General features: G+C 64.6%; 53 protein-coding genes and 4 pseudogenes (2 of these 57 only partly in view). 36 read left to right on the forward strand and 21 right to left on the reverse strand.

Translation table 11 applies throughout. The annotated features are described in order from the left end of the window. From AAFP35_RS14855 to AAFP35_RS14925, 15 genes are all read left to right on the forward strand, one after another. On the forward strand, positions 1-120 hold the 3' portion of the coding sequence (locus tag AAFP35_RS14855) for an NAD(P)-dependent oxidoreductase (protein WP_419222399.1). The gene continues 690 nt to the left of window position 1, outside the view; 120 of the gene's 810 nt are visible here — the last part of the coding sequence; the start codon falls outside the window, past its left edge; its stop codon occupies positions 118-120. Between the two features lie 14 nt (positions 121-134). Further along, positions 135-1,661 carry an aldehyde dehydrogenase family protein gene (locus AAFP35_RS14860; protein WP_419222400.1) on the forward strand — a complete coding sequence of 509 codons (1,527 nt, stop codon included), beginning with the start codon at positions 135-137 and terminating at the stop codon, positions 1,659-1,661. Between the two features lie 9 nt (positions 1,662-1,670). Further along, a complete protein-coding gene (locus AAFP35_RS14865) occupies positions 1,671-3,179 on the forward strand; it encodes a class I adenylate-forming enzyme family protein (protein ID WP_419222401.1) in 1,509 nt (502 codons plus the stop codon). A gap of 14 nt (positions 3,180-3,193) precedes the next feature. Beyond that, a complete protein-coding gene (locus tag AAFP35_RS14870) occupies positions 3,194-3,496 on the forward strand; it encodes a hypothetical protein (protein ID WP_419222402.1) in 303 nt (100 codons plus the stop codon). Positions 3,497-3,696: 200 nt separating this feature from the next. Then, positions 3,697-4,818, forward strand: coding sequence for an alpha/beta hydrolase family protein (locus AAFP35_RS14875; protein WP_419222403.1), 1,122 nt, complete (start codon positions 3,697-3,699; stop codon positions 4,816-4,818). A gap of 306 nt (positions 4,819-5,124) precedes the next feature. Then, on the forward strand, positions 5,125-6,633 hold the full coding sequence (locus AAFP35_RS14880; protein WP_419222404.1) for a TetR/AcrR family transcriptional regulator: 1,509 nt from the start codon (positions 5,125-5,127) through the stop codon (positions 6,631-6,633). Positions 6,634-6,728: 95 nt separating this feature from the next. Next, a complete protein-coding gene (locus tag AAFP35_RS14885; RefSeq protein WP_419222405.1) occupies positions 6,729-7,307 on the forward strand; it encodes a hypothetical protein in 579 nt (192 codons plus the stop codon). A gap of 216 nt (positions 7,308-7,523) precedes the next feature. After that, positions 7,524-8,699 (forward strand): thiolase C-terminal domain-containing protein, encoded by a 1,176-nt coding sequence (locus tag AAFP35_RS14890; RefSeq protein WP_419222406.1) that lies wholly within the window; start codon positions 7,524-7,526, stop codon positions 8,697-8,699. Positions 8,700-8,704: 5 nt separating this feature from the next. Continuing rightward, positions 8,705-9,145 (forward strand): Zn-ribbon domain-containing OB-fold protein, encoded by a 441-nt coding sequence (locus AAFP35_RS14895; protein WP_419222407.1) that lies wholly within the window; start codon positions 8,705-8,707, stop codon positions 9,143-9,145. Between the two features lie 495 nt (positions 9,146-9,640). Next, positions 9,641-9,832, forward strand: coding sequence for a ferredoxin (locus tag AAFP35_RS14900; RefSeq protein ID WP_419222408.1), 192 nt, complete (start codon positions 9,641-9,643; stop codon positions 9,830-9,832). A gap of 16 nt (positions 9,833-9,848) precedes the next feature. Next, on the forward strand, positions 9,849-11,210 hold the full coding sequence (locus tag AAFP35_RS14905) for a cytochrome P450 (protein ID WP_419222409.1): 1,362 nt from the start codon (positions 9,849-9,851) through the stop codon (positions 11,208-11,210). A gap of 35 nt (positions 11,211-11,245) precedes the next feature. After that, complete coding sequence (locus tag AAFP35_RS14910) at positions 11,246-12,097, forward strand: mycofactocin-coupled SDR family oxidoreductase (RefSeq protein ID WP_419222410.1); 852 nt, start codon at positions 11,246-11,248, stop codon at positions 12,095-12,097. A gap of 34 nt (positions 12,098-12,131) precedes the next feature. Further along, entirely contained in the window at positions 12,132-13,322 is a 1,191-nt protein-coding gene (locus AAFP35_RS14915) for a CaiB/BaiF CoA transferase family protein (protein WP_419222411.1), read from the forward strand. Positions 13,323-13,397: 75 nt separating this feature from the next. After that, the gene (locus tag AAFP35_RS14920) at positions 13,398-14,558 is read left to right on the forward strand and encodes an amidohydrolase family protein (RefSeq protein WP_419222412.1); all 1,161 of its coding nucleotides are present in this window, start codon (positions 13,398-13,400) and stop codon (positions 14,556-14,558) included. Position 14,559: 1 nt separating this feature from the next. Beyond that, positions 14,560-14,802 carry a hypothetical protein gene (locus AAFP35_RS14925; RefSeq protein ID WP_419222413.1) on the forward strand — a complete coding sequence of 81 codons (243 nt, stop codon included), beginning with the start codon at positions 14,560-14,562 and terminating at the stop codon, positions 14,800-14,802. 42 nt (positions 14,803-14,844) lie between these two features. Here the strand turns inward: AAFP35_RS14925 and AAFP35_RS14930 are convergent, their stop codons facing one another. From AAFP35_RS14930 to AAFP35_RS14940, 3 genes are read right to left on the reverse strand one after another with little or no spacing between them, the layout of a single operon-like run. Further along, positions 14,845-15,483: a PaaI family thioesterase gene (locus AAFP35_RS14930; RefSeq protein WP_419222414.1), complete on the reverse strand. Its 639-nt coding sequence runs from the start codon at positions 15,481-15,483 to the stop codon at positions 14,845-14,847. Further along, positions 15,480-16,100, reverse strand: a complete 621-nt coding sequence (locus AAFP35_RS14935; RefSeq protein WP_419222415.1) for a cysteine hydrolase — start codon at positions 16,098-16,100, stop codon at positions 15,480-15,482. The genes AAFP35_RS14930 and AAFP35_RS14935 overlap by 4 nt, the downstream gene beginning before the upstream one ends. Beyond that, the gene (locus AAFP35_RS14940; RefSeq protein WP_419222416.1) at positions 16,097-17,113 is read right to left on the reverse strand and encodes a Rieske 2Fe-2S domain-containing protein; all 1,017 of its coding nucleotides are present in this window, start codon (positions 17,111-17,113) and stop codon (positions 16,097-16,099) included. Before AAFP35_RS14940 ends, AAFP35_RS14935 begins: the two co-directional genes overlap by 4 nt. A gap of 229 nt (positions 17,114-17,342) precedes the next feature. Between AAFP35_RS14940 and AAFP35_RS14945 the strand changes: the two are divergent. Beyond that, positions 17,343-18,399, forward strand: a pseudogene (locus AAFP35_RS14945) (TIGR03617 family F420-dependent LLM class oxidoreductase). A gap of 8 nt (positions 18,400-18,407) precedes the next feature. Here AAFP35_RS14945 and AAFP35_RS14950 read toward each other — a convergent pair. Continuing rightward, a complete protein-coding gene (locus tag AAFP35_RS14950) occupies positions 18,408-20,078 on the reverse strand; it encodes a thiolase C-terminal domain-containing protein (protein ID WP_419222417.1) in 1,671 nt (556 codons plus the stop codon). Here AAFP35_RS14950 and AAFP35_RS14955 point away from each other — a divergent pair. Next, positions 19,960-20,199, forward strand: a pseudogene (locus AAFP35_RS14955) (SDR family NAD(P)-dependent oxidoreductase); the annotation flags it as partial. The gene AAFP35_RS14950 and the pseudogene AAFP35_RS14955 sit on opposite strands and share 119 nt — an antisense overlap. A gap of 204 nt (positions 20,200-20,403) precedes the next feature. On the opposite strand, the gene AAFP35_RS14960 reads toward AAFP35_RS14955, so the two are convergent. Both AAFP35_RS14960 and AAFP35_RS14965 read right to left on the reverse strand, forming a co-directional pair. Next, the gene (locus tag AAFP35_RS14960) at positions 20,404-21,705 is read right to left on the reverse strand and encodes an amidohydrolase family protein (RefSeq protein ID WP_419222418.1); all 1,302 of its coding nucleotides are present in this window, start codon (positions 21,703-21,705) and stop codon (positions 20,404-20,406) included. 134 nt (positions 21,706-21,839) lie between these two features. Next, a complete protein-coding gene (locus AAFP35_RS14965) occupies positions 21,840-23,336 on the reverse strand; it encodes an acyl-CoA carboxylase subunit beta (RefSeq protein ID WP_419222419.1) in 1,497 nt (498 codons plus the stop codon). Between the two features lie 145 nt (positions 23,337-23,481). On the opposite strand from AAFP35_RS14965, the gene AAFP35_RS14970 reads away from it, so the two are divergent. The 4 genes from AAFP35_RS14970 (at position 23,482) to AAFP35_RS14985 (ending at position 26,759) form a co-directional block, all read left to right on the forward strand. Continuing rightward, a complete protein-coding gene (locus AAFP35_RS14970) occupies positions 23,482-24,075 on the forward strand; it encodes a TetR/AcrR family transcriptional regulator (RefSeq protein ID WP_419222420.1) in 594 nt (197 codons plus the stop codon). A gap of 52 nt (positions 24,076-24,127) precedes the next feature. Next, the gene (locus AAFP35_RS14975) at positions 24,128-24,340 is read left to right on the forward strand and encodes a hypothetical protein (RefSeq protein ID WP_419222421.1); all 213 of its coding nucleotides are present in this window, start codon (positions 24,128-24,130) and stop codon (positions 24,338-24,340) included. Positions 24,341-24,429: 89 nt separating this feature from the next. Beyond that, entirely contained in the window at positions 24,430-25,356 is a 927-nt protein-coding gene (locus tag AAFP35_RS14980) for an NAD(P)H-dependent flavin oxidoreductase (protein ID WP_419222422.1), read from the forward strand. A gap of 206 nt (positions 25,357-25,562) precedes the next feature. Then, the gene (locus AAFP35_RS14985; protein ID WP_419222423.1) at positions 25,563-26,759 is read left to right on the forward strand and encodes a hypothetical protein; all 1,197 of its coding nucleotides are present in this window, start codon (positions 25,563-25,565) and stop codon (positions 26,757-26,759) included. 44 nt (positions 26,760-26,803) lie between these two features. Here AAFP35_RS14985 and AAFP35_RS14990 read toward each other — a convergent pair whose 3' ends face one another. Continuing rightward, positions 26,804-27,496, reverse strand: coding sequence for a TetR/AcrR family transcriptional regulator C-terminal domain-containing protein (locus AAFP35_RS14990; RefSeq protein WP_419222424.1), 693 nt, complete (start codon positions 27,494-27,496; stop codon positions 26,804-26,806). Between the two features lie 112 nt (positions 27,497-27,608). Here AAFP35_RS14990 and AAFP35_RS14995 point away from each other — a divergent pair, with 112 nt between their 5' ends. After that, the gene (locus AAFP35_RS14995; RefSeq protein ID WP_419222425.1) at positions 27,609-28,703 is read left to right on the forward strand and encodes an oxygenase MpaB family protein; all 1,095 of its coding nucleotides are present in this window, start codon (positions 27,609-27,611) and stop codon (positions 28,701-28,703) included. An 86-nt stretch (positions 28,704-28,789) separates the two neighbouring features. Next, positions 28,790-29,122: pseudogene (locus AAFP35_RS15000) on the forward strand (transposase); the annotation flags it as partial. 776 nt (positions 29,123-29,898) lie between these two features. Here the strand turns inward: AAFP35_RS15000 and AAFP35_RS15005 are convergent. The 6 genes and pseudogenes from AAFP35_RS15005 to AAFP35_RS15030 form a co-directional block, all read right to left on the reverse strand. Further along, positions 29,899-30,555 (reverse strand): porin PorA family protein, encoded by a 657-nt coding sequence (locus tag AAFP35_RS15005; RefSeq protein WP_419222508.1) that lies wholly within the window; start codon positions 30,553-30,555, stop codon positions 29,899-29,901. After that, positions 30,453-30,947, reverse strand: a pseudogene (locus AAFP35_RS15010) (porin PorA family protein); the annotation flags it as partial. The pseudogene AAFP35_RS15010 and the gene AAFP35_RS15005, both read right to left, overlap by 103 nt. Positions 30,948-31,181: 234 nt before the next feature. Beyond that, positions 31,182-33,338 carry an acyl-CoA dehydrogenase gene (locus AAFP35_RS15015; protein ID WP_419222426.1) on the reverse strand — a complete coding sequence of 719 codons (2,157 nt, stop codon included), beginning with the start codon at positions 33,336-33,338 and terminating at the stop codon, positions 31,182-31,184. Between the two features lie 91 nt (positions 33,339-33,429). Then, a complete protein-coding gene (locus AAFP35_RS15020; protein ID WP_419222427.1) occupies positions 33,430-34,272 on the reverse strand; it encodes an SDR family NAD(P)-dependent oxidoreductase in 843 nt (280 codons plus the stop codon). A 57-nt stretch (positions 34,273-34,329) separates the two neighbouring features. After that, positions 34,330-34,797 carry an SRPBCC family protein gene (locus AAFP35_RS15025; protein WP_419222428.1) on the reverse strand — a complete coding sequence of 156 codons (468 nt, stop codon included), beginning with the start codon at positions 34,795-34,797 and terminating at the stop codon, positions 34,330-34,332. Positions 34,798-34,810: 13 nt separating this feature from the next. Beyond that, positions 34,811-36,040 carry an amidohydrolase family protein gene (locus AAFP35_RS15030; protein WP_419222429.1) on the reverse strand — a complete coding sequence of 410 codons (1,230 nt, stop codon included), beginning with the start codon at positions 36,038-36,040 and terminating at the stop codon, positions 34,811-34,813. Positions 36,041-36,196: 156 nt separating this feature from the next. Here AAFP35_RS15030 and AAFP35_RS15035 point away from each other — a divergent pair, with 156 nt between their 5' ends. From AAFP35_RS15035 to AAFP35_RS15045, 3 genes are all read left to right on the forward strand, one after another. After that, positions 36,197-36,814, forward strand: a complete 618-nt coding sequence (locus AAFP35_RS15035) for a TetR/AcrR family transcriptional regulator (RefSeq protein WP_419222430.1) — start codon at positions 36,197-36,199, stop codon at positions 36,812-36,814. 106 nt (positions 36,815-36,920) lie between these two features. After that, positions 36,921-38,588 (forward strand): AMP-binding protein, encoded by a 1,668-nt coding sequence (locus AAFP35_RS15040; RefSeq protein WP_419222431.1) that lies wholly within the window; start codon positions 36,921-36,923, stop codon positions 38,586-38,588. Positions 38,589-38,651: 63 nt separating this feature from the next. After that, complete coding sequence (locus AAFP35_RS15045; RefSeq protein ID WP_419222432.1) at positions 38,652-39,842, forward strand: acyl-CoA dehydrogenase family protein; 1,191 nt, start codon at positions 38,652-38,654, stop codon at positions 39,840-39,842. Position 39,843: 1 nt separating this feature from the next. Here AAFP35_RS15045 and AAFP35_RS15050 read toward each other — a convergent pair whose 3' ends face one another. Next, on the reverse strand, positions 39,844-41,361 hold the full coding sequence (locus AAFP35_RS15050) for a class I adenylate-forming enzyme family protein (RefSeq protein WP_419222433.1): 1,518 nt from the start codon (positions 41,359-41,361) through the stop codon (positions 39,844-39,846). Positions 41,362-41,484: 123 nt separating this feature from the next. Between AAFP35_RS15050 and AAFP35_RS15055 the strand changes: the two genes are divergently transcribed. Beyond that, positions 41,485-42,177, forward strand: coding sequence for an SDR family NAD(P)-dependent oxidoreductase (locus AAFP35_RS15055; RefSeq protein ID WP_419222434.1), 693 nt, complete (start codon positions 41,485-41,487; stop codon positions 42,175-42,177). A gap of 353 nt (positions 42,178-42,530) precedes the next feature. Here the strand turns inward: AAFP35_RS15055 and AAFP35_RS15060 are convergent, their stop codons facing one another. Genes AAFP35_RS15060 through AAFP35_RS15085 form a run of 6 tightly spaced genes read right to left on the reverse strand, consistent with a single transcriptional unit; the run spans position 42,531 to position 47,723 of the window. Continuing rightward, the gene (locus tag AAFP35_RS15060; protein ID WP_419222435.1) at positions 42,531-43,271 is read right to left on the reverse strand and encodes an SDR family oxidoreductase; all 741 of its coding nucleotides are present in this window, start codon (positions 43,269-43,271) and stop codon (positions 42,531-42,533) included. Further along, the gene (locus tag AAFP35_RS15065) at positions 43,268-43,879 is read right to left on the reverse strand and encodes a UbiX family flavin prenyltransferase (protein ID WP_419222436.1); all 612 of its coding nucleotides are present in this window, start codon (positions 43,877-43,879) and stop codon (positions 43,268-43,270) included. Before AAFP35_RS15065 ends, AAFP35_RS15060 begins: the two co-directional genes overlap by 4 nt. Before the next feature lie 4 nt (positions 43,880-43,883). Continuing rightward, complete coding sequence (locus tag AAFP35_RS15070) at positions 43,884-44,912, reverse strand: amidohydrolase family protein (protein ID WP_419222437.1); 1,029 nt, start codon at positions 44,910-44,912, stop codon at positions 43,884-43,886. Between the two features lie 43 nt (positions 44,913-44,955). Next, positions 44,956-45,921 carry a VOC family protein gene (locus tag AAFP35_RS15075; protein WP_419222438.1) on the reverse strand — a complete coding sequence of 322 codons (966 nt, stop codon included), beginning with the start codon at positions 45,919-45,921 and terminating at the stop codon, positions 44,956-44,958. 25 nt (positions 45,922-45,946) lie between these two features. Beyond that, positions 45,947-47,014, reverse strand: a complete 1,068-nt coding sequence (locus tag AAFP35_RS15080; protein WP_419222439.1) for a 4-oxalomesaconate tautomerase — start codon at positions 47,012-47,014, stop codon at positions 45,947-45,949. Between the two features lies 1 nt (position 47,015). After that, positions 47,016-47,723 (reverse strand): 4-carboxy-4-hydroxy-2-oxoadipate aldolase/oxaloacetate decarboxylase, encoded by a 708-nt coding sequence (locus AAFP35_RS15085; RefSeq protein WP_419222440.1) that lies wholly within the window; start codon positions 47,721-47,723, stop codon positions 47,016-47,018. Between the two features lie 201 nt (positions 47,724-47,924). Between AAFP35_RS15085 and AAFP35_RS15090 the strand changes: the two genes are divergently transcribed. The 9 genes from AAFP35_RS15090 (at position 47,925) to AAFP35_RS15130 (ending at position 57,163) form a co-directional block, all read left to right on the forward strand. Then, positions 47,925-48,437, forward strand: coding sequence for an MFS transporter (locus AAFP35_RS15090; protein WP_419222441.1), 513 nt, complete (start codon positions 47,925-47,927; stop codon positions 48,435-48,437). A 35-nt stretch (positions 48,438-48,472) separates the two neighbouring features. Then, on the forward strand, positions 48,473-49,291 hold the full coding sequence (locus AAFP35_RS15095; protein WP_419222509.1) for an MFS transporter: 819 nt from the start codon (positions 48,473-48,475) through the stop codon (positions 49,289-49,291). 95 nt (positions 49,292-49,386) lie between these two features. After that, complete coding sequence (locus AAFP35_RS15100) at positions 49,387-50,058, forward strand: GntR family transcriptional regulator (protein WP_419222442.1); 672 nt, start codon at positions 49,387-49,389, stop codon at positions 50,056-50,058. Between the two features lie 84 nt (positions 50,059-50,142). After that, positions 50,143-51,750, forward strand: a complete 1,608-nt coding sequence (locus AAFP35_RS15105; protein ID WP_419222443.1) for a subtype B tannase — start codon at positions 50,143-50,145, stop codon at positions 51,748-51,750. Beyond that, entirely contained in the window at positions 51,747-53,240 is a 1,494-nt protein-coding gene (locus AAFP35_RS15110) for a UbiD family decarboxylase (RefSeq protein ID WP_419222444.1), read from the forward strand. Before AAFP35_RS15105 ends, AAFP35_RS15110 begins: the two co-directional genes overlap by 4 nt. A 196-nt stretch (positions 53,241-53,436) precedes the next feature. After that, positions 53,437-54,417, forward strand: a complete 981-nt coding sequence (locus AAFP35_RS15115; RefSeq protein WP_419222445.1) for an oxygenase MpaB family protein — start codon at positions 53,437-53,439, stop codon at positions 54,415-54,417. Between the two features lie 60 nt (positions 54,418-54,477). Then, on the forward strand, positions 54,478-54,744 hold the full coding sequence (locus AAFP35_RS15120; RefSeq protein WP_419222446.1) for a hypothetical protein: 267 nt from the start codon (positions 54,478-54,480) through the stop codon (positions 54,742-54,744). After that, positions 54,741-55,439, forward strand: coding sequence for a VOC family protein (locus AAFP35_RS15125; protein ID WP_419222447.1), 699 nt, complete (start codon positions 54,741-54,743; stop codon positions 55,437-55,439). The genes AAFP35_RS15120 and AAFP35_RS15125 overlap by 4 nt, the downstream gene beginning before the upstream one ends. Beyond that, entirely contained in the window at positions 55,436-57,163 is a 1,728-nt protein-coding gene (locus tag AAFP35_RS15130) for an FAD-dependent oxidoreductase (protein WP_419222448.1), read from the forward strand. Before AAFP35_RS15125 ends, AAFP35_RS15130 begins: the two co-directional genes overlap by 4 nt. Positions 57,164-57,176: 13 nt before the next feature. On the opposite strand, the gene AAFP35_RS15135 is transcribed toward AAFP35_RS15130, so the two are convergent. Beyond that, positions 57,177-57,671, reverse strand: the 3' portion of a protein-coding gene (locus AAFP35_RS15135) for an LLM class F420-dependent oxidoreductase (protein WP_419222449.1). 537 nt of this gene lie beyond the right edge of the window; the window shows 495 of its 1,032 coding nt (coding positions 538-1,032); its start codon lies off the right edge, out of view; it ends in the stop codon at positions 57,177-57,179.

The raw sequence follows: 57,671 nt of genomic DNA on the forward strand, positions 1-57,671 counted from the left end.
GTCGCCGCTCCGTTCCTGCGCAAGGACGTCTCGGCGTGCGTGGTGGCCGCGGAGGAAGCCGGCATCGACCTGGGTTGGCTCCGGTCGGTGGTCGACGCAGGTCCGCTCGAGTTGTCGTGAATGACGCCGACATCATGAGCACCCTGGACAGGGCCATCGACACGTCGGCGGTATCGCCGCGCGACGAACTCCTCGCACTCCTGGAATCGCAACAGCGGTCATTCGTGGCCGGTGGTCCGCCTGATGCCGCGACGAGGCGCAATCGTATCGACCGCCTGGTGGCTCTGATGGTCGACAATTCGGACGCCCTCGTGGATGCGCTGGTCCGCGATTTCGGCAGCAAATCGAGGCTGGGTACGGTATCCACCGAGATCGTCGGCTCGATCTCGCAGATCGAGCACACCCGCGCGAACATTCCCAAGTGGATGCGCGAGACCAGACTTCTGCGCGCCGGGCGGGCCGTGGGTATCCGTGCGGAGGTCGTGCCGTCGCCGCTCGGCGTGGTCGGCATCATCGGCCCGTGGAACTTCCCGGTACACCTGGTCATCGTTCCGGCCGCAGCGGCCTTCGCGGCCGGGAACCGCGTGATGATCAAGATGTCGGAGGTCACGGCTGCGACCGCAGACCTGATGAAGTCACTGGCCGCACAATACTTCGACCCGAGGGAACTCGTCGTCGTGACCGGAGATACCGGCGTGGCCGCCGACTTCTCGTCACTGCCCTTCGACCACCTGTTCTTCACCGGATCCCCGGGCGTGGGGAAGTTGGTGCAGCGAGCCGCTGCGGAGAATCTGGTCCCGGTCACCCTCGAACTCGGAGGGAAGAATCCGGTGGTCGTCTCGCCCCAGGCCGACATCCGTCGTGCCGCGTCACGAACTGTGTTGGGACGTATGGTCAATGGTGGTCAGGTGTGTGTCTGCCCGGACTATGTCTTCGTTCCGCAGCATCAGGTCGACCGCTTTGTGGACACCGCGAAGAAAACGCTGGCAAACGCATTCCCGTCGATCGTGTCCGACCCCGAGTACCCGGCCAGCGTGAATGACGCCAACTATCAGCGGGTCATCGAGTTGATCGACGACGCCCGGCGCCAGGGTGCAATCATCGAATCCGTGGTCCCGCACGGGGAGACTCTCCCGGACCCGACGAGCAGAAAGATCGCGCCGACCATCGTGCGTGGTGTCGACGACCGGATGAAGATCGCACATGAAGAGATCTTCGGACCGGTGTTGGTGGTGCGGACGTATTCCGACCTCGCGGAGGTCGTCGACTATGTGAACGCTCGGCCGTCACCGCTGGTCACCTACTGGTTCGGGCCGGATCGTGACGATTTCCGCAACTACGTGCGCAACACTCGTAGCGGCGGCGTCGCCCGTAACGAGTTCGGGCTGCAGATGCTGCCGGCGGGAGCACCTTTCGGTGGTGTGGGTAACAGCGGCATGGGGGCCTACCACGGTAAGGCAGGGTTCGACACGTTCAGCCATCATCGGACCGCCGTCGGTTCCGATCTGCCGTTGTCGGTGACGACGTCGAGCGCGGTTGCCCCCTTCGGCCGTGGGATACAGCAGTTCGCCGATCTCACGATTCGGATCGCGCGCCGCCGCGCTCGTCGTCGTCTCGGCGGTGACCCTCGCCTGTCCAGTCCATCGAATGCCGACCTCTGAGGTGATGTGATGAGTATTTCTCTACTGCTGGAGATGTCGGCGTCGACCGATCCCGACCGGACCGCGGTGGTGTCCGACGACGTACGCGTCACGGTCGGCGACCTCGCGCGCATTGCCGACCGCGGCGCCGCGCGGATCGTGGCGACCGGTGCGAGCCGCGTCGCATATGTCGGTACCGGCGGAATCATGCTGCCCCTGCTGATCTTCTCCTCAGCGCAGGCGGGCACCGCGTTCACGCCGTTGAATTATCGACTGGGCGAATCGGCCTTGCTCGAGCTGATCGACCGGTTGCCGGAGCCTCTGGTGGTCGCGGACGCGGAGTACGTCGATGTGGTCCGTCGATCGGGCCGACCGGTGATCGAGTCGTCGGAGTTCCTGGCGTCGCTGGACGAGCCGCTCGACGATGCCGACGCAGCGGCCACCGAGATCGACCCGGACGATGTCGCCGTGGTGCTCTTCACGTCGGGAACCACCTCCCGTCCCAAGGCCGTCGAGCTCACTCATGCAAATCTGACCAGCTACATCATGGGTACGGTCGAGTTCGCCTCGGCCGATCCCGAGGATGCGGTGCTGATCTGCGTTCCGCCCTACCACATCGCCGGGGTAGGTGCGGCGCTGTCCAACCTCTACGCCGGCCGGCGCATGGTGTACCTCCGGAAGTTCGATCCGGCCGGCTGGCTGGATCTCGTCCTCGGCGAAGCGATCACGAACGCGACAGTCGTACCGACGATGCTCGACAGGATCATCGGGGTGCTCGATGAGGAGCCTCGAGCGCTGCCGACGCTGCGCACGTTGGCCTATGGGGGGTCCAAGGTTCCGTTGCCGTTGGTTCGCCGCACGCTCGAACTGCTACCCGACGTGGGCCTCGTCAATGCATACGGTCTCACCGAGACGAGCTCGACCATCGCGGTGCTGACCCCGGAGGACCATTGGGCGGCGCGCGACAGTGACGATCCGGCGGTTGTACGTCGGTTGGGTTCGGTCGGGCGACCGGTGCCCGGAATCGAACTCGAGATCCGTGGGGACGACGGCGGACAGGTCCCGCACGGCGAGACCGGCGAACTGTTCATCCGGGGCGCACAGGTCTCCGGGAAATACTCGGACATCGGATCGGTGCTCGACGCGGACGGGTGGTTCCCCACACGTGACATCGCCGCATTCGACGAGGAGGGCTACCTCTACATCGGCGGGCGATCGGACGACACGATCATCCGTGGTGGTGAGAACATCGCGCCTGCGGAACTCGAAGACGTACTCGTCGAACACCCCCAGGTCCGCTCCGTCGCCGTGGTCGGCGTCGATGACGCGGAATGGGGGCAGGCGATAGTGGCCGTCGTGGTTCCCGTGTCCGGCGAGGCGCCCGAACCCGACGACCTCAGAGCGTACGTCCGCGACCGCCTGCGGGGTTCGCGGACGCCCGACCGGGTGGTATTCCGCACCGACCTTCCGACCACACCGACCGGCAAGCTGCTGCGGCGGGTTCTGGTCGACGAACTTCGGCCCGCGCGAGCCGAGTAGTAAAGGAGTAGTTGATGATCAAGAGTGGAACCCGGCTGCAGAGTCAGGTGTGCGACACGCAGGTCATCGTGATCGTCCCAGCGGATTCGTTGGACGATCTTCGATGCGGCGGAGCTGCGATGGTGGAAGTCGGCGGCGCGAGGTCCGACGGTGCGGTTCTCGATCCGGACTTCGGCGATGGTGTCGCCATCGGCAAGCGATATGTGGACGACGCGGGGGCCGAGGTCCTGGTGACCAAGGCGGGCGCAGGATCGCTGTCCATCGGTGCGACTCCGTTACACCTCAAAGAGTCGAAAGCCTTGCCGGCCAGCGACTGACGACAGGACTGGCCGGTCGGACGGACGGGACTGCCGAACGTCCACCGGCCACGGTCACGCTCGTGAGGAAGTGTCGACCATCGACACGGATTATCTGGAAAGAGTCACAGTAGCGATAACAGTATGTGTACTTTGTTGTCGTTGCCCGGGTCGCTCGACCGGAGATCCGCGATGTCGCACAGCTGTCCGAAGGAGCAGAAGTGAAGAGAGCAAACACGAGGACGGGCGTGTTCACGTTCTTGCTCGCTCTGGGCACCGCGGCGATGTCGTTCATCGCCGGGGCTGCGCAGGCCGCGCCGGCAAGTGCTGTCTCGCAGCCTGACCAGGTACAGATGGGTGCGGCAAGCGGACCGTGTTCGGTCATGGCCAGGCAGATGCCGAATCCGGCGATGCCATCGCAGCCCATCCATGTCTTCGTGCCCGCCGGACCGGGGAAGACGCCGTTGACCGGCGACCGGTGCAACTCCGCACACCGTCCTGCGGTGGTGATCTCGCACGGCTTCGGTGCGATCACTCCGGACGCCTACAAAGGCCTCATCGAGCACCTGGTCAGCGTCGGGAACATCGTGGTGTTCCCGGTCTATCCCCTGGGCACCAATACCAAACAGTTCGAGGACAGCTACCGGCGGTTCGATGCGGGAGTCGTCGCTGCCCTGGCGGCCACCCGCGCCGATACCTCACGGCTGGGCTTCTGGGGTCACTCCTTCGGAGGTGGAATGGTTCCGTATCTCGTGCGCCAAGCGGGTGCACGCGGGTGGGGTGGCCGGGGGTTGTGGATGTCGATGGTGGCCCAAGCCTATTCGCAACTCGTCGGAAAAGGTGCGATCGACGTACCGCGGAACACGCAAGCGATGACGCTCGCATTCGATGATGACAACATGGCGGATGCGAGACTCGGCATCGACGTCTACTCGTCGCTCACGATTCCCGCCGCACAGAAGCGACACATCACCGTGCGCACCGATACCCACGGACAACAGGCGCTGGTTGCCGATCATCTGACTCCGGCGTCCGTCGGCAACGGCCTGATCGATGCATACGACTTCCTGCTGTATCGCTATGCCGACCAACTGCAGGGCTGCGCCATCGGGCGTACGAGTTGTGACGTCGACTGGTCAACGGTCGGCACCTGGTCCGACGGTCGACCGCTCTCGCCTGCTCGTGTCACGGATCATCCGGTGGATGTGGGCCCTGCACCGGCTCTCGTCGCCGATTGTGACGGGGGACTGGCCGGTGGGCCTCCGGTCGCCACCATCGGTGACCAGACGATCCTGGGCGGCATCAACCCGCGCTGGGAGAAATGCGGTCCGACGCGTCGATAGGCGTCAGCTCTACTTCTCAAACCGTTGTGCGCTCCGCGTCTGCACGCTTGGAGATGGCCATCTCGGATTCAGCGGTGCCGGTGCACCGAGACACTGTTCACCCGCGAGCCACGCTCTACTCGAATCATCTGCTGCGCAGGATCATCGGCCGATTGGATGACCAAGTCATCGCCGCGCGTCCGCCCCTCCGAACCTGTTGATCTTTGCGGCGATAGTATCTACTATCGCTGTGATGGTGTTCACAAACATCACGTATTGAGATCCACAACCTTCGCTTGCTTGCGTGGGCAGTCGAAAAGGAGAGCAGTGACCGGTCATCCGACGTCCCGACGGTCCGGTGTCTCGACTGCGCGCGCCGGTGCCGACGAAGAGCAACCGATCTCCAGCTCCGCCGGCACGAGTCCTTCGCGTCAGCGGATGATCTCCGCGGTGTTGGAGACGATCATCGAGGTCGGCTTCTACCGGGCGAGTTCCAATGAGATCACCCGGCGCGCGGGAATGACGTGGGGAGTGATCCAACGACAGTTCGGTACACGCGAAGCACTGATGCTCGCCGCGTTCGAACGGGAGTGGCAGCATCTGATCGACACGATGGGGACGCCGATCGTCGGCGACACCGCCGGCGATCGGATCCGTTGTCTCTTCGAGATCCTGAAGTCTCATTATGCTCGGCCCGAATACTTTGCATCGCTGCAGATCGTCATGAACTTTCGTCCCGATCCGCGGACATCGGATGCGACAACTCATGCGATCGAGCACATGACGGAGAAATCCACGGGCATATTGAGTGGGCTGCACAGTCATGTCCTGCCGGGCGTGGAGAACGCTCCCGCGCTCTCCAATCTGCTGTTCTTCAGCATCCGCGACTTCTTCATCGGTAGGCATGTCGAGGCGGCGATGAACCTGGCCGAGACCTACATGTGGCGGGCCGCGGGACATGCCGGCGAGGAAGAGGCCCTGATAAGGAATCTCACCCACCTGGTGGAGTTCAACGCGGTCGCTCCCGGGGGGCGTGCGTCTCCCTGCACTCCCGCGTTGTCCGATGGCGCGGCGCCCACCGGGAACCTCGCCACCGCGACCGGCCCTGCCGATGGGCTCGCCGGCGGTCACGGCTACGGATTCGGCGTTGCCAAGCTGGTTCCCGCTGCTGCAGGTGGGGTCGAGGTGACCCTCCTTCACGACTCACAGGAGGTCGAGACCGTCCATCTCGCGGGCATCGACGCGCCGACGGCGCCAGGGCATTATCAGGTCCGTGCTTCGGGAGCCGACCATTGCGGCTTCTCGGCCGAACTCGTGATCGAGACGCACGGTTCGGGATTCGATCTCACCGTCGCGCTGAGCGATTCGATTCTGCGGGGCGTCGGCATGATCGATCCGGAGGCGGCGGATACGCTGCTCGTCTCGTGGTCGTCAGCGCAGGGTCTCGTGGTCGGGATCTCGAAACACCGGCTCGACACCAAGGGTGATTCGACGGTGGTCACGTGCTCGGCGACCGACGACTCCGAGGCAGGGGTGAGCCGCTGGACGGCTCGAGGTTCTCGTTCGGGGACAAGCGGATTCACGGATGGATCGTTCGAGGTCGAGATCGACAGCGTGGGCGAGACATCCGGTGCTGCCGCATGGACGATCAGCCGGCGCGGCACCGCGTTGGAATTGGCCTGGGATCGGGGTGCGCGACGCATCATGGAAGGCTTCGGCTTTCTCGACACGGACCAGGAGAACTCACTGGTCGCCGCCCATTGGTACACGGGACCCAGACCCGGGCCGACCTCGGTTCCGCGGGTCACCACCACCACAGCCGTATCGGAGACGTGATGAACTTGAGAACCCGAGCAGATGTCCACGGCGAGCAGCCGGGAGCGATCGTCACCGACGTGTCGGACGACTGGTCGCGGGAGGTTGCGACACGATTGGCCGAACAGGGCCACATCGTGGTCATCGGATCGAGTGAGGCGGTGCTGGCCGACCTCGTCGCATGCGAGCTCCGAAGTCGGGGCATGACGGCATTCGGTGCGCAACTCGACCTGATGGATGTCGCCTCGATCAACGAATTCGCCGACGCGGCTCTGTTTCTGGCGGGTCATGTGGACCTCGTGGTCCATGTCGACCGCAGCCAGCCGGACCGGCCGTCAGATGATCGTGGTGGGTCCACGAACCGCGATCCCGACGCGGTGGTCACGCTGGGTGTGCATCACCTGGTCGCCTGTTTGCTCGACAACCCTGATGTCAGACGCGACCGCGAAATGCTGTTCGTCACTCCGAAACCCGGCGAAACCGGTACCGCGGCGAATGTTTCTTCTTGCTCGGCGTTCGTTCGAGCACTTGGTACCTGGGCGACTCGGCGCAAGCAGAAGCGACCCGCGGTCTGCCGCCACACGTGCTCATCCCGGAGAAGTCGGGAAATGGGGTCATGGCGGAGACTGACGCTTCGGTGTTGCGAGCCGATGACCTGGAGGCGCTACTCGACGACTGGGTGCGCGACAGCGTGATGCCCCAATTGCCACCCATCGAACTCGAGGCGCTGAAACTGACTGACGGTATCGACTATTCGGTTGCTGCACAAAGCAGTCCGAAGAAGCACGGTTGGCCGTGATCGGCCATCGTGTCCCGGCAACAGTCATCGCGAGTGCCGCAGAGCGATTCATCAATTCGATTCATCAATTCGATTCAGCGGCGAGTCTATTCACCCGACGACAGGAGTACAGGTGGTGAGGAAATCGGTGTCCGCGGCGATCGTGGGGCTCGGAACCACCGAGTACTCGAAGCACTCGGGACGCAGTGAACTGCGCCTGGCAGTCGAATCCTGTCTCGCGGCAATCGATGATGCCGGTATCGAGCCGAGCGACGTCGACGGCTTCGTGACCTTTTCGCTGGAGAACTCCGACGAATCGACACTCGCCCGAAACCTGGGGATCGACGAAGTCTCGTTCTTTGCTCGCACGGCCGCCGGTGGTGGGGGAGCGCCGGGTGCAATTGCGCTGGCGGAGATGGCCATTGCCACGGGCAAGGCGAAGACCGTCATCTGCTATCGGGCCATGAACGAACGGTCGGGCTTCCGGTTCGGACAGCCGATGTCCTTCGCCGGAAAAGGTGAGCCCACGACCGGCAGCGTCGACGGCTCCTGGTCGTCGCCCTTCGGCATGACCACGCCCGCTTCGTTCATGGCGCACAGTGCCCGTCGGTATGCACACCAGTACGACGTCCCCGTCGAATCATTCGGGCTGCAGCCGGTCGTGCAGCGGAACTACGCCGTGAACAATCCGGATGCGTTCTTCTTCGACCGGCCTATGACGCTGGATGATCATCAGGCGTCGCGGATGATCGCGGATCCCCTGCGCCTGTTGGATTGCTGTCAGGAAACCGACGGCGCGGTGGCGCTGGTCCTCACCTCGCGGGAGCGGGCCGCAGACCTCCGCCGGCCGGTGGTCACCGTGCTGGGTACGGCGATGGGCATAGCCGATCGGCAGCACGGAATGGCGACGATGTACCGCGACGACATCGCATCCGTCGAGGAGACCCGGATCGTCGGTGATCAATTGTGGCGACAGACAGGACTTCGCGCCGCGGACATGGACGTCGCGATCTTGTACGACCACTTCAGTCCGGCGGTGCTGATGCAACTCGAAGCACTGCGGTTCTGTGGCCCGGGTGAAGCCGTGGCCCTGGTCAAAGAAGGGGGCACGGCGATCGATGGCATCATTCCGACGAACACGAACGGAGGCCAGCTGTCCGAAGCGTATATGCACGGTTTCAACGGGATAGTCGAAGCCGTTCGGCAACTTCGTGCGACCGCGGTGAACCAGGTTCACGACGCGCACCATGTGGTGGTCACCGGCGGTCCCTACGTCGCCACCAGCGGCATGATCCTCGGCAGGCACTGATGGAGATGACCAGAAGTGCAGTGGCACAGGGTCGGCCCGCACCCGTGATCAACGGCGACACCGAGTTCTTCTGGGAGGCAGCCGCCGACCGCAAGCTGGTGGCGCAATGCTGCTCGGCGTGCCGAGTGTTGCGTCATCCCCCCGGCCCGGCCTGCCCGCAGTGTCATTCATTCGACTGGGAAGTCGTCGAACTGAGTGGCCGGGGCACCTTGTTCAGCTTCACGGTGGTTCACCATCCACCGGTTCCGGGCTTTGACGGTCCCGCGATCGTGGTGGTGGTCGAACTGGAAGAGGGAACGCGATTCGTGTCGAACATGACCGACGTCGACCCCGACACCCTGAAGATCGGTGAACCGCTCGAGGTGTTCTTTGTCGACCAGGTCGAGGGATGGACTGCGCCACAGTTTCGTCGCCCGGCCGAACCGTCGTCAGGAGTAGCGACATGAACGGCTGAGTGGACCGGAATTGATGTATCAGGAGAAAAGCGTTGCCGCACAGGATATGAGGTCATCTGAGGATCGCTGACCTATCGGCCGGCAATCACCAGATGTGTGTGCGCGACGCCGAATATGATTGTTTGTCAAAGGCATTCGCTCACCTTTCATGAGTGGACAGCCTGTCACATTTTTGTGGATGCGATATTCGTCTGTGCCGGAGGCATATTCGGAGGCATATTCGGTGGCCGAGTCGTGGATTCGTCGAGATGTTCGTGTCCGTCGAAGTGCAGAATTGATGTCGGATTCGTCGCATGAAATCATCCGAAAAGGTGATACCGTAATATATACGGCAAGCGATGCGATATGACCGCGCGTCCCACGAGAGTGCAGAACAGTTGTTGCAGTGGTCATTTCAGATGTCGCGGGATCGGCTATGGCTTACCTGCCCGAGATCCCCTCCGCCGGCCCAGGTCTAGACGTCACAGTTCAACGGAGGTAGCCCACATGAGAGTTCGAGTCGACAATGACGTGTGTCAAGGCCACACGTTGTGCTGGATGACAGCGCCGGACTATTTCGTGCTCGACGAAGTGGATGGCCACGCCACCGCCGTAGACGAGGAGATCCCGGTGGACCGGGCCGATGAAGTCCAGGTGGCGATCCGGTCATGCCCCGAACGAGCAATCACCGAGTTCTGACAGGAAGTTCAGCACAATGACGACAGCCAGATCCGAGGATCAGCTCGGCACCAAGCAGTGCCCGATCACGTTCGAGCGACACACCAGAGGGTTCCGCGATTCGTTCGAGGAGACCGCTGAGGAGTTGCACAGCAAGTGTCCGCTGGCGTGGACCGACTCCTACGGTGGTTACTGGGTCGCCAACGATATGCCCCAGGTCTTCGAGGTGGTCCGCGGCGCGAACCTCCTTTCGTCCGACTTCGACTCGTACGGAGAACGAAAGGGCTATCGGGGCATCATGATTCCCGGCGATCCGCGCCCCAGGCACCGTAGCGGCGTCATCGAGATGGACCCGCCGGAACAGCAGGGTTACCGGAAACAGCTCAATCCGTATCTGTCGCCGGCCGCGGTCGCGAGATGGATACCGGTGGTCGACGAAATCACCCGGGCGTGTATCGACGAGGTCATCGAGTCCGGCGAGATCGATTTCATCGACGACCTGGCGAATATCGTCCCGGCAGTACTCACCATGGGATTGATGGGGCTGCCGTTACGCGACTGGGAGGTGTACTGCTACCCGATCCACGCGCTGGTCTACACGGATCCGACATCCCCGGAGATGCAGGATGTCCTCACCGCCGTGGCCAAATACGAAGCGCACCTTGATGAATGGGTGAGCAAGGTCAAGGAGAATCCTCGACCCGGACTCGTCAATGCACTTCTCACCCTGACCGTCGACGGTGAGCCGGTCGACTACCTGGACGTCTTGGGCAATTGTCGACTCATCATCGGCGGGGGATTCGACACCACGACCGCCCTGACCGCACACTCACTCGAGTGGTTGTCGGAGAACCCCGATGAGCGGACGCGCTTGATCGAGAACTCGGACACACTGCTCGACTCCGCCACCGAAGAGTTCTTGCGCTTCTACACACCGGCACAAGGCAATGGCCGCACGATCGCCAGAGACGCGGAAGTCGACGGTGTCGAGGTGCACGAAGGCGAACGTATCTGGCTGTCCTGGGCGATGGCCAACCGGAACGCCGAGATCTTCCCGGAACCGAATCAGATCGACCTCGACCGCACCGGTAATCGTCACGCAAGCTTCGGCCTCGGCGCACATCGCTGCATGGGTTCGAACGTCGCACGAAACCTCTTCAAGCACATGGTGACCCACGTCCTCGATCGCATGCCGGACTATCAATGCGACAAGGAGCGGGCCGTGCATTATCCGTCGGTGGCCATCATCAACGGCATGCAGAAACTGCCGGCGACCTTCACCCCGGGTAGGCGCCAGGGCAAGGGACTGGCGGAAACGCTCGAACACCTGCAGAAGGTCGTGGATGAGCAGGGCATCGCCGAGCCGGTGACGTCGAATCCGTCGATCGCCGTCATCTGATACCGAAACTTCACGTGAGAAAGAAGGTACTACCAGTGGGAAAGCTGAACAACAAGGTCGCCGTGGTCTCCGGCGCAGGCCGCGGCCAGGGTCGCTCGCATGCGATAAGCCTGGCTGCCGAGGGCGCCGACATCATCGCCCTCGACATCTGCGCCGACCTGGAGGGCAACACGTACCCGTTGTCCACGCCGGCGGACCTCGAGGAGACCGCACGATTCGTCGAAAAAGAAGGCGCTCGAATCCATTCCGTTGTCGCGGATGTGCGCGACCGTAGCGCGGTGTGGGATGCCGTCGCGGCAGGTGTCGCGAACTTCGGTCGATTGGACATCGTTGTCGCGAACGCGGGAATCTGCCCGCTCGGTGAGGGACAAACGCGTCAGTCCTGGTCGGACACGCTGGACACCAACTATGGTGGCGTCGCGAACGTCATCCACGCCAGCCTGCCCCATCTGAAGGCCGGCGCGTCGGTGATCGCGACGGGCTCGCTCGCGGCCATGTTGGAGGCCACGGTGAGCAAGCAGGGGCCCGGCGGTTCCGCCTACAACCTCTCGAAATCGATGGTCGCCCGGTACGTCAACGACCTGGCGCTGCAACTCGCAGCAGACGGCATACGGGTCAACGCCATCCACCCGACCAACGTGAACACGACGATGCTTCAGAACGACGGCATGTACAAGGTCTTCCGTCCCGATCTGGAGAACCCCACCAGGGAGGACGCCGAGCCCGCCTTCGGAACCATGCAGGCGATTCCGGTGCCGTACATCGAGCCGAAGGACGTCACGGACGCCGTGCTGTTCCTGGCAAGTGACGCTTCGCGGTTCATCACCGGCATGCAACTCCGGATCGATGCCGGTGCTTACGTGAAAGCGGTTCCGTGGAGCGACTGAAGCACACTCCGTATCTCATCTCCCGAGGTGATCAATGACAGCAGTGATGCAGGGCGTACGTGTCGTCGAGGTCGCCGAACAGGCGTTCGGTCCGGGATCGACTGCGTTGCTGTCCGACTGGGGTGCCGACGTCATCAAGGTGGAGCCGGTGGAGCGCGGCGACGCGGGCCGGGGATTGGTCGCCCTGGGCAACGCCGACGTGCTCCCGATGTTCGAGAGCCTGAACCGGGGAAAACGCAGCATCGGTCTGGATCTGTCCTCCGCGGAGGGCCGAAACATCCTCTACGAGTTGGTCGCCGCCGCCGACGTGTTCGTCACCAACAAGCTGCCACGCGTTCGTGCCAAACTGCAGATCGATGTGGAGGGCATCCGTGCGCACAACCCGGACATCATCTACGTGCGCGCCACCGGCAACGGTGAGCGGGGACCCGAAGCCGGACGCGGCTCGTATGACCTGCTCGGGTTCTGGTACCGAACCGGAGCAGCCCTCGGAGCGACCCAGCCGGACGGCGATGTGCCCTTCCTGCCGGCACCGGGATTCGGCGACCTGATCGGTGCCATGACAGTCGCAGGCGGGATCATGGGTGCGCTCTACCACCGCGAGCGCACCGGTGCGGCACCTGTTGTGGACATCTCGCTGCTCGCCACCGGGATGTGGGCCATGAGCGGAGCGATCTCGGTCGCCGCGCTGCAACGTCAATGGGCGTGGCCACCACCGGCACGAAATCCACTGTCTGCGTCCTACCAAACCGCCGACGGTCGATCGATCGCACTGTGTTGCCTTCAGGCAGGGGAGTATTGGGCCTCGCTGTGTGAACTCATCGGACGCAGCGACCTCGCCGTCGCCGACCAGTTCGCGGACCACCAGTCGCTCATGGCGCACGGTGACGAAGCGATGGCCGAGCTCACGGCAACGTTCGCAAAGGAGGAACTCAGTCACTGGTGCAACGTGCTCGCGGAGTTCACCGGCCAGTGGACCGTCGTGCAGAATCCGGTGGAGGTCCTCGATGATCCACAGGTCGCGGCCAACGGACTGATCCAGGAGTGCGCGACCGCCGCCGGCGTCCCGTTCGAGTTGGTCACCGCCCCGATTCAGTACGACGGGGTACCGGCCACCACACGGCGTGGACCCACCTTCAACGAACATGGCGACGAGATTCTCGATGAGCTGGGCTTCGACTGGGACACGATCATCGATCTGAAGGTCCGCGGAGTGGTGCCGTGACGACCTCGCGTGGGCCATTTCGCGCATGGTCCGCGACGATCTGAATTCTACTGACAACCAAAAGGAGTACACACCATGCCTCTTCAGGACTACATGCAGCTGGTGTCCACGGACGATCACCTCATCGAGCATCCCGCGCTGTGGGCCGATCGACTGCCGCGGAGGTTCCTCGATGCCGGTCCGCGGATCATCGAGCACGAGTTCACACCCGGTAAGACGCCGGCCCAGGTGTGGCTCTACGAGGGCAGGATCTACCGATACATCGGCTTGAATGCGGTGGCGGGCAAGCGTCCGGAAGAATATGGGGCCGAGCCGATCCGATACTCCGACATGCTCCCGGGCTGCTACGACGTCGCGGCACGAGTGCGGGACATGGACATCGAGGGCGTGCAGGCGCAACTCAACTTTCCGTCGTTCCCGAGGTTCGCGGGCACCGTCTTCCTCGAGGCCGACGACAAGGAGCTGGCCCTGCTGTGTGTGCGGGCCTGGAACGACTACGTGCTCGAGGAGTGGTGCGCCGCCGCGCCCGACCGGTTCATACCTCTTGTGCTGGTGCCACTCTGGGATGTGCATGAAGCAGTAGCGGAGGTCGAGCGCACTGCGGCTCTGGGTGCGCGTGCCATCTCCTTCGTGGAGAATCCGGTGCCGCTCGGGCTTCCGTCCTTCCACACCGACTATTGGGACCCGTTCTTCTCTGCGTGCGAGGAACACGAGATGGTTCTGTGTGTCCACTTCGGGAGCTCGGGCTATTCCCCCAGGACGGCACCCGAGGCACCGATGGCCGTGATGATCTCGCTGTTCGGGTGCAACTCGATGTATGCGACCGCCGATCTGTTGTTCTCGCCGGTGTTCCACAGGCATCCCAAACTGAAGTTCGCCCTGTCCGAGGGCGGCATCGGTTGGGTTCCCTACATGCTGGAGCGCATCGACACGACCTGGGAGAAGCATCGCTACTACCAGAACATCGATCAGACCGTACGTCCGTCAGACCTGTTCCGCGAGCACATCTTCGGCTGTTTCATCGAGGATCAACACGGTATCGACAACCGTCATCAGGTCGGTATCGACAACATCACCTGGGAGGGCGACTATCCGCACTCCGACTCGAACTGGCCGAACAGCCGCAAGTTACTCGCCGAGGCGCTGCTCGACGTGCCCGACGACGAAGCGCACAAGATGGTCGAGTTGAATGCTCGGCGTCTGTTCCGCTTTCCGCGTACCGAGGCCGGGGTGTGAGGTGGCGCCACGAACACATCAGCTTGTCCAACAGATCGCCGCGCCGGACTGGGTCGATCAGGACCTCTTGACCCGCGAGGATGCTGTCAAGCTGTTGGACAGGGAGATCGCCGCCGAGCGTGACCGTCTGGGTGAGGAGAGAATCACCGGATGGTCGACGGCGAACCGGAATGCGGCGCGTGATCTCGCGGCGCGTCGCATCGCCGCGATGGAAGCGTTGCGTACAGATCTGCTGTCGGACTGACCGAGCCGCCGTTCTCGAGGATCGCCGGCGGAGATCGGGCGATTACGGCTGATGCGGCAGGAGCCGCACCATCAGGCCTTCGGCGCGCGACAGGACAGCACCTCGAGCATCGGTCATCTCGGCCTCGACGAACGCCTTGCGTCCGTCGAGACTGCGGATCCGGCCGGTCGCCTCGAGCGGCTGGTGAATCGGGGTCACGCCGCGATAGTCGACGTGCAGAAATGCTGTGCGGCTCAAAGGACGTTCAGCGGCCACCACGATCTGACCGAACACCCAGTCATAGAACAGCGAGATCATCCCGCCGTGTACGGCGTTGTTCCCGCCGACGTGATACCGGCTGAACTCGCCGCGGATGCGCACATCGCCGGACGATTCGGCGGACACGACGTCCCACGGCGGCACACTGGGATTGCCGAACGCCGGAAGCCCGACGGCGCGGCCGAGGTATCCGTAACCACCGGGAGGCGCGAGATGCGGTTCGAGGGTCTCACACACGGCCTCGACCTGCTCGGCGGCGAGATCCCATGACGGGTCGTCGGCCTGCGCCGCGCGTGCGAGGTCCTGCATCCTGCGCATGGCTGCGACGAAGCGGGTTATCGCGGGCGTGGCCGGAACCGAAGTCGGCAAGACGAAGGCGGGGGAGGATTCCGGGTCCGTCGTCAGGTCGTCGTCGACGCTCATCGCTGCGCCCACGCGGATGACAGCTCATCCGTGGTCGTGACGGTGCACAACATTCGTAGGGTATTCCTGATCATGGCCTCGCCGTACTCAGCCGGCACTCCGGCCACCGCATCGCGCGGGAGTACGACCCGATAGGCGGCGTTGACTGCGTCCATCACGAGATTCGGGATTGCCACATTCAGCGATACCCCGACGGCGACAATGGTTGTCACCCCAAGATTGCGCAATACGGCGTCGAGATCGGTGCCACCCATCGGGCCGAGGCCGTGTGTCCTGGTGAGCACGACGTCGGCGGGCTCGGGGCCGAACTCCGGCAGCAGGGATGCGCCCGGACTTCCGGGTGCGATGGACACCGAGCTGCGGCCGACGGCGAACAGCGCAGCGTTGTGATTGGAGCCGAGGCCGTCGTCGCGGCGCTGGACGAGACAGTGGACTACGCGGACCTCGGCATCGCGCGCCACCTTCAGGAGCCGGCCGATATTCGGGAGGGCCTCGCGACGGGCCTCGTCGGCCAATGCCTTCAGGCCGGCGTCCGGCCCGACCACCGCGCCCTGGCACTCCTGGGTGATGATCGCCGTGTGGCGCGGATCGACGAGTTCGGCGAGCGACCGGCTCATACGGTCGTGGCCTCGGCGGCCGCCGGCGGCACCTCGTAGAACTGGGTCGCCCATCTGCGCATGGCCATGTACGGTTTCGCATCGATTCGTGCCAGGGGCGGACGCTCGACGTATTTCTGATACCGCCAGATGTCGAGGTCCTCGAACACCGTGACAAGGAAGCGGTCCTCGACCTTCTTCTTGAGCTCGTAGGGCGGGATGTCGGACTCGTCGCCGGACTTCTTCGGCCACCAGATCGAGTAGAAGAGGTCGGAGTACCCGTCGTCGACCGGCGTGCACGCAAAGATCAGGCGGTGATTCTGTGCCCCTTCGAAGGCGCTCATCGCGTAACCCAGTCCGGAGAAATGACTGTGGATGCGCAACGCCATCTTGTCCGGGTCGTCGCTGCTCGCGTCGGGCCAACCGGTGAGGAACCGCCATTCGTTGTCGACGATCTCCCACTCGAGACAGACCGGGGTCACGGTTGCCCCGTGAACGTAGCGGAAATGTGAGCTGTCGGGGCCGTTCTCCGCCACGATCTGCGGATGAACCGGTTCGCGCTCGGCCTTGCGGGAGAACTCCGGATATGCGCGGTAATAGTCCTCCGGGCCCGACGTGACCTCCGGGAACTTCGTGAAGATGTCCGGCAGTTCCCACTGTGGCGGCTTGCCCTCGGGCTGATACCACATGAAGACGATGCCGTGCTGTTCCTGGACGGGGTAGACGGTGAGCTTCAGGATCTTGTTGGGTCGGTCGGGCTCGTAGGGGATGTACCGGTTGGAGCCGTCGGGCCCCCAGCGCCATCCGTGGAACGGGCATTCGACGCAGTCGCCGACCACCTTGCCGCCGTGACCGAGATGGGCGCCCAGGTGCTTGCAGTGACCGGTCATCACGTGGAGTTCGCCCGACTCGTCGCGATAGGCGACCAGATCCTCGCCGAAGTAGCGCAGCGGCCTCGCCTCGCCGACGGGGAACTCCGGTGACCAACCGATCACGAACCAACCGGTGACCTTCCAGGTGAACGGTACTTCCATCGTCGCCTCCACATACTGATTCTGCGTGCCCGAATGTGACGTCGGCTGTCATCGCATTCATTACTGTTGCTATTACAGTAATATAGCGGACGGCGTTATGGGAGGCCCCGACTGCTTGCAGTCGGGGCTCGGGGCGGAGCGTCGGGGATCGAGGCGGTGCACGATCGGTCACGGACCTTCGAGCGCCCGAGCAATATTGCACGACACTGCTGAAGCCGGGAGGCAAGAGTTGACCGTTGTAGCCGAGTCCACGCGACTGAAGATCGATTCCGGTGTGTCGAGCCGACTGTCCGGCATACCGGAGTTGGCCTCCGCCCTGGAGGACCAGGGTTTCGACGGATGCTGGGCAGGAGAGACCAACCATGACCCGTTTCTGGCCCTGACCCTGGCCGCCGAGCACACCTCGCGAATCGAGATCGGCACCAACATCGCGGTGGCCTTTGCGCGTAACCCGATGTCGGTCGCCGGCCTGGCCTTGGGATCTGCAGGACTTCTCGCACGGGCGCTTCAACCTCGGACTCGGTACACAGATCAAGCCCCATATAGAGAAGCGATTCGGGATGCCGTGGAGTGAGCCGACGGAACGGATGCGCGAGTTCGTCGACGCCCTCCGCGCCATCTGGACCGCGTGGCGCGACGGCACGAAGCTGCGCTTCGAGGGCCGCTTCTACACGCACAAGATCATGACACCGATGTTCACGCCGGAGCCCAGTGCGCAACCGGTGCCCAACATCTTCATCGCCGCCGTCGGCGAGCGGATGACACAGATGTGCGGTGAGGTGGCAGACGGACTGCTGACCCACCCCTTCACAACCCGACGATTCCTGGGCGAGGTGACCTCGCCGACCGTGCAGCGCGGTATCGAGCGGTCGGGTCGTCGTCGAGACGAGTTCCAGTTGACCGCACCGGTCTTCGTGGTCACCGGTGACACCGAGGACGGCTTCGCCGAGTCCGCGGCGGCAACCCGGCGCCCGATCGCGTTCTACGGTTCGACGCCCGCCTACCGGAAGGTGCTCGAACTCCATGGTTGGGGCGATCTGCAGACCGAACTCCACGGTCTGTCACTCCGTGACGAATGGGATGCGATGGCCGGACTGATCTCCGATGAGATGCTGGCGACCTTCGCGGTCGTGGCGCCTGTCGCTGGAGTGGCCGACGGACTCCGCGAACGCTGCTCGGGCGTGATCGACCGTGCGATACCCGCACTACCCAAGAATCTGTCGGCGCAGGCCAGGGCTGAGATCGTCGACGACCTACGGGTGATGGCGGCCTCGACTCCGGCCTGACCGGCCGATCAGCTGTCGGATCTCAGCAACATGACGCCACTCGGTGTGAGCCCGCCACTGCTGACGACGGCGACCCGTGCATCGCGCACCTGCCGGTCCCCGGCGTCGCCGCGCAGTTGGGTGACCGCTTCGTGGAGGAGACCCATGCCGTGCGTACGTCCGTGGGAGAGTTGTCCGCCGTGGGTGTTCAGGGGCAGCAGTCCGTCACGCGCGATGTTCCGGCCGCCGTCCAGGAATTCCTTGGCCTCGCCGATTCCACAGAAGCCCAACGCCTCGATCCACGACAGACAGTTGAAGGTGAAGCCGTCGTAGAGTTCGGCGACCTGTACATCTGCCGGACGGAGATCGGTTCGGCTCCACAGATGAGCCGCCGGTCCGAGTACCTGTGGCTCGTGCGTCGACGTGCTCTGGTCCCAGTCGAGTTTCTCGATCAGCTGGGTTCCGACGGCTTCGACCCGGATCGGCGGATTGGCCAGGTCTGGTGCGGTGTCGGCCGCCGAGACGATGACGGCGACCGCGGCATCGCATGGCACGTCGCAGTCGAGCAAACCGAATGGCGTGGTGATAGTCCGGGCGGCGAGATAGTCGTCCATCGTCAGGGGTTCGCGGTAGATCGCTGTCGGGTTGAGCGCGGCGTTGGACCGTTGGTTCAGCGCGATCCAGCCGAGGGTCTCGCGGGTGGTGCCGAACTTGTGGAAATGACGGTGTGCCGTCTGGGCGAGGGTGTGGGCTGCCGACACCCCGCCGAACGGCAGTGACCACCCCATCAGTCCACCGACCCGTCCGGTTGACGGGGCGGGTAGACGGCCCTGACGGATCAACTCGTCATGGGTGGACTGCCACACCGTACGAAAGCAGAGGACGTGCCGCGCCAGCCCGGTTGCGACCGCCATCATCGCAGCGATCACCGATCCGCCGGGGCCGAATGTCTCACCGCCGCCGTTGTACCAGGTGGGACGAATACGCAAGGCAGACTCGAGCGCGGTGACACCGCCTTCGCTGTACCCGCCTTCCGGCCCGCCGGACGGATACGTGGAAAGCCCGTCGATGTCGTCGAATGTCAGACCGGCGTCGGCGACTGCACGCTCACACGCCTCGATCGTCAGGGCCAGCGGCGCACGCATCAGGCGGCGGCCGATATCCGACGCACCGACACCACTGATGATCGCCTTGTCCTCGAACTTGTCCGTCGATGCCATAGGCCGAACATGTCCGGCATAGTCGGTGGGCGCGATGGGATCGTCGGGAAGCGGTCGGATCTCGGTGTCCGAGGTGCTCGGCCGGAACAATGGCAGCCACACATCCGCGTGGTGCTCGAAGACGACCTCCACCGGCATTCCCAGGCGAATGTCGGTGTCTGCGCAGTCGATCAGTCGGGTGGTGAGGCGGACCCGTGGGTCCTCGTCGAGTGCGACTTCGGCGACCACGTACGGCGGTGCCAGACCGGGCAGGCCGAAACGTTCGTTCACGGTGTACCCGAACAGGATTCCTGTTCCGGAAACCACCCGCTCGGCGGACTTCGAGGACCGACACTCGGGACAGATCGGCTTCGGCGGGTGGATGAGGGCGTCGCAGGACAGGCATGCCTGGACACGGAGTCGACCGTCCTCGCCCGACGTCCAGAAGAACTCGGTCTCGGGAAGTACGAGGGGCAGGACGCGATCGGACGGGTCGGTCATCTCAGTTCCTCAACATTCGGGGGGGAGCATCATCAACATCGGGAGCGCGCAGGGTTACGAGAGCAGTCCCGAGGCGGCCGCCTACGGTGCGGCCAAAGCAGCCCGGCGACATCTGACCGTTCTGATGACGAAATCGTCTGTCCTGCACTGTATCGCGCAAGTCGTGCATCAACGTTCGTCACGGGCGACGCCATCGTTGTCAGCACTGGCATGTGCAAGTGACCGGTGCGGTCGCGAGGCACTCGGCGCAACGGATGCGGCCGGCCCGAGTGCTCGGGCCGGCCGCATCCGCGTGTTCATGACGAGAGTGTCTACCCGGCGCTCACTACTTTGCGCTCGAGTGACCCGTCGCAGCCTTGATCTGCTGCTCCCAGGCGGCGAGCTTTTGCTCCGGAGCCGACTGATGGTGGCTCAGCGCCCGGATGCTGACGTCGTGATCAGCCGAGGCGGCACGCAGGGCCCCCACCGTCGCCTGCTCCTTGGGCACATGCTTGAAGGGATCGAACGAGTACCAATTCATGGCGTTCAGATGCGTCATCTTGTTGATCTCGTCGTCGGGCACCTGCTCGTCGTCGAACACCCCGCCGAGTTCCTCTGGGGCACCGGGCCACATCGAGTCACTGTGGGGGTAGTCCATTTCCCAGGAGATGTTTTCGATGCCGATCTTGTGACGCAGCTTCACTCCCAGTGGATCACTGATGAAACAGGTGAGGAAGTGATCGCGGAACACCTCGCTCGGCAGCTTGCCCCCGAAGTCCTGCAGGGTCCATGTGGCGTGCATGTCGAAGGTGCGGTCGACTCGCTCGAGGAAGTACGGAATCCATCCGGTGCCGCCCTCGGACAGGGCGATCTTGAGATCCTTGTACTCCTTCACCGGCTTCGACCACAGCAGGTCTGCGGCGGCGGAGACGATGTTCATCGGTTGCAGGGTGATCATCACATCCGGCGGCGAATCCGTGGCCGGAATCGAGAGCCGGCCCGACGAGCCGATGTGCACCGAGAGCACCGTGTCCGTGTCGACCAGGGCCTTCCACAACGGCGCCCAGTAGTCGTCGTGGAAGCTGGGGTAGCCGAGCACCGCAGGATTCTCGGTGAACGTGAGCGAATGAACCCCCTTCTTCGCCACGCGCCGAACCTCTTGGGCGCACAGTTCGGCGTCCCAGATGACCGGGAGTGCCATCGGGATGAACCGACCCGGGTAGGCGCCGCACCACTCGTCGATGTGCCAGTCGTTGTACGCCTGCACAAGGGCGAGCGAGAAATCGGAGTCCTCGGTGGCGAACAGACGTGCTGCGAACCCCGGGAAGGACGGAAAGTTCATCTGCGCCAACACGCCGCCGGCGTTCATGTCCTTCACGCGCTCGTCGACGTTGTAACAGCCCGGCCGGATCTCGTCGAGCCCTTCGGGTTCGAGCCCGTACTCCTCCTTGGGACGTCCAGCGACGGCATTGAGCGCCACGTTGGGAATGATCCGGTCACGGAACTTCCACATGTCGGCACCGTTGTCCATGTGCACAAGTCGCGGGGCGTCGGCAGCGTACTTGGCCGGGAGATGGTTCTTGAACATATCCGGCGGTTCGATGATGTGGTCGTCGACGCTGATCAGGATCATGTCGTTTTTGTCCACGTCGGTCTCCTTTCTGAGTCCTCTACAGTATGTCTTACCATAGACCACTTTGGTACTGCTTCGGCCAGAAGTTTCGGGCACGGCTCCGAATGCGCTCGCGGATCGGATCGTGCTGTCGTCGCGGGCCGGTCACGTCAGGGCGTGATGGCGGTGCGGCGGACCGGCTCCGGGGCGGCCTGGCGCGAATACAGGCCGCGTCGCAAAGCTGTCAGCAGGACGTTGCGGGTCTCGCGCGGGTCGATCATCTCGTCGAAGCCCATGTGTTCGGCCGAGTTGTACGATGCGGCGAGCTCCATCTCGCGGAGCACTGTCGCGAAGTCCTCGCCGGCGTTGGTCGACCGGCTCATCGCGGCCGCGCCCATCGCCCCCATCGTGGCGCCGGGATAGGCGAAGGTCGCGACCTGATCGTCGAAGCCCAAGAGGGACATGACCATCGAGCCGAAGCCGAACGCCTTGCGGAGAGTCAGGTGGAGCTTGACGGTGGTTGCCGTTGTCTGTGCGGCGAACATCCGGGCGCCGCTGCGCAGGACGCCGCTCTGTTCGGAATCGCTGCCCGGGAGCATGCCCGGGTTGTCGGTGAGGAAGATCAGCGGCAGGTGGAAGGAATCGGCGACGGTGATGAAGTGCGCGGCCTTGTCGGCCGCGTCGGAGTCGATGGAACCGGCCAAGATCAACGGCTGATTGGCGACGACGGCGACGGGATGGCCGCCGAGGTGCGCCAGTGCGCAGATGATCGCCGGGCCGAACTCCGGTTGGACCTCGAACCAGTCCGGCCGGTCGAACACCACGTCGAGCACATCGCGGGCGTCGTAGACGAACTTGTTGTCGCGGGAGATGATGTCGAGCAGTTCGGGAGTTTCACGGGGCAGGGATTCCTCGTCGACCGGCAGGGATGGCGGATATGACCATGCGCTGGAGGGGAAGAACGACAGGTATCGGCGGATCGCGTCGAGCGCCGATTCGTCGTCGTCGGCGACGTTGTGCACCACGCCGCTGGGCAGCGCGACGTCCGGCCCGCCGAGGTCCTCTTTCGAGATCTCCTCGCCTGTCGACTGTTTGACCACCGGTGGTCCGGCAGTGAAGATCGCGCCCTGCGGGCTCATCACCGCGAAGTCGCACACCGGTGCGACAAGCGCGCCGTGTCCGGCAGAAGGTCCCATGACACCGGCGATCAGCGGGATGTTCCCGGAACACCGCGCCTGTGCCAGCAAGTCCGTAGGGGTGCGACCGTAGTGGTCGCCGGTGGGCCGGAAGCCTGCTCCTTCGAGCAGCATGATCATCGGGATCTTGGCCCGCAGGGCGAGTTCGGCGAGCCGGTAGCGCTTCGAGTTGCTGCCGGGTGCGATGGTGCCGGCAACCGTTGTGAAGTCCTCGGCGCCGACGAGGACCGGACGGCCGTCGATCTCGCCGGTGCCGGTGACGATGGCATCGGCGGCGATCTCCCCGCCGACCAGCGTGCCGAACTCTTGGAAGGTGCCGGGGTCGAGCAGGTACTCGATCCGCGCGCGTGCATCCAGCTTGCCCTTGGCGTGGTGCTTGGCGAGACGTTCGGGACCACCCATTCCCCTCGACGCCTGCCGTCGCCGCTTCAGATCGTCGAGTGTCTCGGTCCAGCTGTCCGCGTACGTCACCTGGTGCCCTCCTGTGGTCGAGTGTTATAAATACACTGTTTTCTTATCAGAGGCGCGCGCCGGCCACAAGACGAGACGTCGGCGTCCACCGGGGCGAGGAGCGCGAAATGCCGTTCAGAGACTACGAAGTCGACATCGGGGTGCCATGGCGAGACCGCTGATCCCGGTCGATGAGATCCTCGCGCGTGCCTTGGTGCTTCTCGACAGCGAAGGCCCCGACGGGCTGAGTGCGCGACGTCTCTCGGCCGACCTCAAGATCTCGACCCGGACGTTGTATCAGCAGGTCGGCAATCGTGAAGCCCTGATCCGTGCGCTGGTGGCACGGCATTTTGCCGACCTGCGTCTCGAGTTCCGCGATACGGGAGACTGGGTCGGCACCGCGCTGGCCTGGTGTCTCGCCTTGCGGGAGACTCTGCGAGCCCATCCGCACCTCACCGAGCTGATGAGTTTCGATGATCGCAGGAGCATCACCGCCTACGTCGGCGACCTCGTGAAAGTCGCACGCCACGAAGGGATTCCCGCCGACATGGCCACCGAGTGCTGCCGCGCGTTGGTCAATGTGACCGTGAACCACACCATGGTCGAGGTCCGTGCAATCCACGAGACGGATCCCTCGCCGGAGACGACGGCCGAAGCCGAGTCAATGGCCCGCAATCTCCCGCTGACGATTCGGTGGATTCTGGCCGGCGTCGACAACGATCTGCAACCAGTCGAGAAGTCCGCGTCCCGTCCGTCGTGACGTGGAAAACCCATGGTGGCGCATCGGCCACCAGTTCGGAGAAGATGAGTACATGCACAAGAACGAAGCTCTCAAAGAAATCGATGCCCACCTCAGCAGCCTGAGCTCGGCCTCTCATTCCAAGCTGGCGATGCTCGAGGTCAAGCAGCGCAGGAGGCAACTGCACTTCTGGCGTGCCGACGTCCTCGCCGCTCGGGATGGCGACCCCGTTCTCGACGAGATCATCAGGGAGGTGTACGCATCCGATCCGATCCCCGTGTCCTGAGCCGGAGGATCTTGCCGGCCAACTGCCCGAGGTGACCGTGCCACAGCACGCTTCTGACAGCTGCGGATCGACCGAAGTATATTGCAGCGATGAGCAATTCATGGTCGGCCTTTGTATCGCGGTTCCGCATTCCGTTGATCGCCGCACCGATGACTCTGGTGTCCGGTCTGGAACTCGTCGCCGCGGCCGCCGGTGCGGGTATCGGTGGTGGCTTTCCGGTCCACAACGCCAGTTCGCCCCAGGAGATGGGGCGCTGGTTGTCCCGCACCGACAGGCTCCGCGGACCGGTTATCCCGAATGTCGTCGTGCACCGAACCAACACTCGACTGGCCGACGACCTGTCAGTGATCGCCGCCAGCCACGTGCCGGCCGTGATCACGAGTGTCGGAAACCCGCAGCCGGTAGTGGGGCCCCTGCATGACGCGGGAATCCTGGTCCTGGCCGATGTCGGCTCGATGCGACACGTGGACCGTGCAATCGCGGCGGGCGCCGATGGCCTGGTCCTGCTCACCGCCGGCGCCGGCGGCCAGACCGGATGGGCCAACCCTTTCGCATTCGCGCATGCGGTGCGCAAGGTGTGGGATGGGCCGATGATCCTGGCCGGCGGTATCAGTGACGGTCGGGGGCTGTTGGCCGCGATCGTCGCGGGCTTCGACCTCGTCTACATGGGAACACCGTTCATCGCAACCGTGGAGAGTTCGGCACCGCGGGACTGGAAGGACGCGGTGGTGGCCGCGGGTATGGATGACATCGAGTTGACCAGCGAGGTCACTGGCCTGCCGACGAGCATGATTCGCGCTGCGGCGACCTCGGCGGCCACGCCGGCCATCGACGGATTCGAGATGGCTCGACTCGGGGCATCCGATCACCTCGAGCCTGAATCCGGCGAGATTCGGTACAGTGCGGGACACAGCGCCGCGGGCGTCGACGAGGTGCTCTCGGTGGTCGAGCTGGTCGACCGTGTGGAATCGCAATTACTCAGCGCAGCAAAGGATCTCCGAATCTCTGAGCGGTGAGGTCGCGGATACGAGTTGCCAGAGGTGTGCACGACCTTTGGGGTCGCCTGACACACGGCATTCGATACGGTTGTTTATACGGTAAATCCGCCCAACTCTTGACTGGCGATGCCAATCGCGCGTTGACTGTGCAATGGTCACCCCCGCGCCGGGGATCACGCAGAAGAGTGGAAGAGGGCCGACAATTGGTGTCGCATTTTCGTGCGGTGACGTTCGGCAACCTCAAGGTGTCGTCCACGACCGTGGGGACGATGCTGGTGCTTCTCTTGACACTGTTGTCGGCACCCCAAGGTGCGACGGCGAACGCAATTCCGCTCACTGGTCGGATTTCCGGTGTCGAATTGTCCGAGTACCCGTTCCCCGCGGATCTCGCGTCGCGCTACGGGGTGACCGTCGACAAGCCGTTGCTCGATGCTTTCGCACGTGACTATGCGCAGTCCGGCGACGATGTGTCGGGCAGGGGAATCGGGCCGGACGTCGACGACCTCTTTCTGTGGTGGCTGCCCTCGCGGCTGAGCGGAATCGTCTATGGGACGCAGGCCCCGCCCGCGGGCGTGGACCTGGATCCCGCCAAACCCCGAGACCTCGGCAAGATGCTCTGGCTCGCACATGTCTACGGCTACTATCTCGGCGGCTGGGTGTTCGCGAAGGTTTCCGAGTTCGCGGACCCTGCCAATCCAGCCAGCCGGATCGTACTGCCGGATATCGCGCTTCCTGATCCGTTGGTCGGCGTGCACTATGACGATCTCGCGGAATCGGTGCGCGTGGCCGCCGCCGGATCTCCTCGCGAGGTGATGGATCGAACGAGGTACACGCTGCGTGGGGATGGGCGCCTGTTCATCAACAACGACTTCGGAATGTTCGGATACGACGCGGGCTACCTGCAGCTCATCATGCGTGACAACAAACCACGAGACGTTGTTCCGAGAGTGGACTTTCGGTTTGATCGCGGAAGGCTTCTGGGTGCGCAGTACGGCGGACGACAGGAGAGCTACGTGACGCACGCCCGGCGGCAGTATCAGCGAGCGGAACGCGCAGGTGCCGGGGTGGCAACGAGGATGAGGTCGGCGGTACAGGGGAGCGGTGCAGAACCCGACTTGCGCACAGTGCAGGAGAACCACGCCGTACTGGGCGCCGGGCTGTGGTCGACACCGCTGTTCAGTCTCCAGCGCTGGGACGCCGGGTCCTACGGGAAGTTGCTGCGCAATGCGTACTATGCGGTCCAGCAGAACGAGGCAAACTGTCGGGCCGCCGTCGCTGCCTACGCACTCGAGGACATCGATCTCGGTCGTCGACACCTGCGCGCATCCGCGATCTGGCGTGCTTTCATCGGGCAATACTTCACCGGTTTGGCCAGTCCGCCAGGAAACGGTGGTCTGGCGCGCTTCACCTATGCGCGTTAGGGGCTCGCCGACCGACCGACTCGCGGTGACGCACCGGTATGCCCTCACGCCCTGAGATTCCTCAGCACCTCCTCCGCACCCGCGATGAAGATGTCCACGCCGAGTTCGAATTGGCGCCTGTCATAGGTCGTCACGGGTAGTTCGGCGATCCGCGCCAGCGTTTCGAACTCGACCGGGTTGCGCTCTTCGAGCGCGCTGCGCAGGATCAGCGCGCGGGGACTGGTGGTTCCGCTGCTGAACTCGAGAACCACGTCACGCGCGTATGCCAGGCAGATGTTGGTCAGCAACGACAGCGATCGCATCGCGCTCTCGTCGTCGAATCCTGCCGACACCATCTTCTGGAGCACGGCTTCAGTCGGCTCGAGCACCCGGGTGACATACGGACCACTGAGCCGAATCCGATCCGCGAGGGTGCCGGTCGCGATGGCGCTGTCGGTGAAACCCCTGGCGTACGTGCGGCATGCCGCTTGCCACTGCACGTGCTGCTCGATCGCCACCGCCGAGAACGACGCCGCGAACGCGTCCATCGCGACCAGACCCAGAAGCGCCTCGCGGTCGTTGACGTGGTGATTGATCGCCTTTCGGTCGACGCCCAGGCGATCGGCGAGTGCCTGCATCGACAACTCGTCGGGCGCAAGGGATCTGGCCGCTTCGATGATCTGCTCGAGGGTGAGACCGGCCCGTACGCCGACAGCGCGTCGGGTTGGCGTACGGCGTGGGCCGGTGGCAGGGGTCATCAGTTGCTCCGCTGAAGGTGATCGACATTGACGGTTGGTGTGTCCGAGGATACATTGGCGACAAACCGAGTTCCCGATCGGGAACTTGCGGCCGTGGACCAAGGAGTGTCAAGTGACCGACGTCGTTCAGGAGCACAAGCCCGAGTGGCAGATTGTGACCAAGGAGCGCCTGGAGGGCAACGCCCAGCGGTGGCGTCGCTTCGGCGAGCCGGTACCTGCTGGACAGAGCCGGCTGGAGGACGGAAGCCCCGACTACGGCATCTTCGGCCCCGGCTCTGTGGTCTGGGAAGTACTCCTGCATCCGGCGACCATCGTGTTCCAGTACGCATTCCAGGGAGTCTTCCAGTCGACCTACAAACCCGTGATCGCGGGCGTGCGCGATCACGATCCGCTCTCGCGAAAGACGTTGAAGGGCACCGTAACGGTCTTCGACCTCTTCGAACGCGGTCAGCGCAACTCGGGAATGCACGCGCCGATGTGGCTCGCCGACACTCCGTCCGCGGAGCGGATGGCAAAGCACCTCCGAAACATTCACAGCAAGGTCGCCGGGCCGGTCATCAACGTCGCCGAGCCCGAACTCGGTGGGTACGGCGCAACCGAGCCCCGAGAGGCGATGTGGGCCGCGCTCACCGAGATGCACTCGATGCTGTGGCTCTACGAGTCGTTCGCCTTCCGCGACGGCAAGTTGCCGCACCGGCTCTCACCCGACAAGCGCGATCGGTACATTGCCGAGTCGGCAGCTTACCTTCGGCTCGTCGGTGCCGACGAAGCCGAGATCCCGCTGTCGATGGCCGATCTCAAGGCGCTCTACCAAAAGTACGATGCGCTGTTCGGTACGGATCCGCAGATGGCGATCTTTCCCGACAGCGGTGACGATTTCGCTGAGCAGATGTTCCGGCTCATGAAGGAGAATTTCCACCGGTCACAGTTGCCGGCCGCCTTCCACGCGGGTCTGCTGGATCACGGATTGTTCCGCCAGCTGGCAGCCGGTGCGGCATCGGGAAGGATGCGGCAATCCCTGGGTATGGGTCCGGTGCGGTCGCGAGTTGCGGTCCGGGCCATGAAACTTGCGCTGCCGCTGATCTGGCTTCTGCAGCGCGGGCCATTCGAACGGCACTACATGCGTCTCATGTGGGGACCCGACGGCGTGAAGCTGATCGAGTCCGCCCGCAAACTCCAAGCAGAGTCCGGCGCGCGTAACGGCTGATGCCGTATCCATGTGCCGGTATGCCTGGCCGACGCCCCTCTCGGCGTTTCGGTCGGGGATTGTCGACGGTCACGTAATTCCCCACGTTGAGGTGTGCTGAGGCCAGCGTTACCGAGGTGGCCTACTTGGCCATCGGAGTGGACACCGATGGCCGCAAACACGCTCTGGGCGTGTGGATTCAAGACACCGAGGGCGCGAAGTCCTGGCAGAAGGTGATCATTGATCTGCGTAACCGCGGCGTCAAGGACATCCTCATCGCCTGCTGTGACGGGCTGACGGGGCTGCCGGATGCGATCCGGTCGATCTACCCTGACACGGTCGTGCAGACGTGTGTGGTGCACGTGATTCGCAACGCGATGCGGTTCGTGTCCTCCAAGGACCGCAAGAAGATCGCTGCCGGCATGCGGGAGATCCGGACGCTTGACAGTTTCCGTGACAGGCTCGCTTGCCCCGTCTGCGGGTCGGTCCGCATCCCCAACTTGCCGCAATCGACCTGGGCTTCCTCACCCGCAGGGATCGGGCCCCGCGGTGGGGTCGCCTTGGCCTCGTTGATCTGCTCGGCGAAATGTGTTGCCATATAGCACCGTACCGTTGTGCGATCGTCGCGATTGTCACCGCAGCGTTGAGTTGATTGGTAATCGACTCGTGATGGGCGCCGATCAACGGCAACGTCACCGCCCGCACCGAGGGATCGGCCACCTCCCGAAACCATTTGGCGATCAACGCCCGCCACAGCGCCTCATCGAACCCGTCATCGGTCCCCGGGCACATCCCCGACAACTGCATCATCGTCCACGTCCTCCGTATCACCTCAGGCCGCTTCCCAAGGCCCCAGCAGGAGGCCTCGACAGGAGGCGAACCTGTAGCAGACCCCGACAGACGCGCCCCAGGGTGGGGAATTACGTGACAGCAGGGTAGGGAATTACATGGCGGACCACCCCATCAACCTGGGGAATTCCGTGAGCGCTGACAGAAGGCATACGCCACCAATATCACCGCTCCTACAACAGGATTCGTCATCGGCGCGTACCACCGGCGGTGGCGGATCGAGAAGACCCTCCGGATGCCGAAATCGGACCTGGCCGCCCGCCCGCTCCATCCTCGCCTCCGCGATCATCGACGCCCACCTGGGCCAAGTCGCGTCAGATGGCCCGTCCGCGAACGTGCGGAACTCGCTGCGGCCGACCCGAACAGCTCACCGGCTCGCCGGTCTGGGCTGCTCGGCGTGCGTTCCTTCGTCGAACCCGCGCACCGGATCGACAACGAGCGTGGCCTCTGTCGCACCGGGATGGGCGGTCTCGTGTTCCCTGACGGCCCGAGTGGGACGGCGGCGGATCCACAGCACGGCCATCACGATGATGAGAACTCCCGCGATGCCTGCTGTCCATGGGAAGTACACCCCGACGGCACGAAGCTTCGTGCGGCCATCGCCGGCCTTGGTGACCATCGCGGACTCCGTCTTGGAATCGAACCGCACAGAGCCGTTGAAGACGTCGACTGCGTACTGATCATCGGCCGATCGTGCGAAATAAGTTCGCGGATGGGACTGCACCATGACGGTGGCTCCCGTCGTTGGTTCCACCCATACGTCTTGCACGTTTGTGTAAAAGGCGTACATCTCGACCTGTTGTCGCCCGCGCATGCCCCATTGATATGCGGGCAGAGCTGTGACCGCATGCTCACACCCTGCGTCGACGACAACCGTAGTGGGGCGACGACCGCGCGAAAATGGTAGGTGCGTAGTCCGCCGATGCGTGTCTCGTCGTCTACGTATTCGGCAGTGGTGCGCGAGGACGAACCGGAATCGTAGTAGCGATAAGCTCGACGCTCCGTCCGCATGGGGAAGCTGTATGCGGTGCCGAGTCGACCGGGAACGGTGATCGCGTCACCGGCCGCTTCGAGGCGCACCTGGGGGGCCGGGCCGTCGACCGCGGTGAAGCTCGCCCGGTCCACGGCTGTCTGATCGACGAATGCGGACACGATTTCACCATTGTCGGACCGCACCATTTTCATCGCGGTCGACATCACCGTGACGTCCTCGCCTGCGGGGTGTCCGACGGTATGTGAGGTGACACTGATCGGGACGTCCTGCTGGACGGCCACACGTCTGCCCGACTGGATCGATGCACGGTCGATCAGCGTTGCCGTACCCGTGGAGACCGTCACGGTGTCCACGCTCGGTGGCATCACCGCGAGGCGACCGAGCAGGACGGTGGGCACCAGGCCGGCGATGGTCACCAGCATGGTGCCGACACCGATCGCGAGGTAGCCGGGCCAGATTCGGCTCCGTTGCCGGTCAGGCACCGGCGAGGTCTCCTCGGGATGCCCTGGTTGCTCAGTCGGATGGTGAGACGAAGACAACTGCCGCGGTTCGGGCGTGGTGTGCGTCACAGCCACCAATGGTCTATTCCCGGCTGGGAACTGTCAAGTCCCCGCGGCAATTACTGTAAGGACGTCGGTATCGGGCGGGCCGGGCCGTCACATGACCAACGGATCGCGCGGGAGACCCAGGATCCGTTCGCCGATCTGGTTCCGGGAGATCTCTGATGTACCACCCGCGATGGTGTTCTGCCGCGCGTACATGTACAGCGCACCCACCTCGAGCGCGGCGCCGCTGGCGAGCATTGCGTCCGGGCCCATCAGTTCCATGGCCACGTCCAGTGTTCGCTGCCCGAGTTCGGCGTTGAGCAGTTTTGTCACGTTGCCCTCGGGACCCGGTTCGCCGCCTGTGACCGCTCGCGCGGCCCGACGGACGTTCATCGAACGCACTGTGTGAGTTTCGGCCAGGAGCGCACCCACTCGCGTCCGGGCCCCGTCGAGGTCGATACGACGCGATCGCCACGCCTTCAACGGATCGATCGTCGCGACAAGTCCTTCGCCGCCGATCGTCACCCGCTCATTGCCCAGGGTCGACCGGGCCACGGTCCAGCCGCGGTTCAATTCTCCGACGACGTCGTCATCCGGAACGAAGACATCATCGAAGAACACCTCGTTGAACAGGGAACTCCCGGCGGCATCACGCAACGGCCGGATGTCCACGCCTGGTGCTTTCAGATCGATGACCATGGTCGTGATCCCCGCATGTTTCGGGGCATCCGGATCGGTTCGGATGGTGGCGAGTCCCAGAGCGGCCTCGTGCGCCCCGCTGGTCCACATCTTCTGCCCGGTGACGAGCCAGCCACCGTCGACGCGCTTTGCCCTCGTGCGGATGGCGGCGGCATCGGATCCTGCGTCCGGCTCGCTGAACAGTTGACACCAGATGACGTGACCGTCGAGGGCGGGCCGGATCCATCGCTGTACCTGCTCCGGGGTGCCGTGCTGGATGAGGGTCGCCAGGATCCATCCGGTGATACCGAGATGGACCTTACCGAGGCCGGCTTTGGCGATCTCTTCGTCGATGACGAGTTGTTCGACCGGTCCGGCACCCCGGCCCCATGGTCGCGGCCAGTGCGGCATGGCGAGCCCACTGTCGACGAGCCGACTTCGCTGCTCCTCGTCCGGACCTGCGCCGACGTCGGCGACCAGTGCGCGGATCTCCATCCGAATCTGCTCGGCCTCGGGCGGCAACTCCAACCTCGCCCGGCGGGAGATGCCCGAGTCCGCCAGCGCGAGGACGTTCTCGGCGGAAGTGGACGGGCTCGTCAGCGCTCCGAGAGCGGCCGCGCGGCGGATGTGGACATGTGCGTCGTGTTCCCATGTGAAGCCGATTCCGCCATGGATCTGGACGTTGAGCTGAGCATTCTGCTGGAATGCCGGCACTGCCACGGCCACCGCTGCGGCCGCCGCCATCGACCGCTGGTCGGCACTCTCACCCGCCGCTCGGGCAGCGTCCCAGGTGGCTGCCGCCGCGAGCTCAGCAGCGGCAAACATGTTGGCGCAGTGGTGTTTGACCGCGCCGAAGGCGCCGATGGGTCTGCCGAACTGCCGACGCGCCTTCGCGTACTCGACGGACATGTCGACGCACGCCCGTGCGCCACCTGCGGCTTCGGCCGATACCAGGGTGCGTGCGATGTCGAGTACGACGCTGCCGGCCCCGCGGAGGATCACGAGGGCGGACCGGTTCACGCACTCGAGCCGGACCCGCGCAGCGCGCCGGGTCGGGTCGAAGTTGGGTTCGTCGGAGACGACGACGCCGGCCTCGGCCGACGGGAAGACGAAGACGTCGTCACCGGAAACGCAGACGATGAGGTCGGCGAGGGGGGCGCCCAGCACGATGCCGGCGTCACCGGATACCGACGATTCGGTGGCCGACAAGGATCCGCCGAGGCCCACCGCGGCCACCCGCTCACCGCCGATGAGCCCGGGCAGCAGTTGGGTGCACTGCTCATCGGTGGCGCAGGCGTCGATCAGCGCGGAGGCGATGACCGTGGGCAGGAAGGGCCCGGGCGCGAGGACCCTCCCCATCTCTTCGATGATCACCGCCAGCTCGGGCAGGCCGCCGCCACCACCGCCGTGCTCTTCGCGGATGTGCACCCCGAGCCAGCCGAGGTCGGCCATGGCGCCCCAGAAGGAGGGCAGAGAGTCGTTCGGCGCATCGAGAAGCGATCGCGATTCGCCTCTCGCGTCGACCGATTCGAGAAAGCGTGCGACAACCTCGGCGAGGGCGCGATGGTCGTCGGTGATGGCGATGCTCATTGTTCTCCTGAATATCTCTGGCTGGGAAGGGAATGTCACGGCGAAGCGAGTCGGATGTCGTGGGCTGCAGGGGAACCGCGACTGCCGAACGTCACGGTGCGGTCTTGGGCGAACGTCGGTCCAAGCGCGATGAGGCAAGTCGGGCGGCGTGGGCCACGATGTCGGTGGATCGGCTTCCGAGTATGCGCGGCAATGCGGCGGCGATCCGTCCGTCGGCCCCGATGAGGATTCGGCCCCGGTTCTTCTCCACTCCCCGGAGGATCAGCCGTGCCGCCTTCTCCGGCGTGGTCAACGCCGCTCGGTCGCCGAGTTTTCTCGTCCGCTCGGCGTCGGGGTCGTGCTCCGAGACGCGTGCGTTGGCCGAGAAGTTGGTTCGCACCACGCCTGGATGTACGCAGTGGACCGTCACCGGACGCCGATCGATGATCATCTCCTGCCGCAGAGCCTCGGTGAAGCCCCGCACGGCGAACTTCGACGTGCTGTAGGCGCTCTGCGACGGGACCGCGATCAATCCGAAGGCGCTCGATATGTTGATCAGGCGGGCGGGCCGGTCTTGTGTTCCGGACTCGCAAAGCTGTGGAAGGAATGCCTTGGTGCCGTTGATGATACCCAACAGCCAATCGAGATCGTCCCACGTGGTGTCGGCCACAGTGGAAATCAGGTCGACTCCCGCATTGTTGAACACCATCGATGCGGGTCCGAGGTCGCGGCGTACCGCCTCGGCGCAGCCGAGGACGGCGTCTCGGTCAGCGACATCGAGGCGGTATGACGAGACCTGTCCTGGCGCACACGACGCCGCGGTCGCCGCGAGTCCGGCCTCGTCGATGTCGCAGGCAGCGACGCGCGCACCGTCCGCTACCAGCGCCTGCGTCAACGCCTGGCCGATACCCGAGCCGGCCCCGGTGACCACGGCCACGTGACTGGAGTACTTCATGTGAGTTCGCCTGTCTCTCTGGATTCGCCGAATCGACCACCGGCGGGCGGTATCCGGTCAGTGTCCGGATTCCGCGATTGCCTTGATCCGGCGCACTGATGCGTCGAGATTCTCCTGCAGGTCCGTCCGGCGATCCCAGACGAACAGTGCGAGGCGTTCGAACAGTACGACCGGGATGGCGAGGTCGACGCACATACGGCACGTTTCGGTGAGTCGGGTTTCGTCCTCGGACAGCGGTTCGATCGTGTAGGTCCATCGGGTCCATTCGCCGCCCATCGCCTCGACGACGTAGGAGAACGAACGGCCGGGATGTACCTCGACCACCTCCGCCGCCGTGCGCCACCGACCGAGCCGGCGACGATTCCACGCCTGGAATCTGGTGGCCGTGAGCCACTCTGCACGAACGGTTTCCGGACTCCATTGCGGGGTGCGGGTGATGTCGGCGACGATCGCATAGATCTCGTCCGGGTGGGCGCGCACCGAGATCGATGCCGAGATGGCGTCGTCTTTCCGGAGCAACGGCACGACGATCCCCGGGTCAGGCCGTTGCCAACTCCGGTGGGCGGGCCGCCTCCGGATCGGGATTCGCGATCGGCAGGCCCATGAAGCGACGGGCGTTGTCGCCCATGAAATCCCACGTGCGGCGATTGTCCATCCCCTCGGCGTACTTCCAGTAGCCCTTCGGCTCCGGCAGTCCCTCGGGGTGTGGGTAATCCGATCCGAACATCACCTTGTCCCAGCCGACGGTTTCCACGACATCGGCCACGGAGCCTTCCCAGAACGGGCTCACCCAGATGTTTCGCCGGAAGACGTCCAACGGATCCTCGGGGAAGTTCTGCGGCATCTTCTTCGTGAGGTCGGCGAGGTCATGGAAGAGCGGATGAATCCACGAACTGCCGTTCTCGACACTGGCGATCCGCAATTTCGGGAATCGGGTCAGCGTGCCGTGGCAGATGAGACTGCCGATCATGTCCGAGATCTCACGATGGCCGAGGGCCAGCCAGCGGAACGAGCTCATCGCCATGAAGTTCTTGGTCCTGGGAGGCTCCCACTTGTTGACATACTCGTCGAGCGGAGGCTGACTGGCGTGCAACACGATCGGGAGGCCGGAAGCTTCCACGTCACGCCAGAACGGATCGAACTCGGGCAGTGCGGGCGAACGCCACCCGTGCAGACCCTTGACTGGCGCCGGCTTGATGAGCGCGACTTTCGCGCCGTTCTCGAGGATGTACTCCAGCTCGCGCTGTGCACCCTCGACTTCCGCGCAGTTGATGATCGGAGTGGAGAACACCCGGTCCTGGTATGCATACGTCCAGTGCTCGAGCATCCACTGATTGAGTGCGTGGATGATGGCCAGCGTCAGTTCCGGATCGTCCGCCGCCGAATGCTCGACGAGGCTCGCGAGTGTCGGGTAGTTGAGGCATTCCCGTACGCCCTGGCGATCGAGTTCGATGACCCGGTCCGCGGGATTGCGGGTGGCGGCCGGTGCTTCGATCGCCTTGCCCTGCATCTCACGCAGCGTCAGTCCCTCGGTGTTCTCGCCGGCGAAGAACTTCTCGTGCGCGCCAGGTGCGGCGACGCGATCGAACGTCGGGTTGGGGATGAAATCGGTGATCTTGCCGTTGATCGCGAGCCGGGTGTGCCGACCGACCTGGACGTACTGGACTGCCTGTCGGTACTCATCCGGCAGATACTTGGTGAGCGCGTCCGCCGTCTCGTACATGTGGGCGTCGGCGTCGAAGATCGGGGCGCCGGTGGGCTGCGTCATACGTCTACTCCTCGTCCGTGCTGGATCGGGTCTGAGCTGAACTCGAGCTTCGCACTACTTGACGGATGTGTCAACAGTAGGTCCAACAGTAAGCAGCGGTAGCCTTTTGAGCTCGTATAATCCACTCTTGACGTAGCCGTCAGATAAGTTGGGCCGATGAGCATTGCCGACGAAGTGGAAACCTCGCCGTCGCGGCCCGGCCGGGCTGACCGCACGCGCGCTGCCATTCTCGCCGCGAGTCGCGAACTCTTTCTAGAACGCGGGTACGCGGGAACCGCGGTCAACGCGATCACCGAGGCCTGCGGTATCTCCCGGGCGGGCTTCTACACCTACTTCAGGGACAAGCGTGAGGTGTTCGGGTTGCTCGGGGACCGCGCATATCGAGACCTCCGGGGGGTGTTGGCGATGTGGGAGACGTTCGGGGAACCCTATCGGCTGGAAGACGTGCGCGAGTTCGTCCGATCCTACTTCGCCTACATGGACCGCCATGGCGCCTTCGCGATGTCCGCCACCCATTCGGCTCCGGATGACGAGGAGTACCGCAGGGGCAACTCTCGGATGCAAACGCGGATCGCGTGGATGCTCGGCCAGTCGATCTCTCCGCCGCCCGACCACTCGCCGGAAGTCGTAGGCGTCGCTGCGCTGGGTCTGCTCGATCGCTCCTGGCACACGGTCCGCACGCAGACCGTCGCCATGGACGACGCCGAGATGATCGCGGTTCTGGCCGACGTCATCTACGGGATGGGTGCGCGGGGACGCGGATCGGGCGATTGAGCGGGTGATCTTGTGTGGGGCCGATGCAACTTGTACTTTGGGTCACACACTGGGTCGTAATGATTACTGTTGGAACGACAGTAAGACGCTCTACTTGGAGGCAGTAGTGAGGGAATGGACGGTCGGCGAGATTCTGGATGTCGTCGCGGGCGCAGTACCCGATCGCGCGATGACGATCTGCGGTTCGCGCCGCACGACGTTCGCAGAATCCGCCGAGCGAACTCAGCACCTGGCGAACTACCTGGCCTCCCGTGGCCTGGGCGCGCATGCCGATCGCGCGGACCTCAACCGCTGGGAGTGCGGGCAGAGTCGCGTCGCGTTGATCATGCACAACGACCTGTACATCGACGCCTACGTCGCCTGCCTCCGCGGGCGGGTCGTTCCGGTCAACATAAACCACCATTACTCGTCGCGGGAGATCAAGGCGCTGCTCGAACATGTGCAGCCGTCCGGCCTGATCTTTCACCGCTCCCTGGCCCATCTCATCGCCGAGGCCACGATCCCGGCCGGCGTCGAGGTGCTGGTCGCGATCGAGGACGGGGTAGGGCCGGTCATCCCAGGTGAGGTGTCGTTGGAGGAAGCGCTGGCCGAGGGGGCGAGCGCCGAACCGGTGGTTCCGTCGCCGGACGATCTCATGATGGTGTGTACCGGCGGTACGACCGGACTTCCGAAGGGTGTGCTGTGGCGTCAGGCCGATGCGTACATCTCCACGATGACCGGGATGGAACACGAAACCGAGGAAGCGCTCGTCGAGTTCATTCCGAAGACGGGCGAGCCGTTCTTCGCTGTGTCGCCCCTCATGCATGCGGCGGGCGTGTCGACCGCGCTGAGTGCGGTGGTGGCCGGACGGACGGCGGTGATCTACGACAACAAGGGCCGGTTCGATCCGCGATCGGTCCTGGAGACGGCGGAGCGCGAAAAGGTACGCATCCTGACCATCGTCGGGGACGCCTACGCCGGGCCGCTGATCACCGAGCTACGGTCGAGGCAGTATGACCTCTCGCACCTGATCGGGATCGGCAGCGGTGGCGCTGCGATCAATCCCCGCCACAAGGCCGAGCTGCTGGAGCTGTTGCCGCACATCGTGATTCTGGATACCTTCGGCTCCTCCGAGACCGGCGGGATGGCAACAAGCCCGACACTGGCGAACTCACCGGCGGACACCTTCGTCATGCACCCGAGTGGACGGGTGGTCTCCGACGACCGCGGTCGATTCCTCGAGCCCGGTAGCGGCGAGCTCGGCTGGATCGCGCGAACCGGACGAGTTCCGCTCGGCTACTTCAACGACTCCGAGGCGACGTTGCGTACCTTCCCCGAGATCGACGGTGTGCGTGTCTCGATCCCCGGGGACCGAGCACATCTCGAGGCCGACGGATCGATTCGTCTGCACGGCCGCGATTCGCTGGTCATCAACAGCGGTGGCGAGAAGATCTTTGTCGAAGAAGTCGAGGAGATCCTGCGCGGCCATCCGGTTGTCGTGGACGCTCTCGTCGTGGGCCGACCCAGTACCCGGTGGGGCAACGAGGTGGTCGCTGTGGTCGCCTTTGAGCCCGACGGTGAGCTGTCGGTCGACGAATTACGTGCGTTCGCCGCGGAGCATCTGGCCAGGTACAAAGTGCCGAAAGAGATCATCGTCGTCGACGAGGTCGCGCGACTCGCGAACGGCAAGGCCGACTACCGCTGGGCGAAGTCGACGGCGCAACGTGCATCCGCAGAGGCCACCACATCCGCGGCCGTGACCGATGCTGCCTCCGCCGTCGCGACCTCGAGCTGATACGAACCGCGACGACATCGGTCGTCGCGGTGTGCTGACTCATCCTTCTGGAAGGTGATACGAATGGACTTCGCTCGAGTGGAACTCGGTGCGACCGACCGCGAGTTCCAGGAACGTGTCCGTGCGTTCCTGGCGGCCAATGTGAGCGACGAACTGCTCCGGGCCGAGCGCGCGACCGGCGACGGGGTCATCCTCGATCTGCATCGGGCGATGGGCGCGCGGGGGTGGCTCGAGGCGGAGGCGACCACGGTCGACGAGGGCGGGTTCACCGCGATACAGAAGAGGATCTGGGATCTCGAACGCCGCCGACTCGGCCTGCCGCTCGAACGGTGGGGCGCCACCATGATGATCCTGCAGGCGGTTCGCCAGTACGCCACCCCAGAACTCCTCGACGAGGTGTTGGCGCGGGTGTATCGCGGTGAGGCGCTGTTCTCCATGGGATACACCGAACCCGAAGGCGGCTCCGACATCGCCACCTGCAAGACGCGGGCGGCCCGCGACGGTGACGGATGGGTCATCAACGGACAGAAGATGTTCACCTCCGGCGCAAACATCTGCCAGTACGTCTTTCTGCTGACCAACACCGATCCTGCGGGCAAGCGTCATCGCAACCTGACGATGTTCCTCGTGCCGCTGGATACACCAGGCATCGAGGTCCAGCGATTACAGACCGTCGACGACGACAGCACCACGATCACCTACTATGCCGACGTCCGTATCCCCGATCGTTACCGGTTGGGAGAGGTCAACGACGGGTGGGCGGTGCTCAGCGGTCCGCTGGCGGCCGAACACGGCGCCGTCGACAGCGCCGACGCGGGTCTGACGGACATCACGACGATGTCCAACTTCGGTATGGCAATGGCGATTTCGGCCGATCTGGCCGTCGGGCTCGCCACCGCCGACGGACCCGACGGTCGGCGGTCGCTCAACGACGACGCGGTGTCCTACCGACTCGGCCGCGCGCACTCGCGGATCGAGGCGGCGCTCAGCACACCGAGCCTGTTCGGTCGGGTGGCCATCGCACAGGCGATGCGCGACATCGCACCGGAGCTGATGGACGTGCTCGGCGGCGCGGCGGCACTGGCTTCCTCCACGCCCGGCGCACTCGCCGACGGGGAGCAAGGACCCGAGTACCTGTATCGCTGGGCGCCGTTGGTCGGAATCTATGGCGGCACAATCGATGTCTTCCGCAACATGATCGCCCAGCACATCCTCGGACTGGGCCGGCCGACCTACGTGGCACCCACCAAGTGATTCACCGGGTGGCCGGTCGCGATCGGTAGAGCGCCGTCACCTCGGCGATCGTGACCTTCCACGCGGCGTTGCGCGGCAGTGCGGGCAGAACACGGATCGACACCGGCACGTGGTGGCTGGGAAGCTGTTCTCGCACAACGCTTTTCAGCTCCTCTTCTGAGGGGGTGGTGGCTCCGCGGCGCAGCTCGACCGCAGCGAAGGGAACCTGTCCGAGGCGGGCGTCGTCGACGCCGACGACGGACGCGTCGAGTACGGCAGGGTGGAGCATCAGCGCCGATCGAACGACTTCGGGCAGGATCTTGAATCCGCCACGGTTGATCGCTCCGTCTCCTCGGCCGTGGAGGTAGACGAAGCCGTCGGTGTCCACCGAGGCCAGGTCGGTCGTCCGAATCCAGTCGGGGCCGATGACGTCGACCTTGCCCTCGAGCAGGCCCTGCTTGCCCGCCGCGACTTCCCGGCCCGTGTCCGCGTCCACGATCCGGACGTGCACGCCCGGCAACGGACGACCGACACTCCGAGGTTTCTCGACGCCGAACCGTCGGTGGTCGTCCGGTGTCCACGCGCACACCGATCCGGCGAATTCCGTTGCACCATAAGCCCACAGCAGGGGGATGTCGTACTTCTCCTCGAATGCGGTACGGAGTTCGGGTTCCAGAGGGCCCGAGCCACCGGGCAGGTACTCGATCGACGCCAGATCCTCCTTGGGGACGTCGGCTTCCAGGAGCATACGCAGCAGCGCCGGCTGCACGCCTGCTCGCCTGATCCGGTAGGTCTTGACCGCGCGCACCCAGTCCTCGACGGTGAACTTCTCCAGCAGCACCATGCGCTTGTCGAGGAAGGGGGCCGCCAGGAGTTGACAGACGCCCACGCTGCCGAACGGCCAGTAGACCAGTTCGGGCGGATCGTCGTAGCAACCCGAGAGGCCCATGGTCATGGTGGTGACCGTATGGCTGAGCACGTCGGTACGCAGTGGTGAACGTTTCGGCGGTCCGGTGGTTCCGCTCGAGAGTATGTGCAGACCAGCGGCGTCCTGACTCGTACGGGCGATCTGGACGCGCTCGGGCGTGGGTTCGAGCAGGAGTTCGGCGGAGGGCGGATGCACCGACAGCGAGATCGCCGCGCACCCGGTCCGCCGCGCGGCATCGAGAGTGCTGTCCGTCCAGTCCTCGCGGTCGGCGATCACCGCGGCCGGTGCCAACGTCTCGATGTCGCGGGCGATCGACTGCGCCGATTGATACGAGTAGATCATCGCGATGGGACGTCCTGCGGCGATGAGCCCCAGTGTTGCGGCCGCGTGGGGGAGACGATTGCGCGCCACCAGTCCGACGGAGGCCTGGGGCGCGATGCCCGCATCCGTGAGAATGCCGGTGACGGTGTCGATCTGAGCGAGCACGTCGTCGCCGGAATACCATCGTCGCTCGTACTCGATGAACGGCCGGGGACCGTAGCCGGCCAGATGGTCGGCAAGTTCCGCTGCGAAGTCGACCGCGGGAGTTGTGGCGATATCGTCGGATTTCACGCTGGTGTGGTGTTCCACAGTCGGCACTCCTGTCGAGCGGATGACGTCCTCGCCCACTGTACTGAAATAGTTACTGTAATACTGGTGATATCGAATGATCGAACATCGAAGGGGTACGAGAAAATGACGCAGACGGTGATCGTCTCCGGCGGTTCGGGTGGACTGGGATCCGCGGTGACACAGAAGCTGCTCGGCGACGGATGGCGGGTCGTGGTGCCGTGGATCGTCGAGGACGAACTCGGTAGGTTGCCCGAATCGGACGCGCTCACACTGGTCCGGGCCGACCTGTTCGACGAGGCGGGAGCGCGAGACGTGGTCGCCGCGGCGGCGGACGATGCAGGTGCGCCGGTGACCGCCGTGGTCAACCTGATCGGTGGATTCGCGATGGGCGAGCGAATCGACGCGACTCCGGTCGACGAGTTCGACCGGTTGCTCCGGCTCAACCTCCGGCCGCTCTACCTGCTCAGTCAGGCGGCGATCCCGCAGCTGATCGCCGCGGGCGGCGGCTCGATCGTGGGGGTCTCCGCCAAGGCGGCGTTTGCGCCGTTCGCCGGTGCCGCCGGTTACATCACCTCGAAGGCCGCCGTGTGGGCGTTCATCAGCGCCCTTGCCGCCGAGTACAAGGACGACGGAATCCGGGCGAACGCCATCCTTCCGTCGGTCATCGACACCCCCGGAAACCGCGAGTCCCAACCGGACTCGTCGCGCAAGGGATGGGTATCGCCCGCGACGATCGCCGAGACTATCGGTTTCCTCGTCTCGGACGCCTCAGCCGCCGTGACCGGCGCGCAGGTGCCGGTGCCCGGCGTCGGCTGACGTCGCACGCGCTCATCCTTCTCGTGGTGGTCGGCCAATGGTGGACCGGGCCCCGACGAGACCGTCGACCGCGAAACGTTCGATCAGCGCACTCACTGCCCGGCCATCATCGCCCGGACTGGACGATGCCTGGAAAACGGTGAACGACAACAGAATTCGTGCAAACGTGCGTTTGCCGGAACCGTCGACATCGAGGTCGACGGTTCGGCGCCGGTCGCGTTGGGAGTTCCTGCGGTACAGTCGATCTGGGTTGTCTGCCGATAAACAGAGGCCGTTCGTCAGGCGAAGTCGCGCTCTATCCCCGATCCTGGTCGCAGTGGTCCTCGGGTACTGGTCGACCTGTCGAGACGGGGTCAGCCGACGAGTGAGACGCCGCCGTCGACCGCGATGGTCTGGCCGGTGATGAAACCACACTCCATCAGGAAGATGTAGGCCTGCGCGACCTCATCCGGGTCGGCGGTCCGGCCGAGTGGGATGCTGCGCGCCATGTCCTGTCGGGTGCGCTCGAGGTCGTCGGCGGGAGTGTCCCGCCAGAGGCCGGTCGGCGTCCATGCCGGCGCGACCGCGTTGGCGCGGACGCGAGGTGCGAGTTCTATCGCGAGGCCCTGCACCAACATCGAGATGGCATGGTTTCCGACCAGGGCGCCGGCTGCCTCATGCGGTCGTCCACCTGCCCCGGCGGTGAACACCATGCTGCCCCCATCCCGGAGATGAGGTGCGGCCGCCCGGGCGATCGACAGATTCGCGTAGAACTTGTCCTCGATTGTCGCCCGGATCAATTCTGATGTGGCACTGAGAAATCCACCTGCCATCGCGCCACCGACCATGGAAACCAGGTGATCGACCGTGCCGAGGTCGCCGAGAAAGCCGGTGAGTTCGTCCGTCAGCGTCGCGTCGAGGGCGGCGCCGCGCACCTCCGTGCCGAACTGCGCGGACAACTCTGCGGTGACGCGATCGAGCTTGCACCTGTCTCGGCCGACGACGGTCACCGCGGCCCCGGCGGCCAGCCCGCGGCTCGCAATTCGTCTACCGAAACCCGATGTCCCGCCGATGACGACGATCCGCGTGCGGGCGAGGGCAGCCGATGCGTTCACTCCCCGCCCTTGGCAACGGATTTACGCAACTCGTCGTCCCAACGGGGGAAGATGTCCGTGTGGAGTCCGAACTGGTCGAGCGCTCTGCCGACGGTGTGGTCGACGACCTCCTCCAGTGTCGACGGCCGCGAATAGAAGGCCGGCACCGGCGGGAAGATGGTGCCCCCGGCCTCGGTGATCGCGGCCATGTTCCGCAGGTGGATCAGATTCAGCGGGGACTCGCGGACCATCAAGACCAGTGGGCGCCGCTCCTTGAGTACGACGTCGGCGGCGCGGGTGAGTAGCGACGATGTGACACCGGAGGCTATCTCGCCGACCGACCGCATCGATGCCGGTGCGATCAGCATGCCGCTCGTCCGGAAGGATCCCGACGACAACGGGGCCCCGACGTCGGTGACCGCATATGCGTGATCGGCCTTCGCGGCGAGGTCACTTCGAGAGAGATCGGTCTCGTAGGCCATCGTGAGTTCGGCAGATTTGCTGACCACCAGGTGGGTCTCGACATCGATCGACCGAAGGACCTCGAGTGCACGTACGGCATAGATGATCCCGGTTGCGCCGGTGACCCCGACGATGATCCGGCGTGGGACAGGCGTTGTCTCGGGCATGAGCTCACCCTACCGGCGAGACCGTCACGTGGGCATCGAGTCTCGGATAGACGGCGAGTGCGTTGCCTTCCAGGATGGCCACTCGATCCGCTTCATCGAGGTCGGCATGCTCGACATAGCGGCGTGTGTCGTCGAAGTGATGGCCGGTGCGCGGATCGATGTCACGCACTGCGCCGATCATCTCGGAGGCGAAAAGTACGTTGCGCGTGGGGATCACGTCGAGCAGGAGATCGATGCCGGGCTGGTGATACACGCACGTGTCGAAGAAGACGTTCCCCAGTATGAGTTCTTCGAGCGGCGGCTTGTCCATCGCCATCGCCAGGCCTCGGAAGCGTCCCCAGTGGTAGGGTATGGCTCCGCCGCCGTGGGGGATCACCATTCGCAGAGTGGGGAAATCGGCGAACAGGTCGCCCTGGATCAACTGCATCACGGCAGTGGTGTCGGCGTTGAGGTAGTGAGCGCCGGTGGTGTGAAAGGCCGGGTTGCAACTCGTACTGACATGCACCATCGCGGGTATGTCGTATTCGACCAGCTTCTCGTAGATCGGATACCAGTGCCGATCGGTCAACGGCGGCGCCGTCCAGTGCCCCCCGGACGGGTCCGGGTTCAGGTTGATGGCGACGGCGTCGAACTCCTCGACACACCTGATCAGCTCCGGGACGGAGGTGGCAGGGTCCACGTCCGGGGACTGGGGGAGCATGGCGGCCGGTGCGAATCGGCCCGGATAGAGTCGACTGACCCGATGGCACAGTTCATTGCAGATGGCAGCCCAGCGGGAAGAGGCCTGGAAGTCACCGATGTGGTGGGCCATGAACGACGCGCGGGGGGAGAAGATCGTGAGATCGATCCCTCGCTCGTCCATCAGTCGCAGCTGGTTGGTCTCGATGCTGTCGCGAATCTCCTCGTCGGTGATGCGCAACGTCGACGGATCGGGGGTGATCGCGGGATTGTCGAGGCCGGCGATCTGCCGATCCCGCCATTCGCCCAGGGCTTTCGGAGCCGTCGTGTAATGGCCGTGGATGTCGATGATCACTGTCAACTCCTGGGATCGGGATGGGACAGAGCCTGTCTGCTGCTCAGGACCCGGGCTCGTGGACCGGTGGGGTGCCATGCGTGTGGAACGACGCGATGGTCTTGAGTCCCCAGGCCTGTCCCTTGGCGCGCTCGGCCTCGCTCCACTCGATGACCTCCCAGTCCGGGTCGAGGATCATGCGTGCGCCGGGGTTGCAGAACTCGATCCGGTTGCCGCCGGGTTCCCAGACGTAGAGGAAGAAGGTCTGCTGGATGGCATGCTTGTGCGGACCGGTCTCGATGAACACCCCGTTCTCCAGGAAGACGTCGCAGGCGCGCAGGATGTCTTCCCTCGTGTCGGTGGCAAAGGCGACGTGGTGCAACCGTCCATTGCTGCCTGTCCAGTCGCCGGTGTAGACGACGTCGTAGGTCTTGTTGGTGAAGCTGACCCATTGGCCGGCGATGTTTCCCGTGTCGAGTCGGATCTGCTCGGTGACCCGGCCGCCCAGGACCTCCTGGAGGAACGTGCCGTTGGTCTCGACGTCCTTTGCGAGATAGTTGATGTGGTCCAGCCGCCGGACCGTCGCCGGTGCGCCCGGGTAGCGTTCGGCCTGGTTCTTCAGCTTCGGCGCGAATTCGGCGGGAGGCGTGAGCTTCTCGGTCTCCCAGTAGAGGTCCATCTGATGGCCGTCTGGATCGGTGAAGTGATACGTCTTCCCGATGCCGGGCTCGCCCTCGCCCCAGCCCAGCCCGAGTCCCGCCGCCTCGATCGCGGCAACCCGGCGTTCGAGCGCCTCGGGACTCGAGGCACGGTAGCTGAGCTTTCCGACACCAGAGGTCTCGTGTGCGGTGAGGGTGACGGTGTGGTGCTCGTAGTCGTCCCATGAGCGCAGATACGCGCTGTTGCCTTCGGTGGCGACCTGACGCATGCCGAGCAGGTCGGTGAAGAACCACAGGCTCTCGTCGAAGGTGGGTGTCAGCAACTCGACATGACCGAGATGGGCGATGTCGAAGCGGGCGAGGTTTTCCATGATGCAGCTTTCTGATGCGGTGAGTTCAGCGGGAGGGTGCGGCAAAAGTGATGCCGTCGAACAGTTTTCGCGCCGTCCGGAGGACGGCAGACCGTTCGATGATGGTGGTGCCGTCGGGTTTCGTGCCGATGGCGATGTCGCAGTCGAAGAATCCGGTGGGATGCTCGATGCGGACGGGACCGCCGGCAGATGTGCTGACGCGGTGGGCCACGGTCCCGGATATGCGGGCGGCCGCGGCCACCGTGAGTGCGCCGAGAACACCGATCGAGGTGTGGCAGCGCACCGGAATGAAGGTGCGGGTGTTCAAGGTGCCACCCGAGGCGGGGGTCGAGACCAGCGTGACCTTGGGGACAGTGAGGGGGGAGACATCGTCGAAACCCATGAGTTTCCCGGCGGAACGTCGGATCGACGACACCCGCTCGCCGAGTTCGGCGTCAGCCTCGAGTTCCGTGGGTGATTCGGTTCCGGAGAGGCCGAGATCGGCGGCGGCGACGAGCACGACCGGCATGCCGTTGTCGATACACGAGACCGCGACGCCGTCCACCTCGTCGACGACGCGCCCACTGGGAAACAATGCGCCACAGGTCGATCCGGCGGTGTCGGCGAACTCTATGGCGATGGGCGCCGCGGTGCCGGGGACTCCGGCGATCTCCGTGTCACCTTCGTAGGTGACGGTCCCACCGTCCATGGCGAAACGCGCGGTGGCCAGGCCGCCGGAGTTGACCATGTGAATCCGGATCTCGTTCTGCCCGTCGATGGATTCGACCAATCCACGTTCGACGGCGAAAGGTCCGACGCCGGCGAGGATGTTGCCGCAGTTCTGACTGTCGGATACCACGTGTTGGTCGACCGCGACCTGGAGGAACAGGTAGTCGACGTCGGCGTCAGGCCGCGACGATGGTCCGACGACGGCGACTTTACTGGTCAGCGGATGACCCCCGCCGATCCCGTCGATCTGCCGGGGGTCCGGGGAGCCCATGACCCGCAGAAGGAGGGAGTTGCGCTCAGCGGCATCCGCAGGCAGATCGGATGCGAGAAAATAGGCGCCCTTGGAGGTTCCACCGCGCATCAGCATGCACCGGACGGCAATCATCTCAGCGATCCTCGGCCAGGTAGTCGGCCTGCGTGACATACCGCACGCCCAGTGAATCGAGCAGGGGTCGCAGGTTGTATCGATCGAGTCCCAACTGCCCGTTGCGAAATGCCTCACGCGATGCGGCTTCCTTGTCGAGGCGCGCCGAACACGCGGCCAGCGTCGCCTCGACGTCACCTCGGGGAACGATGACCACTCCGTCGTCGTCGGCCACCACTACGTCGCCGGGGGAGACCGTGACATTGCCGAGTGTGATGGGGATGTTCACGGCGCCAGGGGTGGACTTCACCGTGCCCTGCGCGGAGATCGCGGTCGACCACACGGCGAAACCCATGTCACGGAGGTCTGCGACGTCGCGGACGCCCGCTTCGGTCACCAGGCCACGGACGCCGCGGACCTGGAGAGCGGTCGCGAACAGTTCGCCGAACATCCCGTCGGTCGAGGGGGAGTTGGTGGTGACCACGAGGACGTCGCCCGGCTCCACCTGCTCGATCGCGGCGTGGATCATCAGATTGTCGCCCGGCCAGCTGAACACCGTGACCGCATTGCCGGCGATATGAGCGCCGTTCTGAATGGGCCGGAACTGCGGTCCGGGAAGTCCGACGCGGCCCATGGCCTCATGCACCGTGGCGGTTCCGTGCTTCGCGAGGGCCTGCACGGCGTCGAGGGGGCTCCGCACGATGTCGGTGACTATCACCGGGTCTTTCACGGGTCTTCTCCTTTCCGGTGCGCAGCGTGATGCCCGAGTGTGTGCGGCGTCACGTCTGCATATTCAGTAGGCCAGGTGCAACCAAAATTGTCAACATTTTCTACACCAAAACCATTGCGCATCTTGGTGCCGAAACCGTACAGTCGGTGCCTACGTGAGCTACATCACTGCTCGCGACATCCCGGTGACAAGGAGTTTCGAATGACGGGAATCGCCTCAGGCCTTGCGACGCCCGCGACCATCACAGGTGCGCGCAACCGGTTGGCCGTACTGGTTCTGGGTCTCTGCTGGTTCGCGATCCTGTGCGACGGAATGGACACCTTTGTCTACGGTGCGGTTCTGCCACACATGCTCGACGACACCGCCTTCGGCCTCGACGCCGCCACCGCCGGTGATGTCGGCAGCGTCGCCACCTTCGGCATGCTCATCGGGGCACTTGCGGCCGGCCCCATCGCCGATCGCGTCGGTCGGCGGTGGACGCTGATCGGCGGTGTTGCTTTGTTCTCGCTTGCCTCGCTGGTGTGCGCGCTCGCGCCGAACATCGAGTGGTTCGCCGGGGCCCGCCTCGTCGCCGGGCTGGGGCTCGGCGGGTTGATTCCCACCGCAATCTCGCTGGTCATCGAGTACGCACCCGTGCAGCGCGCGAACCTGATGGTCGCCCTGCTGATGACAGCTCATCAGGCCGCGGGATCCTGGCGACCCTTCTCGGCCTGACCTTCCTGGACAGTCACGGATGGCGTTTCCTGTTCCTGCTCGGCGCCCTCCCGTTGGTGGTGGCGGTGGTGCCGATGATCAAATACCTGCCCGAATCACTCAGCTTCCTGACCGCCCGCGGTCGTACCGTCGAGGCGCGACAGCTCGCGATCCGGCATGGCATCGACATGGACGACGTCGCCGTCGACCTTCCGCCGCGGCGCGCGGTCAATTCGGTCTGGCACAGCCTTCGCGAACTGTTCGATGGACCGCGGAGCACGACCACGCTGCTCTTCTGGATCGCGTCGTTCGCAGGTTTGCTGCTGGTCTACGGTTTCGCCACATGGCTGCCGGTGATGATGCGCTCGAACGGCTACGAACTCGGTTCCGCGCTCGCCTTCCTGTTGGTGGTCAACCTCGGTGGCATTGTCGGATTCCCGATCGCCGGGCGCATCGCCGACCGCATCGGCCCGACTGTCGTGGCGCTGGTGTGGTTCGGGCTCACGTGTGCCGGCATCCTCGTCATGTCGATGCAGATGCCGGTGATCGCCACCTATATCGTCGTATTCTTCACCGGCGCCTGGCTTTTCAGTGCCCAGACGATGGTGTACGCATCCGTTGCCGCACACAGCCAAACGGATTACCGAGCCACCGCCATCGGCTGGACGTCGGGAATCGGTCGCTTCGGAGCAGTGTTCGGGCCCTGGCTCGGCGGCGTCCTGATCGCCGCCGGAGCGCCACAATGGGGATTCTTCGCATTCGCGATCGCAGCGGGCGTGGCTGTCATGGCCTTGCTGGTCATCACCCGACTCGATCGATCACGATGGTCGAGTGCGGTCCCGCTCGCAGCATCCGACGTTCCGGCAGGTCACTGACCCTGAAAAGGCAGCTTGCCGAAAATGGTCGCGTCAAGGAGTGAACTGGTAGTGTCGGCGACAAAATTGTTGACGATATCGGGAGGTGTTCTGCGATGCCAACGGCGACCGACGACGGCGCGATCGTGAAAGACCCGTATGCGGCGATGGATCTGATCCGCGCAGCGATCGTCGATGGTGATTTCGCGCCCAATCAACGACTTGTCGAGGCGGATCTGTGCCAGCAGTTCAACGCCAGTCGCAGTGCCGTCCGGGGGGCCTTGCAAGATCTCGCGAATCAAGGTCTGGTGGAACGCATCCAGAACCGGGGCTCGCGGGTACGTGCCGTCTCGCTCGATGCGGCAATCGAGATCACCGAGGTCCGGATGGTCGTGGAAGGGCTGTGTGCGGCCAAGGCCGCCGATGCGGTGACGTCCGATGGCATCCGGGAACTGTCGGAGATCCGCACCGCGATGACCACCGCGGTCGACAACGGTGATGTGTTCTCGTACTCGCGAAGCAACCAGCAGCTGCACCGTCGCGTCCGGGAGATGAGCGGGCAGGCGGCGGCTCAGGAGATCCTCGAGCGATTGCGCGGCCAGCTGGTCCGGCATCAGTTCAAACTGGCCATGCATCCTGGGCGGATGACGGTCTCACTCCCCGAACACATCGCGATCATCGATGCGATCTGTGCCGGCCGTCCCGACGCGGCCGAGGCCGCGATGCGCGAACACCTCCGGAGTGTGATCCACGCCCTCCGTGAGGTCGAGGCCACACGCAACCGCTGACAGTCGCCGCAGAAAGAGTCACCGCACTGCAATGTTGCCGCGGCGAAGGCGTGCCGCAGGGACGAGTGTTCGGAAGGAACGTGAATGGATATCAGACGCCGCGCCTTTCTCGGGGGAGCATCCGCATTGGCCGCGAGTCTGGCCACCGCCTGCGCGATGCCGTCCGGTTCGTCCGATAGGAGTTCTGCATCGCCGCAGGCGGATGGAACGTTGGTCTTCGATCCGAACGCATTCGAGGAGAAGACCACGACCGTATCCACCGACGCGGGTGAGAAGAAGGTGACCTACCGCTTTTTCGCACCGATCACCTATGTGGCCAAGCCTGTGAACGCCGACTACCAGAGCCTTGTCATCAGCGTTCCGACATCGATCGAGGGCAAATCCGTGGACGCGACCGGTGCGCCGATCGTCTTCGCGAACTCCGTGGGCGGCTATCTCCCGGCGTCGGTCAAGGACGCGACCGAGGTGGGCGGGTCGATGTCAGGTGGGCCGATGGCCGGGAGGATGCCGAGCGGATCGCGCGGGCCCGGCAACGGGATGCCCGGCCCCGCTGGGTCGAGCGACGAGGTGAACTCCGGCGGGAATGCCATGCGCGGCGCGCGCGGAAAGATGGTGAACCTGGCGCAACTCGCGGTCGCGTCCGGCTACGTCGCCGTCGAACCGGGGTGTCGTGGCCGAACTCTGGTGGATGGCAACGGTGTCTATTACGGCACCGCGCCGGCAGCGATCGTCGACCTCAAGGCGGCGGTCCGATATCTGCGTGCCAACGCCGGCCGTGTGCCCGGCAACACCGATCGGATCGTGTCGACCGGCACCAGCGCGGGCGGTGCGCTCTCGGCCTTGCTCGGCGCCTCCGGCGACAGTTCGTTGTATTCGAGATACCTCGACGAGGTCGGCGCCGCAGATGGTAGCGACGCGATCTTCGCGAGCGGTGACTGGTGTCCCATCGCCGATCTGGAGCACGCCGACGGTGCCTACGAATGGAACTGGGGCACCAATCCCATGTCCGACGGTCGACAGGTCGACCAGGCCGTGTCCGGTCAGATGCGCGACCTGTTCGTCGGCTATCAGGCTTCGCTCGAGCTCAAGGGCCGCAACGGGTTCGGTGCCCTCACCCCGCAGAACTACGCAGACTACCTGCTCGAGACCTACCTCCAGCCGTCGGCGGCGCGCTACCTCTCCGCGCTGTCGGACGCGGACCGCGAGGCCTATCTCGAGCAGAACACCTTCATAACCTGGCGCGGTGACAGGGCGCAGTTCACGTGGCAGGACTTCCTGACCCACGTCGGCGCACGAAAGAAGACCTTGCCCGCCTTCGACGCGTTCGACCTGTCGACCGGCGAGAACAACCTCTTCGGTACCGGAACCACCAAGGCGCGGCATTTCACCGATTTCAGTGCCGCACACACGACCACCGGTGACAGGAACCTCGACGCCGACATTCCCGGCCTGCGACATCTGATGAACCCGATGTACTTCATCGCCCAGCAGAACCCGCAGCGTGCCAAGCACTGGTGGATCAGGTTGGGCACGAAAGATTCCGACACGTCGCTCACGGTCTCGTCGAATCTCGCCGCATCGCTGGCGGCACTGGGGGACGATGTGAACCACATCATGTACTGGGACGAGGGCCACGGGGCCAATACCGATGCAGCCGATTTCGTCGAGTGGATAGGGAAGGTAACCGCATGACCGATACGACTCCTCCGGCTCCGCACGCCCCGATCAACGATCTGCGCGAGGGGATCGAACTTCTCAAACTGCACGACGGTCAATTCGTCTCGACCGCAGTCGAAGTCGATCCGGAGGCGGAACTCGCCGGCGTCTACAAGAAGGTGGGCGCGGGTGGCACGGTGCAGCGCCCCACCCGGGTCGGCCCTGCAATGCTGTTCGAGAACGTCAAGGGTTACGCCATTCCGGTGATCGTCGGTGTACTGGCGGCACGCAAGCGCATCGCGATGTTCCTCGGCGCCGATGAGAAGTACCTCGGCCGGCACATGCTCAACGCGATGGAGCATGCGAAGGATCCGGTGTTCGTCGACGAGGCACCGTGTCAGGAAGTCGTCCACCTCGCCTCCGACCCGGACTTCGACATCCGGACGCTCCTGCCTGCCCCGACGAACACGCCGGAGGACGCCGGGCCCTATTTCTGTATGGCGGTTCTGCGGGGTACCGATCCAGAGACCGGCAATCATGATGTCACGATCCATCGACTGTGCGTCCAGGACCGCGACGAGATCTCGGTCTTCATGCAGACCGGACGGCACATCGGCTTCATGTACGAAAAGTACGACGCCATGGACAAGCCGATGCCGATCACCATCTCGATGGGCATCTCGCCGGTCGAGTACATGGCGATCTCCTTCGAACCCCCGGCAACGCCATATGGGTTCGACGAGCTGGAGTACGCCGGAGGACTCAAGGGCACGCCGGTCGAATTGGTCAAGGCGAAGACGGTCGAGGAATACGCGCTGGCGTCGGCCGAGATCGTCATCGAGGGTGAGATCCTGCCGGGGCGTCGAGTCGCCGAAGATCAGAACACCGACACCGGTTACGCGATGCCGGAGTTTCCCGGCTACGACGGGGTGGCCAATCCGTCCCTGCCGATCGTCAAGGTCAAAGCCGTGACAACCCGTACCAACCCGATCCTCCAGACCCTGGTCGGTCCGGGCGAGGAACATGTGAGTCTGGCCGGCATCCCTACCGAGGGTGCCCTGCTCCAGGCGCTGGAGAACGCGTTGCCGGGTCTGGTCAAGAATGTCTACTCCCATTCGTCCGGCGGCGGCAAGTACGTCGGTATCCTGCAGATTCACAAACGGGATCACAACGATCAAGGGCGCGAGCGACAGGCGGCGATCGTTGCCTTCGGCGCTTTCCCCGAGATGAAGCACATCATCCTGGTGGACGACGACGTCGACATCTTCGACACCGACGATGTTCTCTGGGCCATGACGACCCGGTTCCAGGCAGAGCGTTCGGTCATCCCGATCCCGGGTGTACGCTGCCACCCGCTCGACCCGTCAGCCGATCCGGAATTCCTCTGGACCAACTTCGATCACGGCATCTCGACGAAGGTCATCTTCGATTGCACCGTGCCATGGGGACTCCGCGACAAATTCATCCGCGCACCCTTCCTCGATGTCGATGTCGCGAAGTTCCTTCCGAATTGGACAAATGGCTGAACGTGGCGTGGGCGGGCTCTGACAGGGGTGGCGACGGTCAGGTGACCGCACTGGGGTTGGTCGACGTCCAGGCCGTCATCCGGCGGCAGTTGTGGATGGCGCGCTGACGCGATTCGGACGAAACGCTGTACGCCTGTCCACTCGGCCGCTAATCTGACTACAAGAGTGCTCAGAATTGGAGGAAGAGGTATCACCCATGACAGTCACGCAACCGTCGCCACTCAGTGCCTCCGACAAGGCCGACGAACCGGTGATCTCGCACGCGGACGACGAGATCGAGCTCGTCCCGCCGGATTCCCTGACGGCCCAACTGACGGGCCGCTACACCTTTCTCCCGGTCAACGGCGCAGCCTTCGTGATGCAGGTGATGCATCCGGTCATCGGTGACGTCGTCGGTGAGTACTCGGTCTTCCGGACCGATCCGCTGGGCCGCGCCATCCGATCGATCGACTCCGTGCTCCGCTGGGTGTACGGCGGCCAGGAGGCGATCGAGGAGGGCAAGCGGCTTCGTCGGATGCATCGGCCACTGCAGATGCGCAACGCGGAGGGGCGCCACATCAGCGCCTTGAACCCCGAGGCGTACCAATGGGTGATCGCCACAGCGTTCCCCACGTCGCTGAGCTCGGCACCCCTGATCCTGGGCCGAGAGTTCACCGAGGACGAAGAGGCCGAGGTGTTCCGGGACAATCGGCGGATCGCCAAGATCGTCCAGGTTCCGATGCGCGGTTACCCCGAGACGATCGAGGAGTTCTGGCCGTACTACGAGGACATGGTCGAGAACCGGCTCACCGCACACCCGGTGGCCCTGGAACTCGTCGCCCAGATGCAGGCCGCCCCGCGCCTGGACTGCGCGGTTCCCGCGCCGCTGGTCCGATTCGCGAACTCGGTGGCCAAGGTCGCGTCGGTGCCGGTGCAGAAGCTCAACTACCTGACCACCATCGGGGTGATGGATCCCCGGGTACGCGAGATTCTCGGGGTCACCTGGACCGACTCCGAGCAGCGTGAACTCGAACGGATTCATACTGCGATCCGCTTCGCCTACCGGACGCTCCCGGAGCGATTGACATACTTCCCGCTGGCCTACCACGCCCGACGTCACCACGACGAGATCCAGGCGATGAAGCGCCGTGAGCAGGGCGGCGCGGCCTACCGCGTCGCCGCACGCCGCGGGGCCTGAACACGGCGGTGCCGCACGCGGCGCGCGGTGTGGACCGGCACACGCCAGTAGACTGGAGGGGTGCCGTTCTCCGACGATGATCTCGATGCGTTCTATCGCGACGTCGAGGCCCGCACGGCCGCGCGTCCGGCCCCCCGACGCCGATCGATGGTGTCGGCCGAGCCCACGGTGATCTGTCCGACCCCCGACAAAGAGGCATACGTCGCGCAAGCGGTCGCCCGCGACGCCATCACGCGCATCCGGCGTCGCACCGGCCCGTCGGTTCATCTGCGATGCTACGAATGCGCTTGTGGAGCTTGGCATATCACCAGTAAGCCACCGCGATGAGTCGGTTGGACGCGCAGAGCGCGGTCGTCGACGTGGCCACTGCCGATGTCATCGCGACCGACGCGGCTTACGAGAGGCTGCTCGGGTCACCGACCCCGCACACGGTCGGCAATGGGACCATCCGTTGTCACGACGGCACCGTCGACCATCGTGTCTCGTTCCGGGTGTCGGATCGCGCAGCTGCCGAGCGCCTGTTGACCCGGCGCGGACTGGCCGTCGAGGAACCGGTGGGCGTGGTCGGGCTCGACGACACCGAGGGCGCCGACGCGGCACCTGCGTGCGACATCAGCGGTTTCGACCATCTGGTGTTCACCGCTCCACATCGCGACCACGCGCTGGCCCTCTTCGGGGCCTCCCTGGATCTCGAGTTCCGGCTGGATCGTGACATCGGCGGTGGCGCACGCCAATTGTTCTTCCGCGCAGGCGATCTCGTCATCGAGGTGATAGCGGGCGTCGAGGCCGCCCCCGGTGAGCCGGCCTGGTGCGCTCTGTGGGGTGTCGCGTGGCGGGCCCCCGACGTCGACGTCACCCACCGTCGGCTCGAGGAGTCGGGCCTCGACGTCAGCGAGGTTCGGATCGGCCGCAAACCCGGCACCCGACTGTTCACCGTCCGCGACCGCGCACTGGCCACCCGCACCGTGGTGATCGGGCCGCTCGCCGACGACACCGCACCGACCGAAGGATCGACCAGATGACCACACCCGTCGTGCCCGCGGGCGCCCGTCCCGCCATCGTCGTGGTCTCGTCGGAGAACGCGGACACCTTGCTCTCGGAGTTCGAGCGGTATCGGCGCGACTACGACATCACCTGCGCGGCAACAGCACTCGAGGGCATCACACTGCTGAGTCGGCTGCGCAGCGACGAGCATCCGGTCGCGATGATCCTGGTGGATTCCCGACTACCCGACATGAGTCCGCTCGAGGCATTGGCCACCTTTCGCAGCATCGTGCCGACCGCGCGACGTGTGGTCGCCATCCACTGGAGCCGCTTCGGCACAGAGACCGAGACGCTGCGTCCGGCCTTGCAGAAGGGCAAGTTCGACACCTTCCTCCTCATTCCGCGTGGCCCCCGCGACGAGGAGTTCCACTACGCCATCACCGAACTCCTGTCCGATTGGGGTGCGACGGTGGCCGTTCCCGAAGTCGAGGTGGTGCGGATCATCTCCGACGAACTCACCCCGCTGACGATGGGTGTGCGAGACGTCCTCGACCGTATGGGGATGCCGTACCGAACTTATCCACGGGAGAGCGTGGAGGGGACCGAGGCCGTTCGGTTGTTCTCGCGCACACACGGATCCGATGGACACGACCCACGTTCACCGCTGGTCCAGTCGTTGAAGGGCGACGGCACCACGGTGATCGCGCCTGCCTCACCGCGCGACGTCGGCATCATGCTCTACGGGCGGCCCTCCGACGTCGACGTGACCGCGGTCGTGGATCTGGCGGTGGTGGGCGCGGGCCCCGCGGGGCTGGCTGCCGCCGTCTATGCCGCGTCGGAAGGCCTGAGCACCGTGGTGGTGGAATCGGAGGCCATCGGCGGTCAGGCGGGCACGAGTTCGATGATCCGTAACTATCTGGGCTTTCCACGAGGTGTCTCCGGGATGAGGCTGGCTCAGCGCGCACGGACGCAGGCGACCCGTTTCGGTGCGCGGTTCTACACGGGATGGCCGGTACAGAGCCTCGTCGTCGACGATCCGGACGCGCCCTATCGGGTGACGACCGAGGGCGGCGACGTCTGCGCCCGCTCGGTCCTGATCAGTACCGGGGTGGCCTACCGACGTCTCGGCGTCGCACCGCTGGAGAACCTGGTGGGCCTCGGTGTCCACTACGGCGCAGCCATGAGCGCGGCCCGGGAGATGGAAGGTCAGGACGTCTACGTGGTGGGCGGCGGGAACTCGGCGGGCCAGGCCGCGATCCATCTGGCGCGGTATGCCCGGTCGGTCACGATCGTGGTCCGTCGCGCCGATCTCGCCGAGACGATGTCGCAGTACCTGATCGGGGAGATCGCCTTCAATCCCCGGATCACGGTGTGCGGATCGTCCGAGGTGGTCGACGGCGGCGGCGCAGGCCGACTCGAATGGCTCACGCTGCGCAACCGGCACACCGGTGGCGAAGAACGTTGTGCGGCAGGTGGTTTGTTCCTGCTGCTGGGTGCATCACCACATTGCGATTGGTTACCGCAGCAGGTGGAACGCGACGCGAACGGTTTCGTCCTCACCGGACGGGACGTGCCACGCCATCGGTGGTCGCAGGACGTTCCGCCGCCGAATCTCGCGACCAGCGAACCCGGTCTGTTCGCCGCGGGAGACATCCGAGGCGGGTCGATGAAACGGGTCGCGTCGGCCAGTGGCGAGGGTGCGAGCGTGGTTCCGCTTGTACACGCCTGGTTGGAATCACTGACCCGGGCGCACGCTCACTGACCGACGGCACGATTCAGATCAACGTCGCCAGTTGCTGCACCTCGGCGACGCTTCCCGGCGAGACCAACATGGTGGTGACCCCGGCCGCCTCCCACACCTTGATCTGTTCGCGGACGTGGTCGGCGTCCCCGACGATGGCCGAGTCCTCGACGACGACATCGGGGATGATGCGTGCGGCCTCGTCCTTGCGATCGCTGCGGAACAGCGCGGTCACCTCGTCGACGACGTCCGAGTACCCCATCCGCCGGTACACCTCGGCGTGGAAGTTGGTGTCCTCGCTGCCCATTCCGCCCATGTAGAGCGCCAGGAACGGCTTGATCGCCTCGAAGGTCGCGGCCCGATCGTCGGTGATCACGATCTGGGCGGTCGCGCAGATCTCGAAGTCCGCGCGGCTACGGCGTGCACCCGGCCGCGCGAAACCCTCGTCGAGCCACGCGTTGTACGTGTCGGCCATCCGCGGTGTGTAGAACAGCGGGAGCCAGCCGTCGGCGATCTCTGCGGCCAGGGC

The sequence above is a fragment of the Gordonia sp. CPCC 206044 genome, assembly GCF_048537895.1.
Lineage (GTDB): Bacteria > Actinomycetota > Actinomycetes > Mycobacteriales > Mycobacteriaceae > Gordonia.

Excerpts from the sequence above, each read along its gene's own strand:
- AAFP35_RS15020 (WP_419222427.1), bottom strand. The coding sequence starts at position 34,272 with ATGAAGTACTCCAGTCACGTGGCCGTGGTCACCGGGGCCGGCTCGGGT.
- AAFP35_RS15035 (WP_419222430.1), top strand. The coding sequence starts at position 36,197 with ATGAGCATTGCCGACGAAGTGGAAACCTCGCCGTCGCGGCCCGGCCGG.
- AAFP35_RS15130 (WP_419222448.1), top strand. The coding sequence starts at position 55,436 with ATGACCACACCCGTCGTGCCCGCGGGCGCCCGTCCCGCCATCGTCGTG.
- AAFP35_RS15030 (WP_419222429.1), bottom strand. The coding sequence starts at position 36,040 with ATGACGCAGCCCACCGGCGCCCCGATCTTCGACGCCGACGCCCACATG.
- AAFP35_RS14895 (WP_419222407.1), top strand. The coding sequence starts at position 8,705 with ATGACCAGAAGTGCAGTGGCACAGGGTCGGCCCGCACCCGTGATCAAC.
- AAFP35_RS15100 (WP_419222442.1), top strand. The coding sequence starts at position 49,387 with ATGCCAACGGCGACCGACGACGGCGCGATCGTGAAAGACCCGTATGCG.
- AAFP35_RS15125 (WP_419222447.1), top strand. The coding sequence starts at position 54,741 with ATGAGTCGGTTGGACGCGCAGAGCGCGGTCGTCGACGTGGCCACTGCC.
- AAFP35_RS14970 (WP_419222420.1), top strand. The coding sequence starts at position 23,482 with ATGGCGAGACCGCTGATCCCGGTCGATGAGATCCTCGCGCGTGCCTTG.
- AAFP35_RS15115 (WP_419222445.1), top strand. The coding sequence starts at position 53,437 with ATGACAGTCACGCAACCGTCGCCACTCAGTGCCTCCGACAAGGCCGAC.
- AAFP35_RS15075 (WP_419222438.1), bottom strand. The coding sequence starts at position 45,921 with ATGGAAAACCTCGCCCGCTTCGACATCGCCCATCTCGGTCATGTCGAG.
- AAFP35_RS14860 (WP_419222400.1), top strand. The coding sequence starts at position 135 with ATGAGCACCCTGGACAGGGCCATCGACACGTCGGCGGTATCGCCGCGC.
- AAFP35_RS14930 (WP_419222414.1), bottom strand. The coding sequence starts at position 15,483 with ATGAGCGTCGACGACGACCTGACGACGGACCCGGAATCCTCCCCCGCC.
- AAFP35_RS14870 (WP_419222402.1), top strand. The coding sequence starts at position 3,194 with ATGATCAAGAGTGGAACCCGGCTGCAGAGTCAGGTGTGCGACACGCAG.
- AAFP35_RS15055 (WP_419222434.1), top strand. The coding sequence starts at position 41,485 with ATGACGCAGACGGTGATCGTCTCCGGCGGTTCGGGTGGACTGGGATCC.
- AAFP35_RS15045 (WP_419222432.1), top strand. The coding sequence starts at position 38,652 with ATGGACTTCGCTCGAGTGGAACTCGGTGCGACCGACCGCGAGTTCCAG.
- AAFP35_RS15080 (WP_419222439.1), bottom strand. The coding sequence starts at position 47,014 with ATGATTGCCGTCCGGTGCATGCTGATGCGCGGTGGAACCTCCAAGGGC.
- AAFP35_RS14920 (WP_419222412.1), top strand. The coding sequence starts at position 13,398 with ATGCCTCTTCAGGACTACATGCAGCTGGTGTCCACGGACGATCACCTC.
- AAFP35_RS14990 (WP_419222424.1), bottom strand. The coding sequence starts at position 27,496 with ATGACCCCTGCCACCGGCCCACGCCGTACGCCAACCCGACGCGCTGTC.
- AAFP35_RS14940 (WP_419222416.1), bottom strand. The coding sequence starts at position 17,113 with ATGGAAGTACCGTTCACCTGGAAGGTCACCGGTTGGTTCGTGATCGGT.
- AAFP35_RS15065 (WP_419222436.1), bottom strand. The coding sequence starts at position 43,879 with ATGCCCGAGACAACGCCTGTCCCACGCCGGATCATCGTCGGGGTCACC.
- AAFP35_RS15090 (WP_419222441.1), top strand. The coding sequence starts at position 47,925 with ATGACGGGAATCGCCTCAGGCCTTGCGACGCCCGCGACCATCACAGGT.
- AAFP35_RS14975 (WP_419222421.1), top strand. The coding sequence starts at position 24,128 with ATGCACAAGAACGAAGCTCTCAAAGAAATCGATGCCCACCTCAGCAGC.
- AAFP35_RS15110 (WP_419222444.1), top strand. The coding sequence starts at position 51,747 with ATGACCGATACGACTCCTCCGGCTCCGCACGCCCCGATCAACGATCTG.
- AAFP35_RS14865 (WP_419222401.1), top strand. The coding sequence starts at position 1,671 with ATGAGTATTTCTCTACTGCTGGAGATGTCGGCGTCGACCGATCCCGAC.
- AAFP35_RS14900 (WP_419222408.1), top strand. The coding sequence starts at position 9,641 with ATGAGAGTTCGAGTCGACAATGACGTGTGTCAAGGCCACACGTTGTGC.
- AAFP35_RS15105 (WP_419222443.1), top strand. The coding sequence starts at position 50,143 with ATGGATATCAGACGCCGCGCCTTTCTCGGGGGAGCATCCGCATTGGCC.
- AAFP35_RS14980 (WP_419222422.1), top strand. The coding sequence starts at position 24,430 with ATGAGCAATTCATGGTCGGCCTTTGTATCGCGGTTCCGCATTCCGTTG.
- AAFP35_RS14950 (WP_419222417.1), bottom strand. The coding sequence starts at position 20,078 with ATGACCGACCCGTCCGATCGCGTCCTGCCCCTCGTACTTCCCGAGACC.
- AAFP35_RS15015 (WP_419222426.1), bottom strand. The coding sequence starts at position 33,338 with ATGAGCATCGCCATCACCGACGACCATCGCGCCCTCGCCGAGGTTGTC.
- AAFP35_RS14915 (WP_419222411.1), top strand. The coding sequence starts at position 12,132 with ATGACAGCAGTGATGCAGGGCGTACGTGTCGTCGAGGTCGCCGAACAG.
- AAFP35_RS14905 (WP_419222409.1), top strand. The coding sequence starts at position 9,849 with ATGACGACAGCCAGATCCGAGGATCAGCTCGGCACCAAGCAGTGCCCG.
- AAFP35_RS14935 (WP_419222415.1), bottom strand. The coding sequence starts at position 16,100 with ATGAGCCGGTCGCTCGCCGAACTCGTCGATCCGCGCCACACGGCGATC.